A 57,671-nucleotide genomic window follows, 5' to 3' on the forward strand; every position below is an offset into this window, starting at 1 on the left:
TAAAAACGGTGGATGGAACGGTCATCGATTCCTGGATATCAGGGAAAACTCCACATTTTGTGGAGGGAACGCTGACAGCAGGGGAGACGTATATCCTGACGGAAATATCTGCGCCGGATGGGTATGAGATCGCTGAATCCATCAAATTTACAGTGCCAATAGATGGAAGCTTTGTAAAAATCGAGATGACAGACCGCAGAAAAACACCGGACGAACCGGAAAGACCTACTGAACCGGAGCTGCCGACAGAGCCGGCCGAATCTGAGACAACGGCGCCAGCGGAGACTCCGACAGCGCCGAAGGAACCGGAGACGTCTGAGAGACCGGCAGAGCCGGAACAGCCAACAGCGCCCACTCCGCATGACAAACCGAAGAAACCGGTGGAGGCAGAGTGGACAGAACCGGAATCGGAGGAGGAATCGAAACAAGAACGGGACCGAGAAAAGACGTATGGCAGGATTACGGTACGCTATGAGCGGGAATTTTCCGGCAGCACAGAGGGGCGAGTCCGTCAGAAGGACAGGACAAGTCTCAGGACCCCGGAGACTGGCGATACCCGGAGACCGGAAATTGCGGTATTTGGTCTGTTTATCGGATTCCTTGGTCTTTGGTATCTGCATATAAAGAAGGAGGAAAATGAGAGAAAAGAAGAACGTAAGGATAAAAAATGATGGGAGCCGAATATTCCGGCTTCCTGTCAAAAAAATTTCCGGTTTTTTAGGAAGTGTGATGTTTCTGTCATGTCTGGCATTTCCGCTGCCTACGTTTGCAGAGGAAACACTTTTCACGGAAGAGGCAGCATCTGGAAATAAAAAATCAGAAGAAAAAGAGACTTTGATCTATGAAAGCCCCATATTTACGGATGGAGGTGAGGCATTCATACCGGAAGAGACAAGGATCGAGGGGGAAAAGGAATACCGGTTGGTATCAAAACGAATCAGAAATGCGAAAAAAGCCGGAGAAATAACATATGCCCAGGTGACAATTCCCTATGACCTGGAAGGTGATGATACGGTGCCGGAGACGGCAGACGTTCCGCTTATCGATGAGGAGTCCGGCACAGAGTTTGAGCGGGAACTTTCTCTTGTAGATGTGGAAGAGACGTCGAGAAGCTGGTCGGATACCTTTTCCTTTTCTGTGACGGTATCTGGATACGGGGCAGATTCATTCTATTTGGGAGATATGGAGATTCCTGGCGATGCAGATCTTGCTGATTATGGAGAAAAACTTTTAGAACTTGCAGGGTTGTCCCGGGTATATTATCGGGTGGACCGGGTGGAATGGGACGGAGAACCTTATATGGATGGGGAGGTGATGTTCAGAAATGCGACTGCAGGCGGAAGTAAGCTGATTCGAAATGTAAAAGCAAAATATGGAGGTCAGATCCGAACACCGGATCTGAAAGGAAAGCAGTATATTGGAATTTATGAGGAAGTTCTTCCAGAAACGGAAAATAAGACAGAAAACGCACCCGAGGCAGAGATCGTAAGTCGGGCAGAAGAAGAAACGGATCCCCCAGATCTTTTGAGAACCAGTCTGGCGGAGCGGATCATAGAATGGCTGGAGAGCCATGTCACAACGCTAACGGTCAGTATCGGGATCCTGTTCTTTTTAGCAGCGGGAATCTGGTTATTCGTGAAGACAGGAAAAAAGCCAGGGCGTCAGTCACCCTAGCTTTTCCTGCCAGTCTTTTTCCTTAAAACCAGTGAGAACAAAGGAGTCTCCGATAACTAACGGACGCTTTACAAGCATTCCGTCTGTTGCGAGCAAGGCAATCTGCTCTTCTTCGTTCATTGTCGGGAGTTTATCCTTCAATCCCATGGATTTATAGATAAGTCCGCTGGTGTTAAAGAATTTTTTCAACGGAAGTCCGCTCTTTTTATACCATTCTGTCAGTTCCTCCGCAGTGGGATTGTTCTCCTTGATGTGGCGGCTGGTATAGGATACATGATGCTCATCAAGCCAGCGCTTTGCTTTCTGACAGGTAGAACAGGGTGGATACTCTAGAAAAAGAATACTCATAGTGAAAAACACCTCCATGGGCTTAGTATAATGGATTTTTGCGGAGAATACAATGAGAAGGAAAAGAATTGAAGGGAGATTGCTGCGGTTCCCAGGATAGGACTGACGGGAAGAAGACATTCTGTAGAGTATGTGTTAATGTCGGGAAGTTCTAAAGAAACGGCAATCGCAGGGCATAGAAGAAAAACATGGATATATTGATTTTCCTCTCAGAATTCATGGTTCCGCTCACGGTATTTTATATCGTTGGTTCCGGAATCCTCGCAAAACGGCCGGTATTCGACGATTTCCTGGATGGTGCAAAAGAAGGAATGCGGACAGTGGCGGATGTACTTCCAACCTTGATCGGACTGATGACTGCGGTGGGAGTATTGAGAGCTTCCGGGATTCTGGAGGTATTATCAGAGCTTCTGAAATTCCCAGCCGCACTCTGCCATATCCCGGTTCCGGTAATTCCGATCATCCTGGTGAGGATCATATCCAGTTCCGCGGCTGTCGGTCTGATCCTTGATATTTTTAAAGAATACGGTCCAGATTCCTTGGTGGGAAATATGGTCTCGATCATGATGGGGTGTACGGAGACAGTATTTTACACCATGAGTGTATATTTTATGTCTGCCCATATCCGAAAGACCCGTTGGACATTGCCGGGAGCTCTAGTCGCGACAGCGGCCGGGATAGCTGCAAGTATCTTTCTGGCGGATTTATTGTAAGACCGCCAGAATGCCAGGCAAAAAGCCAGGCGTTCTCAGCGGCGGAACAGCAGCAGAACAGCAACGGGGACATAGCAGGAGAAGAGGCTGTAAGTCCTGAAATTTCCCGGAAAAAGGTCGGAAACACTTGGAAATCAGTTGTGCCGTCAGTTGGAATCGGTTATAATAAAACCCATAAAAGACAAAAGATCCGGGCTGCCAGAAGAGATCAGACAGCCCAGGGAGAAAGAGGATTCCGCTGTTGGACGATTATAAGGAACTGAATGAGATCCTGGTGAGATTATTCCGCAGCATCATGGATGTTGAGGAGAAAGCGATCATTACCCGGGAATTCCAGGATATAACAAATAACGATATGCATGTGATTGAGGCCATTGGTATAGGAACGCCGAAAAATATGTCCTCGATCGCGAAAAAGCTCTCCGTCACGGTGGGAACCTTGACGATCGCAATGAACAGCCTGGTTAAAAAGGGCTATGTGAAGAGAGAACGCGGTGAGGAAGACCGCCGGGTCGTATATATTTCGCTTTCAGATAAGGGCAAGAAGGCGTTTGTTCATCATGCAAGATTCCACAAAGAGATGATCACATCCATCATGGATGAATTTGATGATGATGAGAAGAAGATCTTGATCCGGGGTCTCACGAAACTGGATAATTGGTTTAAGAATAAGGAAGAAGAGAATAAAAAGAATCGAGAGTAGAAACGATAGACTACCAGCTCTTGATAAGATGTGTAAAAGGCAGATGTTCTTCAAAAGGATATCTGCCTTTTTGAGTATGCGCGCCATGGGCGCGCTCTAACGGTGAAGGTTCCGAACACGCCCAGATAGTGGGAAGTCTAATAACTATCACCTTTGTAGTGGCAGTGAATGCAAAATAGCAATTAAGAAAATAAAGTAAAAACAAAAACAACTTTAAGAAATTAAGAATAATTCACAAAACACATATTAATTTAAAGAGAGTCAATAGTTTACTCTGAACAAAATTTCCAGGCACATTGTAAAAAACAACTAAATGAACTGGCAAAATAGTCTGAATATATATGCATAATCGTTAATTGACAAATCCAATTATGGACAGTAGAATAAAACGCAATTACAGGAGCAGAAAAAACAAAAAGAAAAAAGATAACTGTTGAGCATACAATGGCGTATCAAAAGACGCATTGTGTGCTTTTTTATTTGTTTTTTCTGGATAGCAAGAAGGGAGAGGACAATATGAGAAAATTCATCGTAGGACGGTTACTTTCCATTATTCCAGTATTGATCATCGTATCCGTCGTTATCTTTTCAGTAGTGCACCTGACACCTGGTGATCCGGCAGCTTCTATTCTTGGCGCTGAGGCCACGGTGGAAGATATCGCGGCGCTCCGGGCGAAGATGGGGCTGGATAAACCTGTGGTAGAACAATATTTCGTCTGGATATATATCTGCACATTTTCACAGGTTCCGATTCCGTCCTTAAAGCTTTACTTTGGACCGAATTACGCGGGCTGGAACGATGATGAAACCCTGCAGAGTCTTTTAAATGACATGAATACCTCCACAAACATGGATGACGCGAAGGCGGCCTGGGAGAAAGTTCAGGAGTATTCCTGGGATTATCTGGCAGTCATCAATTTTGGTCATTATATTGCGAATTATGCATGGAATGATCATGTGAAAGGCTTAAATAATTACAGCGGACTCTACTTCTGGAATGCGGGGTACGTAGAGTAGATCAGCACAAAGATCCGGATAAAAATACCTGGCAGAGATGGATTACTTCACTCTGACCAGGTATTTTTGTGTCTGTAACTGGATGTGTATAAAGACTGGCGCCGCGGTGAACAGCGGCGCCGGAAAGTTTTTGCTTATTCGATATAGGCAACTTTTCCGATCCGCTCTTTCGGTTGGATCTCAGTATCCGGATCCGGATAGCCTAAAGCAGCCATCCCATAGACTACATGATCGGCCGGAATACCAAAATCATTTAAGATGTCACGGATCGCCGGAGTATCACAGATATTCTGGAGCTGGTTGATCCATACAGAACCGACACCGTAGGAGTGGGCAGCCAGAAAGATGTTTTCAAGGGCGCAGGCATCATCCTCTTTTCCCCAGATGCTGTCACGGAGGTTCGAGGGCATGATGATTGCCGTTGGGCAGTACATGTTGTAGCCGGGGCGGTCTAAGGTCGTCTCGATCGCGTCTGCCAGCCGCCTGATCGCTGTTTTATTTGTGATAACTGTAAATTTCCAGGTCTGTTTTCCACATCCGCTCGGCGCATGGAGCGCAGCCTGCACCAGATCATCCAGAATCTCTCTGGACACAGGTGCATCAGTGAATTTCCGGATGCTTCTTCTTGTCAGTATGTTGTTCATGATCTCATTCATTGAAAAGTCCTCCTGTTATGTTTGATTTATGTAATATGTTGTAACTGTTCAGTAGGTCTGCGCACTTGCTGCGCTGACCGTAAGAAAACATAGGCTGGAGGGCAAAAATCCCATCAGCGAAGCTGATATGGAATGGATTTTTGCGTGTAACTATGAAGGTACTGAATAGTTACAATATGTTTTGCAACAGGTTGCCGGGTGCAGCTATTCATGGATGATCCGATATACTTTCTGTGGTCTTCCCTTTGTTCCTTTCTGACGATGGTATAAGAGGGCGGCCATATGATAACGCACCATGTTATCCAACATTCGATTGGCGCTTCGAAGTGTGATATGGAGAATATCAGCCAGATCCTGGGAAGTAAAATCCGTATCGCCTAATATTTCCTTAGCTTTTAAAATTTTCTGAATGGTCAGGGTAGATAACCCTGTTTCTTCGGCCAGATTCAAAATCTGAGGGGAAACGTCACTTGAAAAGGCTACCAGTCTTCCATCTCCAAACAGACCGATCTTGTTTTTCTTCACATTGATCAGATAACTGTTATAATCCACTGTATTCATGGATTCTTTTAATGCATACAGGCTGTTGGAAACGGCATCCTGGAGACTTTCTCCTAATCCGTATCCGATACTGACGCGAAAATCACATTTTTCCTCGAGATACGTTTTCAACGTGCAGGTCTGAAAGTCACAGGTAAGCTTCTCCACGGAGTGGTGATTCGTAAACACCTGAATAAAATCATCCTGGTCTTCCTGCAGGAAGTCACAGAGATATTTTTTACTGTATGACATCAGGCACTTTTGGATTTTCTGCCTGTTTTCTTCTGTATTTGGATAAGGCTTGATATCGATCACCGCAGGGCGGTTTTTCTTCAGATTCTGGATCGTGATGTCATGCATCAGAAGCTCACTGCTCTTTAAAATATCGTCCTGATTACAGTTGACAAAGCGGCAATTTACACCTGCCTTTAAAAGGTCAGGAACGATCAGGCTTCGTCTGGACAGCGTGTATTTAACGGTTCCGCTCTTCCAGAGTTCAATGTGCTTATTTCGTTTTGCCTCCAGAGAATCCCAGATTTCATTGGGCGGCACCTGATTTATAAACTCCTGATTCTTTTCAAACCAGTCCTCAAATTTTCCCTGCCTCATTTTTTCAATCAGACTTTTTGCATTATCCGGACACATAACATCACAGAAATCAAAGTATCCATACTGCAGTGTAAAATCCTGATATTCGAAAATGACTCTGGTAATTTCGCGGTAGAAATTACTGATACCACATTCAATGTTCCGCATTGGTTTGTGCTTCGGGTAGGCTTTCTGAATGATCCGCATCGGGGCGGTTCCTCCGGCCAGAATTCCATCGTACTGTTCGGAGATCTGACGATATAGATCCACAACATGTTCATATGTATAGTACACATAAACATCAATAATATCTGCGAGGTCAAGTTCCTTCAGCTCTTTTTTATAAAAAGATTCCAGATACGACGTTGATAGTAACGCTATTTTCATTTTTTAGTCCTTTCGCTTCCAGCGCTTCTTGTTTTGTCAAGTTATATATTTAAAGCGCTTGTGCCAATAGTTACGGTTCACCCTAACCGTTTGATCCCTATAAAAACCCGAAACATATACTGGTAACAGTTTATCATAGCCATTTTAAAAAGTCCAATCTAAGAATTGCCATCCCCGGGTTTATTTTTACGCTGAAAATTGAAAAACGGCACACCGCATTCTCGTTACTTTAGTGATGAGTTAGGCGTGCCAACCCTTTTTGTAAAATACAGAACTAGTGTTTGCTATATATAGAAACATATGATATAATTAAAACATGGAAAAAGATATATTTACTATTAAGGAAAATGCACTTTCATATGGTAGAGGATATGTGTATTCTTTACAGTACCATCTTGTCTGGTGCACGAAATATCGAAAACAGGTTCTGAAGAATGGGATAGATGCAGAATGTAAAAGGATGCTGTATGAGCTTGCGAAGGAATACAAATTTAAGATTCTGGCAATGGAGGTTATGCCGGATCATATTCATTTACTTCTGGATTGTAAACCGCAATTCTTTATATCAGATATGATAAAGATTATGAAGGGGAATCTGGCACGTCAGTTATTTCTTTCGCATCCGGAACTAAAACAGGAGCTGTGGGGAGGACATTTGTGGAATCCATCCTATTGTGCAGTTACCGTGAGTGACCGAAGCAGGGATCAGGTAATAGCATACATTGAGGGACAAAAAGAGAAGGAAAAAAGAAAGTAGGAAACTTTATGCAGATTGTATCCAGCTATGGAGTAGAAATTAATAAAAAGAATATACCGCTCCGTGCGACACTGGATATTTTCCGGAAAGCAGTTTCCTATTTGATTCCGGTGTATGCAGAGACCTGGGAAGAACTTTCTGAAATCAGGAATCCACAAAAACGCTTTAATGAAGCGGAGCATCTGGTGCATGAAACAAAAAAGAATCATGCCCGATTTGCGTTTGACTGTCACTTTCCTAAGATGCCCTCCTATCTGAGAAGATCGGCGATCCAACACGCACTCGGAGCGGTGTCTTCCTATTACACACGGCTTGATCTGTGGAAAAAAGGAGAACTGAGGGGAAAGCCGAAGCTGGTCTGTGAGAATCATGCGATGCCGGTATTCTATCGGGATGTCATGTATAAGGAAGCAGAACCGGGAAAAGATGTGGCACATTTAAAGCTGTTTGATGGGCGTGAGTGGAAGTGGTTTCAGGTAAAATTACTTCATACCGATATGGAATATCTGCGAAAAAAATGGAATAGGAAAAAGGCATCTGCCCCTACTTTGGAAAAGAAACATCATAAATATTTCCTTCGGTTTTCTTATACGGAGGAAGTAAGCTTATCGAAAACAGCGATAAAAGAACAGGTAATATGCAGCGTTGATATAGGAATCAATACGGATGCGGTCTGCAGCATCATGCGTGCAGATGGCACTATCCTGGGACGGAAATTTATAAATTTCCCCAGTGATAAAGACCATTTGTATCATGTGCTTGGCAGAATCCGCCGTTTTCAGAGAGAACATTCCTCCGAACAGGTCCAAAGCCGATGGGATTATGCAAAAAGGCTGAATATGGAGCTGTCCCGCAAAATAGCTGCGGAGATCACGAAATATGCCGCAGAGTATCAGGCCGATGTAATTGTGCTTGAGTATCTGGAAATGCAGGGAAAAATATCCGGAAAAAAGAAACAAAAGCTTCATTTATGGAGAAAACGGGATATTCAGAAGCTGTGTGAACATCAGGCACATCGGAACGGGACTCGTGTGTCCAGAGTCAGTGCCCGGAACACCAGCAGGCTGGCCTGTGACGGAAGCGGAGCGGTAGTAAGAAATCAGGAGAACCATAGCCTATGCACCTTTCGGACAGGAAAACAGTACAACTGCGACCTGTCAGCAACCTATAATATCGGAGCGAGATATTTTATACGGGAGCTTTTAAAACCCTTTCCGGAAACGGAAAGGTCTTCACTGGAGGCAAAAGTACCTGCAGTGAAGCGTAGAACCTCCTGTGTTTATGCAGATTTAAGAAAGCTTCATGTAGAAGTAAACAACTTAAAAGCGGCATAACCACAGACAGATATCCAGCGGACTACCTGAAATGTGGAAACCAGCCGTATCCGGCATGGAAAAAGTGCGTATCCGCACGAATTCTAAGTTACAGGTGTATCCGCCGATATTTAGTCTTGCCGTTTAAAACGGCTGAGAAGCACGTGACTTTAGCCATGTGAGGTTCACACCATCAAACCGAGAACAGAAATGGTTTACCGTACGCTTGTGAAGCTGGAAGAAAAAGGATATTTCGCTTAAGTTTTAGAACATCCGATTAAAAAGAATGTGTAAATAAAGTGTGTAAGTTGAGGCAAAAACTTACACACTTTATTTTTTGAGTAACAGGGAATTTTTTTACTGGTTATACCTGTCGAAGCCATAATTTGAAGTATTTCCGTGTCACCGAAAACGGCACAGGACCGAGATCGAGAAGAAACTTATGGAATTCCTTCGCGGAAAATCGGTTCCCCAGCTTTTTTTCTGCTTCCTCCCGCATCTCCATGATCTCCACATATCCGCCGGCGTACTCCAGATAATTTGTGGGATTGTCGATCAGGGTCTGCCAGAGTTCTTCCACCAGCGCATCATCCGCGTCAAAGCAGGTGCGGACAAAGGCGGCAGCCCGGTCTTTTGACCAGCCGTCATAATTGATCCCGATATCTAAAAGTGAGTGAAAACAGAGAGAAAAGGACCGCATGGCGGCCTGATAAGCGCTGTTTTCTTCAGAAAGACCATTATCATAGAAGTAGGACAGCTGTTCTACATAAGTTGCCCATCCTTCATTTGCCCCGGAACAGGTGAGCAGGGCCGCCAGAGGATTGTGTGTGTGTTCCCGGAAATAGACGGTCTGGTAGAGATGACCGGGAAAGCCCTCATGGGCGAGTGTTGGGTACAGTTCGTCTTTTGCGCTGGTGCTGCCATTGTTGATATAAATCACATTCCGGGTGGGATCGTCAAGGGGTGCAGTAAGATAAAACGCTGGACTTAACGTAGATTCCAGCTGCGCGGGAACGTACCGGATCTCATATTTTTTTGAGGCTTCGGAAAGAACCGGGAAATCTCCGGACATCTGTGTCTGCAGATCAGCCAGAATCGCAGGTGGATCGGTAAGGCGGAAGGAGAGATCAGGACCTGTCTTTTTCGAAAGAGAAGAAATCGTTTCCAGATCTTTCTGCATCCGGTCAGACAGAGCTGCCTTTAATTCTTCTATATTATAAGAAAGGCCGGGACCGGATCGTAGAAGATATTCATAATACCGTCTGCCATTCCGGAATCCGCAGAGCCCACCTTCATTGATACCGCGTCCCTTTAATCCGGAGAGCCCATCGATCAGATGGCGGTAAGCGGGAAGAAACGAGTTCTTTATGACCTCAAGATGGCGGGAGCGGAAATTATTTTTCTGCTGTTCCGACAGGGAAATATCTGTGGAAAGAGAATTTAACCGTGTCTCAAAGGTTTCCGTGAGAAAATTGTTCACGGGATCTATGAGATAACTCTGACAGGATTCCAGGATCCGTTCAATCGAGGCATCAGATGGTCCGAGTCCGGCAGCCGCCTTCTGCTCTTCAAAGTAGAGGATATCCCCATAATAGGAATCAAGCTGGGAAAGCAGAGTGAGATAATCTTCCACATCCTGAAGCGAGTGAAAAGAATACTCCGCCAGCAGGATCGGAAGCTGTGCCTGGATCCCGATGGTGGGAGCGAGAGGCTGATCATAAAGTTCTAAACCTTCTGCCATCAGACCGGTCTCAATTCTCTCGAAAAGGGAGTCATAGAGGATCTGCTGGTCATCGGGCAGCATATGGGGATCAAACTCGGAGAGCTTTTCCTTCAGGTCATGAATCTCACGGCTGTTTTTTATGAGCTCCGACAGACGGTATGTACCGAGAGCAGCATCTTCAGCATCAATTCCATAATTTTCCGGGTGCAGAAGCGTATAGTGAAGATCCAGAGTGCCGGAAGACTCCATCTCTTTTCGAAACAGTTCCGTGCAGAAGGCGTCGAAATCTGCCTGAAGCTTTCGCTCCTCTTCGGAATGACCGGATCGGGTAGAGGAAAGAGCGTCAGAGGAATAAAATTCCCCGGTCTCCGGGGAAAGGGCCCGGGAGATCCGGTCATTCTGGCAGGCAGTAATGAAAACGGTCAAAACTAAAGCGGCAATAGCAAGGCGGAATGTTTTAAAAGCCATAGATCTTCGGACCTCCGAAAAATATTGGCTGACCAGGCGCGGAAGAAACAGCCATTTGGTTCAATATATGCTTTGCCGGTAAAAACAGAACTATACAGCGATAAAAAATGACCGACCGGTGGAGGTGCCGGGACTTATTGTTGAGAAAGAGAAAAGGGCTTATTGTTATGCTTGTGATTTGTCCAGAAAATCATGGATGATTTTCAAATAAAACGCTTTACACCCAAACATGGACGTATGGGTCGCCCCCTTGATCAAAACTAACTGCGCCCGGGGAATCAGCCGGGCCATAAGGCGGGAGTGGGAGACATTCACCAGATCTCTCGTTCCGGCGATCAGGAGAACCGGCGCCTGGACATTTTCAAGCTGCTCCCGGGACATCATGGGAGAATTGCAGAGCAGGGAAGCGAGCTGTTGATGACGGAAAAGACATGAAAGGATGCAGGAAGCGGCAGGATTTTTTTTGCAGATTTCCCGGAACAGACTTGTCGCCGCTTTCAGACAGAAGTATTTCCCCACACAAAAAGCCCGGACAGGAAGAATCAGCCCATCCGGTGAGACATTTCCACTGATGGCAATCACGGCACGAGTCCGATCCGGAAACAGGGATGCGAATTCCAAGGCGATATTTGCCCCATCGCTGAATCCAAAAAGAATACAGGTCGGGATATGAAGGATATCCAGAAGCGCTGCTGCGTCCCTCGCCATATCTGTGGTAGTGAACTCTGATTCCGCGTATTCCGGCTTGATCCGTGAGCGCCCGTGGGCGCGGCTGTCCATGAGAATGACACGGTATTTCATGGACAGCTTTTTTTCGTAATAATCAAAGATCAGGTGCGTCTCCGCGTTTCCGTGCAGCATTAAGATGGGAGTGCCGCGCCCGCTTTCCTTATAATAGATCCACACCTGAGGCGTATCCGCCATTCCCTGACGGCAGGTCATTTTTTCCATTTGTGCAGTTCTCCCTTAAGAAGAGTCAGAATGTAACCGCGGATCCCGTGTGGATTCTGGATCTCGACAGCGGCGTAGAGCATGCCCGGTGTCGGATATTTCGGAAGATATGCGTAGTAGGACGGAACCCATTCGGTGGGGCTGTACTTTTCTTTCGCGCGGTAAAGATCCCGGAATCCATAGCAGGCATTTAAGTGGTCATAGATAAACTGCAGAAGACGTTCCATCGGATTTTTGCTCTCGGCACTTAATCCTGCCAGAGGGGCAACACCGAGGCTGCCATAGCCGATGCCTTCTTCCTTGAATACCTGAAATGCCTCGTATATGATCGTCTCCATGACTCCGCTGGGCGCGTCTTTCCCGTGCCTTGTCACATCTGCCATGTAGCCGTTTTTTCCAAGAAATGGAACAAAGACGATAAAGGCAACCATTTTTCCATCAGAATTTAATGCGTAGAAATAACGCTTATCCATCGGATCCTCAAGCCCTACGGTACCCATGGTGAACTGGAGCATGCCGCTCTTCTTGCCATCCAGCCATTCATCGGTGATCCGGTCGAATTCCCGGTCAAGAGCCGGATTGCGTTTCTCAAGGACCTTGTATTCATGGACGGTGACACCGGCTTTTGTGGCATGGTTGATGTTCATGCGCATTTTCGCGCCTTTTTTGCCGCTGATCTCGTAATCGGTGAGTTTGAAACGCGCTTCCTCACCGCTCTTTACAAGACCGAACCCCTGCTTTTCGTATTCACTGAGATAATAGTCAGTCAGGCCGAGAAAGAAGATATTGTGGGCGCTGTTCTGACAGAATTCTCTGAATTCCGTCAGGAGAGCCGGAAAGTCCTCATCTCTGCACACAGGATCACCGTTTACGACGATGGTGTCACCGACAGTTCCATAAGGAAGCACGCCATAGACTGAGTGACCAAAATACAGGCATTTGTCATCCTCCAGTGCAAGATAGGAGCAGGGATTTTGGCTGTAAAGATTTAAAAGTGTTCTGGCATGCTGGATTTCCTGGGATCCGTGGGCCTGTTTCTGAATCCACGGGCGCACGGCACAGAGAATAGCGGCGAGAATACAGCCCCAGCTGAACCAGAACAGGACGAACTCCGTTCCATGGCGGTCAGCCATAGACGCGGGAAGACTTCCCATGCCGAAGATCATACTGATTCCCAGAGTGAAGCTGTCGGCAAAGGAGACAGAAGCACCGTCCGCGGTTCCGAGCCGCATATAGTGCCAGGTGATCCCTACATTTATGAGGACACCGATGATGGCAAAAAGTGCCAGAAGCAGTGTTTGTCGGCGGTTTCCGCGTCCGGCCGGGCAGCAGAAATCTTTCCGCGTGATGAAAAACAGGATAAATAAGAAAAGGTCGAGAATCATGATCCCGTTGTGCAGCGGATGTCCCATTCCGATGAGTCCGCGCAGAAAATTGAGGACAAAGATCCCCACGGAGATTGTCCATGCGTTCTGTTTTCTCTTCCATAACTGCAGGGACAATACGAAAAGAACAATGGAAAAGGCACGCTGAACCATGCGCCCCATCTCAAAGGATCCCTGCATGGCCTTCGAGATCCTGGAAAACGGGAAAAAGGTTAAAAGGAACAGGAAAAAGGAAAAGACGGCGAGCAGAAGGATCGTGATATTTTCGCCCCGGATCCGGAGCTGTCTTGCGCGTTCCTGATTGTTAAGTAATGTATGATTCATAAGCTCATTTCTCCAGAGTTAAGAGATGCCGCAGATCCGCAGGATACCGATGCAAAGATCTGTGAAAAAGTTTTTTGGTAACCACAGTGTAGTCTTTTGCGGATAAAAAATCAATAAAAATATTAGAGTTCATTTATGCGATGGTTTAGATGAAGATGCATGGCTGAACTGCAACATAAAACGCCGGAAAAACAAACGATACCTTGACAAATTTATTCGAACAGGATAGACTAAAGGCATCATATGGAAAAAGCTTGGAAGGGAAGAGTATGCCGAAAGGAAGCTTTCAGAGACCCCGGTTGGTGAGAAAGGGGAGCAAAGAGGCGGCAGAAGATGGTCCCGGAGCTGTGCAGGTGAAAGCGGAAACCGTGTTAGCCTGTGCCGGAAGCGCCCGTTAGCGTGTCAGGCTGTTTTTGACAGTCGGTGAGGGCGATGACCGTGAGGCACCGCCGAATTTAAAGTGGTAACACGGGGAGACTCGTCTTTAATAATTAAAGACGGGCTTTTTTTATTTGACAGGAAACTCCGAAGGAACGTCCTGTTAAACAAAAGGCACGAATGTGCCCAAAACGCACACTTGTGCGAGGTGGCAGGTTGGCGTAAACGGCCGCGCAAGGGCTCTGAAAGTGCCAGGATCCATTTGTATAGATGCAGCAGCATAAAACACCGGCAGGAGAAAAGCCGTAAAAAGAGATAAAAAACAGGAGGAATCAATCCATGTGTACAAACTGTAAGAAACCATACTACATTTCCACAGCGATCGCCTATACATCCGGCAAACCGCATATCGGAAACACTTATGAGATCGTATTGGCGGACGCGATCGCACGCTACAAGAGAGAACAGGGCTATGACGTTTACTTCCAGACAGGAACCGACGAGCACGGTCAGAAGATCGAGTTAAAGGCTGCGGACGCAGGCGTGACTCCGAAGGAGTTCGTTGACAACGTAGCAGGACAGATCAAGGAGATCTGGGACCTCATGAACACTTCCTATGATAAATTCATCCGTACCACAGATGATTACCATGAGAAACAGGTCCAGAAGATCTTCAAGAAATTATATGATCAGGGCGATATCTACAAAGGACATTATGAGGGACTTTACTGCACACCGTGTGAGTCCTTCTGGACTCCGTCCCAGGTCGTAGACGGAAAATGCCCGGACTGCGGACGTCCGGTACAGCCGGCAAAGGAAGAGGCATATTTCTTCCGCATGAGTAAATATGCTCCGAAGCTTATCGAGTACATCAACGAGCATCCGGAGTTTATCCAGCCGGTATCCAGAAAGAACGAGATGATGAACAACTTCCTGCTTCCGGGACTTCAGGATCTTTGCGTATCCAGAACCTCCTTCAAGTGGGGAATTCCGGTCACTTTTGATCCGAAGCACGTTACCTATGTATGGCTTGACGCGCTGACCAACTATATCACGGGAATCGGATATGACTGTGACGGAAACAGCGACGAGAAGTTTAAGAAATACTGGCCGGCAGACCTTCACCTGATCGGTAAAGATATTATCCGCTTCCATACCATTTACTGGCCGATCTTCTTAATGGCTCTCGGTCTTCCGCTTCCGAAGCAGGTATTCGGACATCCGTGGCTGTTACAGGGCGATGGCAAGATGAGTAAGTCCAAAGGAAACGTCCTCTATGCAGATACGCTCGTTGACTTCTTCGGTGTAGATGCAGTCCGCTACTTCGTACTTCATGAGATGCCGTTTGAGAACGATGGCGTGATCTCCTGGGATCTTATGGTTGAGCGCATGAACTCTGATCTTGCCAACATCCTTGGAAACCTTGTAAACCGTACCGTTTCCATGACAAATAAATATTTTGGCGGAATTGTCGAGAACAAGGGCGCTGCAGAGCCGGTGGATGAAGAGTTAAAGGCAACCGTTCTTGAGACGGTCAAGAAAGTAGACGAGAAGATGAACAAGCTCCGCGTTGCAGACGCGATCACAGAGATCTTCAATATCTTCCGCCGCAGCAACAAATATATCGATGAGACAACTCCGTGGACACTCGCAAAGGACGAGGCAAAGAAGGACCGTCTTGCAACCGTTCTTTACAATCTTACAGAGGCGATCACCATCGGTGCGTCCCTGTTATTCTCCTTCATGCCGGAAACTTCTGAGAAGATCCTCGCTCAGTTAAACACAGAGAAGAGATCGCTGGAGAACATGAATACCTTCGGTCTGTACCCGAACGGAAACAAGGTTACAGAGAAGCCGGAGATCCTGTTTGCCCGTATGGACATCAAGGACGTTATGGAGAAGGTTGAGGCCATGAAGGCAGCAGCCGCAGCAGAGAAACAGGAAGAAAAGAAGGAAGAAGAGAAGCCGGGCATGGACGTTGAGAAGAAGCCGGAGATCACATATGATGATTTCGCAAAGCTTCAGTTCCAGATCGGTGAGATCGTGAAGTGTGAAGAGGTTCCGAAGTCCAAAAAATTACTTTGCTCCCAGGTTAAGATCGGTTCTGAGACAAGACAGATCTTAAGCGGAATCAAGGCATGGTATAAACCGGAAGATATGGTCGGCAGAAAGGTTATGGTCGTTACGAACTTAAAACCGGCGAAGCTCGCAGGCATGTTATCGGAAGGCATGATCCTCTGCGCGGAGGATGATGAGGGCAACCTTGCATTAATGACACCGGCAAAGGATATCAAGTCCGGTTCTGAGGTCTGCTAAGTGAAAGTGCGCTTTTGCTTTTCGGCGGAACAGATAAAAAACATTGCCCTGGTCAGCATGGTCATCGACCATGCGGCCGTTGGGCTTATTGAACAGTCAGAACTGGCTTCGGGCGTTGCCTGGAGTCTCTGTGGGACAGCCATGCGCCTTGTGGGGCGTGTGGCTTTTCCTCTCTTTGCGTTTATGATCGCGGAGGGTGCGGCGCATACGAGAGACCGGAGATGGTATGCGCTGAGGCTGCTTCTGCTGGCAGTTATTTCGGAGATCCCCTTTGATCTTGTGGCGGGGGGAACATGGCTTTTTCCGGCGGATCAGAATACGGTGTTCACATTACTTCTGGGACTTCTGGCAGTCTGGGCTGGAGATCTGATCTGTGGGACCGGATCTGGAGTGTCATACGGAAACAGGAAAAAAACAGGAGATGGCGGCAGGAAGGCGGTAGGACAGAGGAGATTTCCGTTGGAATATGAGCGGTATATCCGGGTTCTGGCGGCGGTTCCTTTTGGACTGGCGGCTTATTGTCTGAAAACGGATTATGGTTTTATGGGCGTACTGCTGATCGTTATATTGTATACATTGCGCACGGAACCACAGCTTCGCACGGCTGTCTGCATTGTGTTTTTATTTTGTATGTATATGGATTTCTATGGCGCTGCGGCTTGCGTTGCAATTTTCCTGATAAACCGTTACAATGGAGAAAAAGGCGGTGGGAACGGAAGGATTTTCTATCTGTTTTATCCGTTGCATCTGCTGGTGATCCGGGGAATCAAGATGGCTGTGGGACTGTAAAAAATGAGATTGTGTAAAAAGTCATACAGATGCCGGCACCGGATGAAAAAGAAAACGACATATGACTTGAGGACAGAAAGAATGGACTATATTTTTGACACACATGCCCATTACGACGATGAGGCATTTGATGCGGACCGGGAGGAAGTCCTCGCGGGATTAAAAGAACAGGGAGTCGGAACCGTTGTGAATGTCGGCGCGAGCATTGCATCGACAAAAACAACTCTGGCATTAGCTGAGACGCATTCCTTCATGTATGCGGCGGTGGGTGTGCATCCGAACGAGACGGCGGAGCTTACGGACGCGGATATGAAGTGGCTGGAATCCCTGGCAGAGAATCCGAAGGTTGTGGCGATCGGTGAGATCGGTCTTGACTATTACTGGGACGAGCCGGAACGGGAGATCCAGAAACACTGGTTTTCGGCGCAGCTTGAGGTCGCAAAGAAGACGGGACTCCCGGTGATCATCCACAGCCGTGACGCGGCGAAGGACACGTTAGATATTATGAAGGTGGAACACAACGGTGCCACCGGCGGCGTGATCCACTGCTTCTCCTATGGAGTGGAGATGGCGAGAGAATACCTGAATATGGGATATTATATCGGGATCGGCGGAGTGCTGACCTTTAAAAACGCGAAAAAACTGATCGAAGTGGCAGAATATGCGCCGCTCGACCGGATCGTTCTGGAAACGGACTGTCCGTATCTGGCCCCGGTGCCGAACCGGGGAAAACGAAATTTCTCCGGAAATCTTCCGTATGTAGTGGAAAAGCTGGCGGAGATCAAGGGCGTTTCCGCGGAAGAGATCATCCGGGAGACGGCGAAGAACGCTAGAGCGCTGTATCGGATCACAGAGTAGGAGTTTCGGGACGATCAGACCGATCGGACTGCAATATCGGAATAGTATCAAATTTTGTATACAAGATGCACCTCATGCAACAAGTGAAAACACGCTTCGCGAGTTTCCCCTTGTTATCGCGACAGTCGCCAAGGTCTCGCGCAAGCGCGGACTTTGGCTCGTTGTTCGCGTAAATAAAAGCACCTGCGCAAAAGCGCAGTCCAAAATAGAAAGAGAGAAATAAATGGCGAATCTGGGAAACCCAAAGAATACCATAGAAATCATACAGAAGTATGAATTCATGTTTCAGAAAAAGTTCGGTCAGAACTTTTTGATCGATACCCATGTACTGGAGAAGATCATCTCTGCAGCCGGGATCACAAAGGATGACTGCGTTCTTGAGATCGGCCCGGGAATCGGAACCATGACCCAGTACCTTGCGGAGAATGCCGGACATGTTGTAGCTGTTGAGATCGACCGGAACCTGATCCCCATCTTAAAGGAGACACTGGCGGATTACGACAACGTGACCGTCATCAACGAGGATATCTTAAGAGTCGATATCAAGGCACTGGCCGAGGAATACAACGGCGGAAAGCCGATCAAGGTCGTTGCGAACCTGCCGTATTATATCACGACCCCAATCATCATGGGGCTCTTTGAGAGCGGAGTGCCGATCGACAATATTACCGTCATGGTCCAGAAGGAAGTTGCGGACCGCATGAAGGAAGGACCGGGGTCCAAGGATTACGGCGCTCTGTCCCTGGCTGTCCAGTATTACGCGGAGCCGGAGATCGTAGCGAACGTACCGCCGAACTGCTTTATCCCGCGCCCGAATGTGGGATCAGCGGTGATCCGGCTTACAAGACATAAGGAGATGCCGGTGGAGGTGAAGGATCCTGCCCTGATGTTTAAGATCATCCGCGCGTCCTTCAATCAGAGAAGAAAGACGCTGCAGAACGGTCTCGGAAATGCGCCTGAACTTCCGTATACAAAGGAACAGATCGCGGCAGCGATCGCAGAGATGGGACTCACTCCGACGATCCGCGGCGAGGCGTTAAGCCTTGCACAGTTTGCGCAGTTGTCGGATATTCTTGGAGAGATGAAATAAGAAGCATGCGGATATCTGGTCATGCGGGAAAATGAGTCTGTCCGCAGCATGGACTTTGTATACAAGCCAGAGCGCTATGGTGAAGCAGAAGAATAGAATATGGGACGGGAGGAAGCATTATGGGATTTACAGAACTGTCACACGCGTTTATCGCGGCAAAATATTATGTTTACCTGAAGGAAATCTTCGGTGACCGCGGCGAGGCGGCATTTTTGCATGCCACCCGATATTACGGCGAACAGCGTGGACGTCGGATGGCACAGCGGGCGATCCGGGACGGAAAACCTCTGACTTATGAGACATACTGCCAGTACGGTGAGTGGGTCAACACGGAAGAGGTGAAAGCACAAGGACTCGGAAACCAGTCCGAGACGACAAGCTTAAGCCCGGACTTTCAGATCCACATCCATGTCTGTCCGTGGCACACCCAGTTTAAGAATATGGGACTCCCGGAAGCGGGGCTTCTCTATTGTAAGGACCTGGATGCGTCCATTTCCCGAGGTTTCAACCCGGAGATTCGCTATGAGGTCTCCCAGACACTCCATGACCATGATTATTGTATACAGACGATCCGAAACGCCGGTTTGACGCCGGAGTCCAATATGGCAAAAAATCCGGCAGGCCTCAGATCTTTCGAGTACCACTGCGCTCACTCCTACTGGGCATACCGGGAAGTTTGTGAAGCAATCTTCGGGGAAGAGGGGACACGGATCGCTGAAAGAGTCCTTGATGATTTTGCCGCAGAGTATGGAAAAAAGATGGCAGACACGCTGGCAGGATATGCAAGGACGAATTTTAACATCGCAGACTAAGAAATCAGCAGCTTTGCAAAAAGAGCTGCTGAAATATTGCTGTTAGAAAGAAGAACAAGGTATATCGAAATACATTTTGAAGAATATTGAGGAGCAACACTTATGAAACAGATCAACATGCTGGAATCCCCGGTCCGCCAGGTATTTTTCAGTTACCTGGTGCCGTCCATCAGCGCAACACTCGTGACCTCCATTTATATTCTGGCGGACACGATGATGATCGGACGCGGAGTCGGTGGTTCCGGTATTGCGGCGATGAATATTTTACTGCCGCTCTACAACACATATTTCGGGATCGGAATGATGTGCGGAGTCGGCGGCAGCGTTCTCTTTGGGTTTTCCAGAGGACGCGGCGATGAAAAACGCGCCAGAAGTTATTTTACGGCGGCACTCTGTGTGGTGCTTGCTCTGTCAGCAGTCTTTCTGATATTGGGAAGAATCTTTTTCAACCCTCTGATTACTTTTATGGGAAATACCCCACTCTTAAATGAATACACCGTGCCTTACGGAACTGTGCTTACAACAGCGGCTCCCATGTTTGCCCTGTCTTCATTCCTTCAGGCATTCGTCCGAAATGACGGTGCGCCGAAGCTTGCCATGGCGGGCGTGATCAGCGGAGGCGTCACCAATGTGATCCTGGATTATGTATACATTTTTATCATGAAATGGGGAATGGGAGGTGCGGCGCTGGCGACAGCCACCGGAACGACACTCACGGTGCTGATCCTCGCAAGCCATTTTTTCTCGAAAGATAACCACTTGAAGCTGGAATTTAGCGATGTGTGGAGACGGGTGCCGGAGGTGCTCGGAAATGGGCTCGCAAGCTTTATTCTGGAGATCTCCAACGGCTTCGTGATGCTGCTGTTTAACCGCCAGCTCCTCGCTTACGTGGGAGAGATGGGAATCACGGTCTATGGAATCATCACAAACACCGCGCTTGTGGCATCGTCCATTTCCAACGGTATCGCTCAGGCAGTACAGCCGCTGCTCTCCGCGAACTTTGGCGCGGGAAACCTGAAGAGAGTCGGCGAGGCGAGAAAGCTGGGAGTCCGGACCGGATTTGCCGCAGGCTTCATATTCACTGCGATCGGCATGCTGATCCCGGTACAGTTGTCCTATCTGTTTCTGGACCCGACACCGGAGATCCTCACAATGGCGGTCCCGGCGATCCGGCTGTATTTCCTCTGCTTCTTAGTCAGCGAGTGGAACATCATCAGCGGAATGTATTTCCAGTCTACTGTGAGACCGCGGTTTTCTTTAACGATCACACTGCTCCGCGGAGTGATCTTAAACAGCGTGTTCGTGTTCCTTCTCCCGGCACTCTTTGGTGTAGACGGAATCTGGCTTACGGTGACTGTATCAGAGTTCATCACGGCGGGCGTTGCGTTTGTGCTTATGAAAAGGGAAAAACATTAATATATTAAAAAATATGTAAACAACGGACTCAGGGATCTTTGAGAAAAAGGATTTCGGATTCCGTTGTTTCTTTTTTCATTACCGTGTTCCCAGAAGAACCTTCTGGTGGCAGGTTTTGCAGGTGTATCTGGAAGAAACAGGAGACAAATTCGTTAAACTTATTTCAATTGACACTATAACGGCCTATTGGTAAAATGGAGATAGCGACATTAAATAAAGAAAGAAGAGGAGAACAATATGACGATCAGAATCGGAATTATGGGTTATGGAAATCTTGGACGCGGCGTTGAGTGCGCCATCAAACAGAATCCGGATATGGAGCTTGCGGCAGTATTTACAAGAAGAGATCCGAAAAATGTAAGGATCCTGACCGAAGACGCAAAGGTTTACCATGCGGACGAAGCGAAACATATGACAGATAAGATCGATGTCCTGATCCTTTGCGGCGGAAGTGCGACAGATCTTCCGGTGCAGACACCGGAGTATGCGAAATATTTCACCGTAGTGGACAGCTTTGACACACACGCGAGAATTCCGGAGCATTTTGCAGCTGTCGATGCAGCGGCAAAGGAAGCAGGAAATGTAGCAGTGATCTCCGCAGGCTGGGATCCGGGCATGTTCTCCTTAAATCGTGTATACGCAAACGCAATTCTCCCGGATGGAAAAGACTATACATTCTGGGGCAAGGGCGTAAGTCAGGGACATTCTGACGCGATCCGCCGTATCAATGGCGTGAAGGACGCGAGACAGTACACAGTACCGGTTGAGAGCGTGTTAGAGAAGATCAGAAACGGCGAGACCCCGGAACTCACAACGAGAGAGAAACACACGAGAGAGTGCTTCGTCGTAGCGGAAGAGGGCGCTGATCTTGCCCGCATCGAGAAAGAAATCGTGACGATGCCGAACTACTTCTCCGACTATGACACAACGGTTCATTTCATCAGCGAGGAAGAGATGAAGCGTGACCACTCCACACTCCCGCATGGCGGTTTCGTGATCAGAAACGGAAGGACCGGTTGGAACAAGGAGAATGCACATGTGATCGAGTACCGCCTGAAACTGGATTCCAACCCGGAATTTACTTCATCCGTGATCGTTTGCTGTGCCCGCGCCGCATTCCGCATGAAGCAGGAGGGAATGAGCGGATGCAAGACCATTCTTGATATTCCGCCGGCATACCTTTCCGCAAAGAGCGGCGAGGAACTCAGAAAGAATCTCCTGTAATCATAAAAAGAACCTTTAAAGGCGGCGAAAGAGCCTGCCTTTGATCGATCATATTTCCGCCCTGTGTCCGCAGCCGACAGATACAGATACAGGGCGGAAGTATCAATTGCCATGCATTCAGAGAAGACCGTAAACGGGCGCCATGCATGGCGGATTTTGTAGAGGGTGAAGATATGACACTTAAGAAGAATCATCCGGCAGGCTACAACGGGATCACGGACGGTGTGATCTGGCAGCAGCTTCTGCTTTTTTTCTTTCCGATCCTGTTCGGGACATTTTTCCAGCAGCTTTACAACACGGCAGATGCCATGATCGTTGGAAAATTCGTTGGAAAAGAAGCACTTTCCGCGGTAGGGGGTACGACAGGAACGCTGATCAACCTGTTAGTTGGCTTCTTCGTCGGAATGTCCTCCGGCGCGGCCGTTGTCGTATCCCAGTTCTATGGGGCAAAGGAAGACCAGCAGGTGCAGAAATCGGTCCACACATCGTTCTGTCTGGCGCTGGCCGGCGGTGTGACACTCTTAGTGATCGGTGAGATCTTCACTCCGGCTGCGATCCGGGCTATGGGTGCTCCCGAAGAGATCCTTGGATATTCTGTTACATACCTCAGGATCTATTTTCTGGGTATCATTGGAAATCTGGTCTATAACATGGGAGCTGCGATCCTGCGAGCTGTGGGAGATTCTAAGAGACCGCTGTATTTTCTTGTGGCGAGCTGCCTGACCAATATTGCTCTGGATCTCCTGTTTGTAGTCTGTTTTCATATGGAAGTTGCCGGGGCGGCGCTTGCGACGATCATGTCCCAGCTTTTATCGGCAGTACTCGTTATGATAACGCTGATCCGGACAAAAGAATCTTACCGTTTTATCCCGAAGGAACTCCGTGTGGAGCCGGTATTATTAAAGAGGATCATAAAGATCGGTCTTCCGGCGGGACTCCAGTCCATGATGTACTCGATCTCCAATATCCTGATTCAGGCAAACATCAATGGATACGGAACGAATACGATCGCGTCCTGGGCGGTTTACGGAAAGATCGACGGTATTTTCTGGATGACTATGGATGCCATGGGAATCTCCGTGACGACCTTTGCGGGTCAGAACTTCGGTGCGGGCAAGATCAGACGTTTAAAGAAGGGAACCTACGTGGGACTTCTCATGTCGACGATCATCACGGCGGCACTCGGTCTGTTTATGTTTACGGCGGGACCGGTTCTGATCAGTCTCTTTACGAACGATGTGGATGTTATGGCTGAGAGCATGAACATCCTTTGTTTCCTGGTACCGTTCTGGTTCTGCTATATCTGCGTCAACGTATATCCGTGTACTCTGCGCGGTGTGGGCGATGCCCTGATCCCGATGCTGATCATCTGTGTCGGTACATGTATCCTGCGTGTGCTCTGGGTATTCGGCGCGGGCGCGGTCCATCCGGGGCTGTATACAACGCTGACGAGTTATCCGTTAAGCTGGAGTATCACTTCGCTGGCATTCCTGGTATACTATTACCGGTTTAGTGCGATGAGAAAGTTAAATAAACTGATTGAAGAATAAGCATAACTGTTCGGCAGGTCTGTGAACTAATTGCGCTGGTCTGCTGAACAATTATAATAAGTGTAACTGGAATATGGATGTTGAATTTGAATTTAAAGAGAAAAATGGGGGCGCTTGTGTGACAAAGCTTTTGGCACCAGGCGCCGTCTGCGTGGTACCGGAAAGTCTGGGCGGACTCCCGGTGACAGAGCTGGCAGACAAGGTATTTTCGGGGAGCACGGTGGAGAAAGTCTATCTACCGCGGACACTCACCCGGATCGGAAGATATGAATTTTATGGATGTGAGAAGCTTCAAGAGATCCATTTTTACGGGGCACTCCGGGAAGTCGGCGGCGGTGTGTTTACGGGCTGCCGGAATATCAGGAGTCTGACTGTGCATATGGGGGTGGATGAAGAGTCGGCGCTCAGGGATTTTGTGACGGAGATCAATGAGAGAGTCACAGTGCATGTGTTTATACAGGGCGGACAAAATCGAATGCAGGACGAGAGAGACACGGACTTTGAACGAACATCGCTGGCTTCAAGTACTTTTGAGGAAGAGAACGGGGAGACAGAGACTGCGCGTGTGATCTTCCCGGAATACTACGACGAGGCGGTGGAAAATACGCCCGCCAGGATCACGGTATCCAATATCCACGGTGCAGGGCAGAAGTACCGCTACTGTTTTGAGGGACGAAAATTCCGATTTGACAGGTATGATAAAATGTTTGTGTATGAAAAAGCAGAGGAATCGGTTCTCATGGCATCGAAGATCGCGGTGACCCGGCTGCAGTATCCGAAAGGACTGTGGGAGAGCGCGAAAAAGGAATATGAAAAGTTTCTTATGGAGAATCTTTATGAAGTACTTCTCGGCAGCCTTGAGGACCCGGAGATGGTGAAATGGCTGGCAGGGCAGTATCTGACACCGGAAAAGAATCCGCTGACGGCGGATAAGATGTCGGGGCTGATCACGGAGATCTCGAAAAAGCATCTGCCGGAGCTTTCGGGGATGTTTATGGAGATCCAGAGGAAGAAGTTTGGCGTAAAGAAGAAAAAGTTTGATTTTGATTTGTGAGGAGGTCAGAAATCGTCATGAGAGAAGATGCGGCATGGTCGCCGATCCTGAGAGAGCAGGGCGCGCTGGAAGAACTGGCGGCGATCGGCGTTGAGATCATACGGAACGCGAGAAATGAGCTGTATCTTTCCATGCGGTTTCTCGACGTGGCCTTAAACGGCCTGTTCCCGGTGGCGGACAACAGCATCAAGGGAATCGGAACGGACGGAACCTTATTATCCTTTGAGACGGGATACATCTGCGGCTGGTACCGGAGAAATCCTGTTTATGTAAATCGTATGATCCTGCACGAGACCCTCCACTGCCTTTTTGTCCACCCATGGTCTAGAAAAAAGCGGACGGAGGAATACTGGAATCTGGCATGTGATATCGCTGTGGAGTCCCTGATCGACGGGATCCACAAGCCCTGCGTCCACCTGCCAATGTCCCCGGTGCGGGCAGAATTCTACGGACGGCTGCAGAAAAAGATCAAGGTACTGAACGCGGAGAGTATCTACCACACCATGCAGAAGCTGGAGCTTTCGGAGATCGAATATGAGCGGCTCTGCCGGGAATTTTGCCGGGACGATCATTCCAGATGGGAGAAAGAGGACGAGAAAAAGTCCCCGAATCCCAACCGGAACCGAAAAAACGATTGGGATGACAAGCGGGAGAAGATGCAGGCGGAGATGGAGGCGTTTTCCAACGAGGCGGCGGATGACTCCAAGGAGCTGATGGACCAGCTGGCGGTGGAAAACCGGGAGCGGTACGATTACCGGAAATTTTTGCGGAAATTTTCGGTGCTGAAGGAGACGGTTCAGATCGATCCGGATGCGTTCGACTATGTATTCTACAATTATGGCATGCAGTTATACGGAAATATGCCGTTGATCGAGCCCCTTGAGACGAAGGAAGTCCGGCGGATCGAGGATTTTGTGGTCGTTATCGACACTTCGATGTCATGTTCCGGGGAGCTGGTGAAGAAATTCCTGGAAGAGACCTACGGGGTGCTGGCTCAGTCGGAGAGCTTCTTTAAGAAGGTCAATATCCACATTTTGCAGTGCGACGATAAAGTACGGCAGGATGTGAAGATCGAGAGCGAGGAGGACCTTCGGAATTATATGGACCACATGGAGCTCCATGGCATGGGCGGGACTGATTTCCGCCCGGCATTCCTGCATGTGGACCAGATGATCAAGGCGGGAAAGTTCAGCAGGTTGCGGGGACTTCTCTATTTTACGGACGGATATGGGACATTTCCGGTGAAAATGCCGCCCTACGACACGGCCTTCGTGTTTATGCGGGATAATTATACTGACGCGGACGTTCCGCCCTGGGCGATGAAGGTGATTCTGGACCCGGAGTCGATGGAGGACGTGGGGAAAATATTAGATGGAAAATAGTAACTGTTCAGTAGGTCTGCGCATTTACTGCGCTGACCGTAAGAAAACTTAGAATGGAAGGCAAAAATCCTATCGGCATAGCCGATTTGGAATGGATTTTTGCGCGTAACTGTGGGGGTACTGAACAGTTACGGAAAGTAAAAGGTTTGACAGGCTGGTTCACGGACTGTAAAAATTATACCGGAGTAAAAAGATATGAACATCAAGCGTGCAAAACAGGAAATTAAAAATACGATACAGGTGTATCTGACGAAGAACGCACACGGGGAATACGAGATCCCGTCCATGCGGCAGCGCCCGGTGCTGCTCATCGGTCCGCCAGGAATCGGAAAGACCCAGATTATGGAGCAGGTGGCGCGGGAGTGTGGAATCGGTCTCGTCTCCTACACGATCACGCACCATACGAGACAGAGTGCCATCGGTCTCCCGTTTATCTCGGAGAAGACTTACGGCGGGAAGAATGTCCATGTGACGGAATATACCATGAGCGAGATCGTTGCGGCGATCTACAATAAGATCGAGGACACAGGACTCTCCGAGGGACTTCTCTTCATCGATGAGATCAACTGCGTTTCCGAGACGCTGGCTCCGGCCATGCTGCAGTTTTTGCAGTATAAGACTTTCGGAAATCATAAGATCCCGGATGGCTGGATCATCGTGGCGGCAGGAAACCCGCCGGAATACAATAAATCCGTGCGGGAATTCGATATTGCGACCCTGGACCGCATCAAAAAGATTGATGTGGAGGCAGATTTTGAGGTCTGGAAGGAATACGCGAAACAGGCGGATATTCATCCGGCGATCCTGTCGTTCCTCACCGCAAAGCCGCAGTATTTTTACCAGGTGGAGACCACCGTGGACGGAAAAGTGTTCGCGACACCTCGTGGATGGGAAGACCTCTCCGGATTTTTGAAGGTCTGCGAGAAGGTGGGGCTTACCTGCGACCGGGAGGTTGTGGTACAGTATATCGAGCACCCCCGGATCGCGAAAGATTTTGCAAACTATCTGGAATTATATAAGAAGTATCAGGCGAGATACCAGATCGACGAGATCCTGGAAGGAAAGCGGGACGAGCACCTGATGGAACAGGCGGCGAAAGCGCCGTTTGATGAGAAGCTTTCGATCATCAGCCTGATTTTAGCGAAGCTCGATGTGGAGTTCAAGGCTTATGCGCAGAAAGAGGATTATCTGGAAGTGCTGTTTGGAGAGCTGAAAGCATTCAAGAGAAGCTTGGAAGGTAAAGCGGAGGCCGGAGAAACGATAGAGACAGTGCCGCAGACTCCGATCGCCATCTTTTCCCAGCAGATCGAGGCATTCACTGCGGTATCCGAGCAGAAACAGAAAGCCGGACTCCTCACGAGGTCGGAAAAGTATCGCTGTGTCGATATCACAGCGGCCATGAATCGGTATCTACAGACTGTGAAAGCAGAACTGTTATCTGATGGCGGTGAGATATTCGACCGGTTCCGGGAGATGTTTGGTGACGAACGGACAGAACTTGAGGATCTGTGCGCTCATGCCGGACAGACACTGGAGTATGGCTTTGATTTCATGGAAGGAACATTCGGCAGCAGTCAGGAGATGGTGGTGTTTATCACAGAACTGAACTCCAGCGTCCCGGCCGTGCGGTTCTTACAGGAAAATGAGTGTGAACGATATTTTGAATACAATAAGAATCTGCTGTTTGATGAGAGACGGGCAGATATTCTGAGCAGGCTGGACAGACTTGGGGCATTTTAATTGGAAAGGAAAGTGATCGTATGGAATACGAAGGAACCGTATACCGCCCGCCGAGCGAGGCGAGAAGCTTAATTATTCAGGTGACTGTGGGCTGTGCCCATAACCGGTGCACCTTCTGCAACATGTACCGGGTGAAAAAATTCCGAGTGCGGACAAAAGAAGAGATCATGAAGGATCTGGACGAATGCCGCGATTATTACGGACCGTATGTCAGCCGCGTATTCTTTGCAGACGGTGATGCACTGGTGGTAAAGACAGAACTTCTTTTAGAGCTTTTAGCCTACGTCCACAAAAATTTCCCGTATGTGGAACGGATCACCTCCTATGGGACTGCAAAGGATGTTCTGGCAAAGTCCGAGGAAGATTTAAAAGCCTTAGCGGCAGCAGGACTCGAGATGGTCTATATCGGAGCGGAATCCGGCGATGACCGCGTTCTGGAGCATATCCATAAGGATGTGACGGCGGCCCAGATCGCGGCGGCGGGACAGAAATTGAAGCGCTGCGGCATCAAGACCTCTGTGACGCTGATCTCCGGCCTCGGCGGAAGAAAAGGGATCCGGGAACATGCCATCAAGTCGGCGGAGCTGATCAATCAGATGAATCCGGAGTATGCCTCCTTCCTGACATTGCGCCTCTATGAGGGGACCCAGATGAATGAGGAAGTAAAACGCGGGGAGATGGAGCTTATCACCCCGGACGAGATCGTGGAGGAAATGGAGCTGTTTTTAACACACATTGATTCTCCCGGAACGATCTTCCGGACAAACCACGCGTCCAACTATGTAGTGCTTGCGGGAACTTTTAACGAAGATATTCCGAAAATGCTGGCACAACTGGAGGACGCAAAGAAAAGACAGCGTTACCGCCTTGAAGAATGGCGCAGACATATTTAAGTAAGAAGAGCAGAGAAAACAGTCCCGCGGGCTTTCTGGACGCTTAAAACGGCAGAAAAATGGCTCGCGGGATGTGCCTTTTCAGGGGCTTTCCGGGACGATCCCGGAGGGGATTCTTCTTGTAGATTGTATTCAAAAAACAACAAGATATAGTTTTGAATCATGAATTTTTCACCATATATATGGTTTTGGTATATCATATTTATATAGCAGTACTCCTTGCAATCCGGGAACAATACAGTTATAATAGAATCGTTCTCGCGTGAGTGACTAAAAATAACGCGGTGGGAACATGACATGACCGCCTTAAGAGACTCGTGGCGGCAGGTCCGACAGATCAATCATAAAATATCTAAATCAGATAAAATTTCTGTATAATTCTGAAAAAACAAACTGTATATACAACCAAGAAAACTATCAGCAACTGAAATGTACATGCCTGAGGCCGGCCGGTAAATGCGCGGACCTGTAGGTCAGCTGTGTTTTTTGACAGAATAGACAGAAGAGAAAAACAGGCAACGGCAGTTGTGCGTAAAACGGACAATTCTGCCAACACAATGAAATGAAACGGGGAATCAGGGATGAAGATCATCAAAAGAAACGGAGCGGAGGAAAGTTTTGACACGCTCAAGATCGTAAATGCGGTCCAGAAGGCGTGCAACGCCACAGAAAATGCCTATCTGGCACCGGAACAGCTTACGGATATCGCGGATTATGTAGAGTATAAGTGCAATAAGCTGGGACGTGCTGTGTCTGTAGAGGAGATTCAGGATATGGTCGAGAACCAGTTGATGGCCATCGGTGCTTTTGCGATCGCAAAAAACTATGTGCGCTACCGCTATGACCGCTCTCTGGTGCGGAAAGCAAATACGACGGACAACCGGATCCTGTCCCTGATCGAGTGCAACAACGAAGAGGTTATGCAGGAAAATTCCAACAAGAATCCGACGGTCAACAGCGTACAGCGTGACTATATGGCTGGAGAGGTCAGCAAGGATCTTACGAGAAGACTTCTTCTTCCGGAAGATATTGTAGAGGCGGATAAGCAGGGAATCATCCACTTCCATGACTCCGACTATTTTGCACAGCATATGCACAACTGCGATCTTGTAAACCTGGAGGATATGCTGCAGAACGGCACCGTGATCAGCGAGACACTGATCGAGCGCCCGCACAGCTTTTCCACAGCCTGCAACATCGCGACCCAGATCATCGCGCAGGTTGCCAGCAACCAGTATGGCGGACAGAGCATCAGCCTTGCGCATCTCGCTCCGTTCGTTCAGGTATCGAGAGTGAAGATCCGTCAGGAAGTGATCGGCGAGATGAAGGATCTTGGAATTGCTGTGACAGAGGATCAGATCGATAAGCTCACGGAGGAGCGTCTCCGCAGAGAGATCACGAAGGGAATCCAGACGATCCAGTATCAGGTCGTAACACTCCTTACCACAAACGGACAGGCACCATTCGTTACCGTTTACATGTACCTCGACGAGGCAAAGAACCCGCAGGAGAAAAAAGACCTTGCGATGATCATCGAGGAGACCTTAAAACAGAGATATCTTGGCGTTAAAAATGAAGCCGGTGTATGGATCACACCGGCATTCCCGAAGCTGATCTATGTTCTCGATGAGGACAATATCACTCCGGATGCGCCGTATTACTATTTGACAGAGCTTGCAGCAAAATGTACCGCAAAGCGCATGGTTCCGGACTACATCTCTGCGAAGAAGATGCGGGAATTAAAGGGCGATGTGTATACATGCATGGGCTGCCGTTCCTTCCTGACCCCGGACCGTTCCTATGTAAAAGGAAACCTTGCGAATGCAGGAAACTACCGGGAAGGCGAGCGCAAGTATTATGGGCGCTTCAATCAGGGCGTTGTGACGGTAAACCTTGTTGATATCGGACTCAGCGCAAGAAAAGACATGAACAGGTTCTGGGAGATCTTTGATGAGAGAATGGAACTCTGCCACCGCGCAATGCGCTGCCGCCACGAGAGATTAAAAGGAACTTTATCCGACGCGGCTCCGATCCTCTGGCAGTATGGCGCTCTTGCCCGCTTAAAGAAAGGTGAGACCATCGACAAGCTCCTCTATGACGGATATTCCACACTTTCTCTGGGATATGCAGGCCTGTGGGAATGTGTATACAGCTTAATTGAGAAGAAATTAACTGAGCCGGAAGGAAAGAAACTTGGTCTTGAGATCATGCAGAAGTTAAATGACTACTGCACGAAGTGGAAAGAGGCGGAGAATATCGATTACAGCATCTACGGAACCCCGCTGGAGTCCACAACCTACTCTTTTGCGAAGAGTCTCCAGAGACGTTTCGGTATCGTAAAGGGCGTAACCGACAGAAACTACATCACGAACAGCTACCATGTACATGTAACGGAACCGATCGACGCCTTCAGTAAGTTAAAATTAGAGTCTGAATTTCAGGCACTGTCCCCGGGCGGAGCAATCAGCTACGTGGAAGTTCCGAACATGCAGGATAATATCCCGGCTGTTCTTCAGGTCATCCGCTACATCTATGACAATATCATGTACGCGGAGTTAAATACGAAGAGCGATTACTGTCAGGTATGCGGCTACGACGGCGAGATCAAGATCATCGAGGATGACGGAAAGCTCGTATGGGAATGCCCGCATTGCGGAAACCGTGACCAGAGCAAGCTCAACGTTGCAAGACGTACCTGCGGATACATCGGAACACAGTTCTGGAATCAGGGCAGAACACAGGAAATTAAGGAAAGGGTACTGCACCTGTAATGAATTACGGAGAGATCAAAACATGTGATATTGCAAACGGTGAGGGAGTCCGCGTGTCCCTCTTTGTGTCCGGCTGTACACATCACTGTAAAAATTGCTTTAATGATGTGGCGTGGGATTTCGGATACGGAAAGCCGTTTACGGAAGAGACGGAAGAAATGTTATTAAAGGCGCTGGAGCCGGATTATGTGGATGGATTATCGCTTCTTGGCGGAGAACCCTTTGAGCCGGAAAACCAGCGGGCACTTCTCCCGTTCTTAAAGAAAGTGCGCGAGAGATTCCCGAAGAAAAATATCTGGTGCTATACCGGTTATCTTTTCGATAAAGAGCTTCTCGGTGAGAGCCGGGCGAGATGTGAGTGTACGGATGAGATGTTAAGCCTGATCGATGTCCTCGTGGACGGCGAGTTTGTTCAGGAGCTCTACAGCGTGGCACTGGCATTCCGCGGTTCGGAGAACCAGAGGATCATCGACGTGAAAAAGTCTCTGGAAACAGGGGAGATCGTCTGGCATGCTCTGATGAGCCGGGGGATCTCGATGAAGTTTAATTAGAATATAAAGCTATATATAGAAAAGATCCGGCAGTTGGGTTGTTTTACAGGGATTTTTGATTCTGTAAGACAACTTGACTGCCGGATTTTTTTGATGTAATAGGAAATTCCGAGAAATTCCCTGTCACACAAAAGGCACTAACGTGCCAATGATGCGCACTTGCGCGAAGATGTAGATTGTCGCAAGCGCCTGCGCGAATGTGCCAAGGCACATCCTTTTTTATAAAATCTGTAGTGCAGGTAAGGACATCATGTGAAGAACGAGATCTGGATAAGGCACCTGGATAGGCTTAGAATGCTTAGAACTGTCGCTGCTCTTGACTTTTTAAGAATAGTCCTGTATACTAATATAGTTCTAAATAGAACAGTTCACTTTTAAACCAGAGGTGATACACATGAAATTTGTTGATTTTATAGCGGACAGCCGGGATTTCTATACGGGGCTCATTGATCCGGTCTGCAAAAAATACGGGCTGACCCAGATGGAATTCAATATTCTGCTGTTTCTCGCCAACAATCCGGAGTGCGACACCGCCGCCCGGATTATCAAGAAGCGGGCTTTTACAAAGTCCCATGTTTCCATGTCTGTCCGCTCATTAGAAGAGCGCGGACTGCTCACAGGGGAATATTATGGGACGGACCGGAGGACGATCCATCTGAAACTTACGGACGCTGCTGCGCCGATAGTCTCTGATGGAAAAAACGTCCAGAAACGGGCTGCTGAGATCATCTGCCGCGGATTCTCCCCGGAAGAGCACCGGATGCTGTTCGAACTTATGAACCGGATCAATTCAAACATTTCAGATTACAGGAAAGAAGGAAAACTGCATGAACAACAGTAAAGAATTTCTTGGGACAGAGCCGATCGGAAAACTCCTCTTTAAGCTTGCCGTTCCCTCTGTCATCGCACAGATCGTCAACATGCTGTACAACATTGTTGACCGGATCTACATTGGACATATCCCGGGAAGCGGAAGTCTCGCTCTGACCGGTGTCGGTGTCTGCCTGCCGATCATTATGGTAGTCTCTGCCTTCGCAGCTCTGGTCGGATCCGGAGGTGCGCCGAGAGCGTCGATCTTTATGGGAAAAGACGATATGGACTCCGCGGAGAAGATCCTTGGTGGCTGCTTCACGGTCCAGATCATCATCTCCGCGATCTTGACGGCGATCTTGTTGCTGTTTGGCCGTTCTATGCTGCTGGTATTCGGTGCCAGTGAGAACACCATCGACTACGCCGTTGATTACATGAGTATCTACGCTGTCGGAACGATCTTTGTCCAGATGACGCTGGGCATGAATATGTTCATCACGGCCCAGGGATTTTCAAAGATCAGTATGCTGACAGTTACCATCGGCGCTGTCTGCAACATCATTCTGGATCCGATTTTTATCTTCGGGCTTGGCATGGGCGTAAAGGGCGCAGCTCTTGCGACGATCATCTCTCAGGCGGTGTCCTGCAGCTGGGTTCTTACGTTCCTGACAGGAAAGAAGACATTCCTGCGGATCAAAAAGGAGAACTTAAAGCCGGCTCCATCCATCATTCTCCCGTGCCTGGCACTGGGGCTTTCCACATTTGTGATGCAGTCCAGTGAGAGCGTCATCTCCGTATGCTTTAACTCTTCCCTGTTAAAATACGGTGGAGATCTGGCGGTCGGTGCCATGACGATCCTTACAAGTACGATGCAGTTCGCGATGCTGCCGCTTCAGGGAATCGGACAGGGCGCGCAGCCGATCATGAGCTATAACTACGGAGCGAGAAATATCGACCGTATGAAGAAGACATTCAAGCTCCATCTCGTGATCTCCCTGATCTATTCCACGTTGTTCTGGCTCTTTGTCCAGCTTTTCCCGGCAACCTTCGCGGGAATCTTCAGCTCCGATCCAGAACTCGTTTCCTTTACCGCAGGCGCTCTGCGGATCTACTGCGGTGCGATGTTCCTCTTTGGAATCCAGCTCGCCTGCCAGATGACCTTCGTTGCCATCGGATATGCGGTATGCTCGATCATCGTGGCGGTTGTGCGTAAATTTGTGCTTCTGCTTCCGTTAATCTTCATTGTTCCGATGTTCGTCAGCAATAAAACGCTGGGCGTCTACATGGCAGAGCCGATCGCGGATGCGATCGCAGTGACATTCACGGCGATTTTGTTTTCAATTCAATTTAAAAAGGCACTTAAAAAATTAGATAAGGCATAATAATCTTATACGCATATAGAAAAATCCGATGATCAGGATAACTGCACCAGTAAAATCGTACAGTATCCGATTATCGGATTTTTATTTCAATGGAAACAGTTTGATTCAAGACTTTGCTTGTCTAGAAAATATACTGAGTAAAAGGTTTTAAAGAGCTTCCTTTCTTTTTCCATCACATTTTAATAATATATTTTTAACTGCCTGTTGCAATGAATGTACCAGAACCATATAATCTAAACCGCGTAAACGCTCAACAGGTCCGGAGTAGGTTAGTGTATAAATATGATCCGGCATAGGAAGTGGAACTGCTACGGCAGCGACTCCCTCATCTACCTCCCCTTCGGAGATACAATATCCCCGCTGCCGGATTTCTTTTACTTGATTACGCAGCTTTTCTTCCAGACCAGGATAATTTTGAATTAGACGTTCAACCAATTCATCTGATTGTGCAGCCAGCAAAGTCTTACCGGTTGCACCACAATCTAAAGGTACAATATAACCGTTTTCACTTGAAATTCCCAAATTATGATGTCCTTTTACAAGATCCACGCAAATGCCCGTATCTCCGCGCAAAGAGGAAAGCACGACGGTTTCATTGTGTAAATCACACAAGCGGCGCATTTCTTCACTGATTAGCTGGCGTGTGGTATAGTGCACAGACACGGCAGATGCAATCATTAAAATACCGCTGCCCAACCGGTATTGTCCATTGGTGCTGGATTGCTCGATCCAGCCTACAGACTGCAGTGTGCGCAAAATACGGTATACTGTTGTTTTATGCAGACCAATCGCGCGGCTGATCTCAGTTAGGCTTAAATATTCCCGGCGCTGGGAAGCATAGTAATCTAGAATTTTTGTGGCATGAAGTACCGAATTTACCATAGGTGTGGAGGATTCAATAAAATTCGTATCGCCCATAAAGATTACTCCTTTTCTGTGTCCATTTTCTGAGTGGGGTGGCACTTTGCGGTCAGCGCAGTAAAGGCGCGGACTTATTAGACAACTACTAATGTAGTTTCATTATAGTAAACTGCCTGAAAAAAGTCAATCTGATATGTACTAGAATAGAAACAAACTGTTTCACGTGAGTGTCTGTATTTCAAAATAGACAACAAAACCTTGACTTATTTCTTAGATAGCATATAATGATATCAGAAAGACACAAAAACAAAACGCGTTTCAAAATTGTGACTAATAGGAGGTTTATTATGAATGCTTTTACTGTACAAGATGCACCGTTAAATATGGCACCTACTGGTATTGCGACTTTTGCTAAAGTACCGATCTGCTATGATATTCATCACGCTAATGCAGATATCGCTATTTTGGGCGCGCCATTTGATCTGGCGATTCAGGGAAAAACAGGATGTCGCCTTGGACCGCGTGGAATCCGCAATGCATCTACCCGCTTCCGCATGAAAAAGGGCGGCAACTATGATCCTGAGCGTAATAAGAGTTATCTGGATACCGATCTGTGGCGCGTGGTAGATTGTGGTGACTGTGATTATGTTCCGGGTGATTTAACTGCTACGAATAAAAATTTGGAAGAAGCAGTTCGCATTCTGGCAAAGCAGGGGGTTATGCCTATCGTTTTAGGTGGTGACTGTTCAGTCGGTCATCAAGCTGTAAAAGGATTAGATTGTTATTCCCAACTGGACATCATCCATTTTGATTCCCATCTGGATTGGACAAAACCGCTGAATGGTCAGCCATATTTCAATGGTTCACCTATGCGAAATAATTCCACACTGCCATATGTGGAAAAAATGATTCATCTGGGCATTCGCGGTATAGGAAGCAGTGGACCTGCTGATTTTGAGGAAGCACGTGCAAATGGCGATAAAATATATTCTGTTAAGGATTATCGTCGTGTTGGAATTGAAGAAATTTTAAAGAATTTGGAAGCTGGCCGTAATACGTTTATCCATTTTGATATTGATGCTATGGACTATCCGTTATCGAAAGGTACAGGATCTCCTATGCTGGGTGGATTTACATACGATGAAGCAACTGAGATGTTGGAAGCGATTGCGAACCACTGCAATGTAGTTGGTATGGCTATGACAGAAGTTGCTCCACAGTATGATGATGAAGGTGACACTACCTGTTACACAGCGGCTCGCCTGACTTGTGATCTGATGGGGTTTGCAACGAAAGCACGTGAAAAATAAAAAACTTGTCTGCTTTACAAAAAAAGGAGGATGCGCACATGTCGTTTGAGGTCATTGATTCCCTTTTTACCATCAAGGCTGATGGTATTATGACAGTTGCCATGGCTGCTGTGATATTGCTTATCGGTTTCTTTATCAAGAGCAAGGTTAAATTTTTGGAAAAATATTGTATTCCAGCACCTGTTGTTGGCGGATTCCTGTTTATGTTTGTCACTTTTATTGGTCATGTGACGGGAACATTTGCATTTTCGTTTGACAGTATGTATCAGTCGCCATTTATGCTTGCTTTCTTTACAACAGTTGGATTGGGCGCAAGTATCAGTTTACTGAAAAAAGGTGGCATGTTACTTATTGTTTACTGGCTGATTGCGGGTATTATCTCTGCTTTTCAGAATGTGATCGGCATCGGTGTAGGCAAGCTGGTTGGATTGGAGGCTCCTTATGCATTGCTCTCCAGCGCTATTTCCATGGTAGGTGGTCATGGTGCAGCGGCTGCTTATGGCAGTACATTCGCGGATATGGGATATACAGCAGCACCTCTGGTAGGAGCGGCAGCAGCAACGTTTGGATTAATCAGTGCTGTTATGGTAGGTGGCCCAGTTGGACGGCGGTTAATTGTAAAATACAATTTAAAACCGGATGCATCTGAAAATTTCGAGAGTGATATTAATACAGTAAACGCAGCCGGAGCAGCAAAGCTGAGCAGCCTGGATGTAATAAAGAATGTGACAGCTTTACTTGTTTGCATGGCGCTGGGAACTATGGTTTCCGGTTGGATTGGAAAGCGAATCGGAATGAGCTTTCCTACTTATGTGGGCGCAATGTTTGTAGCGGTAATAGTTCGCAACCTTAATGAAAAATTTAATTTTTATAATTTCGATTTTGCGATAGTTGATGGAATCGGAGATGTTATGTTATCACTGTATCTGTCTATTGCACTGATGACGCTGAAATTGTGGGAATTAGCTGGTCTGATCGGCGGTGTTCTGGTGGTGCTGATCTGTCAGGTAGTATTCATGGTTCTTGTCAGCTACTTTGTAGTATTCCGCCTGTTAGGAAAGAACTACGATGCAGCTGTAATGTGTGCTGGTCTGTGCGGCCATGGTCTAGGTGCTACTCCATCAGCAATTGTGAACATGACTGCTGTGAATGAGCGTTATGGCATGTCCCGCCGCGCAATGATGATTGTTCCTATCGTTGGCGCATTCTTGGTTGATATTATTTATCAACCGCAGACAATTTGGTTTATTAAGACCTTCGTACAGGGGTTTGTCGGTTAAAACCTTATGAAAATGCATTTAAAAACTCTATTAGGTTTTGCACATAAGTGTTCAAATTGATTATATAACACTTACATAAAAAATCCGGTAATCGGAGATAACCGCAAAGTATCATTGCGAGATATCCTGATTACCGGATTTTTATGATTCGATATGACGAGTCTGTTTTTACTTTGTAGTTATCGTTTGTGCTGACTGGCTTATTCCGGACAAACGATCTTACCAGCCACTGCACATGCCGCAGCCGTTCTCGGGGAGGCGAGATAGATCTGGACCTTGGATGTTCCCATACGTCCAAGGAAGTTACGGTTGTTGGTAGCGACAACACGTTCACCGTCTGTCAGGATGCCGCCTGCGCGTCCGCAGCAGAGACCGCAGCCCGGATGGGTGATCATAGCACCCGCCTCGGCCAGTGTCTCAAGGATTCCAAGGTCAGCGGCCTGTCTGTAGATCTTTCGGCTGGCCGGAGTTACGATCAGCTTTACGAATTTTGCAACCTGTTTGCCCTTTAAAACTTCGGCGGCAGCAGCCAGATCTTCCAGGCGTCCGTTTGTGCAGGAACCGATGAATACCTGGTCGATCTCTGTGCCTTCAAGTTCGCTGACATTGCGGATCTTGTCCACCTGGGACGGACACGCCATGACCGGAACGAAATCTTCCGCGTTGTATTCCATCACGCGGCAGTAAGCTGCGTCCGGATCGCCGAAAAGACTCTTCTGGTAGTCGTTTAAGGTAATATCACAGTATTCCGCCGTCTTTTCATCCGGTGTGAACAGAGCGCACTTTGCGCCTGCCTCGATGGCCATGTTAGAGATTGTCATACGGCTTGCGACAGTCATGCTTTCGACAGCGCTTCCGGAGAACTCCAGCGCCTTGTAAGTAGCGCCGTCCGCGCCGAGATCGCCGATGAGGCGGAGAATTACGTCCTTAGACATCACATTCTCCGGCAGTTTTCCGTTGATGACGACTTTGATAGTCTCAGGCACACGGATCCACATGGTTCCGGTGCCTAAGATACTTGCCATCTCCGTGTAGCCGATCCCGGAAGAGAATGCGCCGACGCAGCCGTAAGTCGTTGTGTGGCTGTCGGTACCGAATGCAATATCGCCCGGCTTTACATATCCGGCTTCGGTCATTAACTGGTGGCAGATTCCGTCGCTTCTGTGTACGTGGGTCATGCCGTACTTTTCAGCGAATGCATTTCCGATGCGGAAGTGTCTCGTGTCGTCCTGCTGGCTTGCCGGAACGAGGTGATCGTAGATCAGAACGACCTTGTCCGGATCCCACAGCTTTTTAAAGCCCATTTCTTCAAATTTTTCAGCCACGAACGGAATAAAAATGTCGTGGATCATGACGCGGTCCACATTTACGATCGCGATATCGCCCGGCTTTACGGACTTTCCGGTATTATGTTCAACGATTTTCTCAATTACTGTCTTTCTCATTGTATTCTCCCCCTTTAATCGAGACCATTCAGCTTGCGCATGGCTTTTACAAGGCCGCCTGCGCGGATAATGTCCATCAGGTTCTCAGGAAGAGACGCGATCGGGTACTCTTTTCCGTTGTAGTCGATGTGTTCGTTCATCACAACAGATACGGTGTCGCCCTCTTTGATGTCATCGTGGAGCGTCGGCTGTTCGATTAAGAGCAGACCATTGTTGATGGAGTTGCGGAAGAAGATCCTCGCGAAGGATTTCGCGATCACGCACTGGATTCCCAGCGCTTTGATGATCTCCGGGGCCTGTTCTCTGGAAGAGCCGCAGCCGAAGTTCTTTCCGGCAACGATGATGTCTCCGGGCTTGATCTGCGCAGCCAGTTCCGGGCGGAGCGGGGAAAATCCGTACTGTTTCATATCGTCAATGGTCTTTAATGCAAGGTACTCGGTCGGGATAATGATATCGGTGTCGATGTCATCGCCCAGGACCCAGACCTTTCCAGTCATTTTTTCCATGTAAATATCCTCGATTTCTATATTTTACAGATCGTTCGCTAACGCGATCTCACCTTTAATAGCAGAAGCCGTAACAGTCGCAGCGGATCCAAGATATACCTTGGAGCTCGGATGTCCTGCGCGGCCCTTGAAGTTTCTTGTACCGGTGCTGATCAGGACTTCATTCTCGCCGATAACGCCCTGGCAGCTTCCCCAGCATACACTGCAGTTCGGATTCATAACAATTGCTCCGGCTTCCATAAAGGCGTCGATCAGACCTTCCTTCAGTGCCTGGAGATAAACGGTCTGGCTTGCCGGAACCACAAGGAAACGGACTTTTTCAGCGACCTTCTTTCCTTTAATGATGGAAGCGCCGACTCTCAGGTCCTCGATACGTCCGTTGTTGCAGGAACCTAAGAATGCCTCGTCGATCTTCACGCCGCGGACTTCCTCAGCCGGAACCAGGTTGTCAACGAAGTCCGGTTTCGCCACTACCGGCCGGATCTTGGAGAGGTCAAAGGTATATTCTCTTGCGTAGACTGCGTCCGGGTCGCTTGTGAAGAGTGCCTTCGGCTTTCTTCCGTGAGCTTCCAGGTATTCGATGGCTTTCTCGTCCGGCTCGAAGATACCGGTCTTTGCACCTGCCTCGACAGCCATGTTGCAGAGGACCATACGCTCGCTGATGCTTAATGTCTTAGCGCCTTCGCCGGTGAACTCCATAACCTGGTAGTTGCAGCCGTTTGCGCCGATGGTGCCGATGATGGTCAAGATCAGGTCTCTCGCGTAAACGCCTTCCGGCAGCTTTCCGACGAGGTTGAATTTTACAGTCTCCGGAACAAGAACCCAGGATTTTCCTGTCACCATGCCGTAGAGGAGGTCTGTACATCCAACTCCGGTACCGAAGGCGCCGAGAGCGCCGTAGGAACATGTGTGGCTGTCAGCGCCGAAGATCAGTTCACCCGGGCAGACATAATGTTCCATCATGATCTGGTGGCAGACGCCCTTTCCTTCCCAGAAATCGATGTTGTTTTCCTTCGCGAAGTCGCGCATCTTCTTCTGGGACGCCGCTGTCTTCGGACAGTCAGACGGGACATTGTGGTCTACAATGAATACCATCTTTTTTGTGTCCGCGATGTGCGGATGTTTTAATTTATTGCGGTACATGTCAACGGTCAGATGTGTGGTTCCGTCGTTGCTCATCATACGGTCTAATGTTACGGTATGGATATCTCCCGGTTTTACGTAGTCAACACCGGCTGCCGCTGCGATGATCTTTTCTGCGATTGTCATTCCCATTGTCCTACTCCTCCTCACGGTTTAAAGAAGCGATCAGTCCGCCCTGATTTAAGATGTTCTGCATGTATTCCGGCAGCTTTGTGCAGGAATATGTCTTTCCATTTGCATGAGCAGTTCCGTCGGACATGGAAAGTTCCATGGTATCGCCGGTCTTTACATCATCCGGCAGGTCTTTACAGACGATAACCGGAAGTCCGATGTTGATCGCATTTCTATAGAAAATCCTTGCGAAGGATTTTGCAACGACGGCCTGTACGCCGAGGGCTTTTAAAACGCCCGGTGCCTGTTCTCTGGAAGAACCGCAGCCGAAGTTCTCGCCGCCGACAACAAAATCGCCCGGTTTTACTTTTTTGGGGAAATCCGGGTCGAGAGACTCGAATGTGTGCTCTTTCATCTCTTCCAGATTCGGTAAGAGCAGATATTGGGATGCAATGATCTGATCGGTATCAAGGTCATTATGAAATTTAAAGATCGTTCCTTTTGCCATGACTTTATATGTTCCTTTCTTATCTAAGAAATATTAAAAGACAGCTGCGAAGATATAGACCGTCAGCCGCCGTAACAGTTCATGAATTCTTTCATTCCCTCATTATAGCATAGGATCAGGCATAAATAAAATGGCACGTATTGATATGGCACATAACTTAAAGTTATAAAATTATAGTACTTTCCAGCGCCGGGAAAAGGACATAAAAATTGCTGCAGTTAAACTCTGTATTTGACCGGACATGACAGCTGTATTTTTACACCTCCGGTCGGATCATCACGGAAAACTGCAGCAAAAATGGAACTTATCTGGTTATTTCAGCTTCAAAACCGCCGTCTGCGGTCTCGTCTCAGCCGTCAGCACCAGTGTGTTGGAGTCGTACTCCACCACATTCCGGCAGAGTCCTGTAAATTCCTCAAGACGTCCGATCACTGGATAGCCGAAATGGTCAGAACGGTAGTGCATCGGGATCACAACGCGGGGCGCGAGGTCATCCACCACAGCCTTCGCCTGGACCGCATCGATCGTATAATAACCGCCCACAGGGATCAGGATCGCGTCGAGATGCTTTAACAGATCCTTTTGTTCTCTGGTAAGAGGACATCCGATGTCACCCATATGGGCAATTTTAAGTCCATCTGATTCTAAAATGTGGATCCGGTTCGGTCCACGGAGGGCTCCCTGTTCCGGGTCATGCCAGGTGTCGATCTTCGTGATGGAAAACGGGTTCTTTGTCCCGCTGTGCTTTAAGGTCACTGCGTCCGTGTAACCGTGGTCACCATGTTCGTGGCTGCAGAGTATCATGTCTGCGGTGAGGGAAAGCGGAGCGAGTCCCGGTACCGTATTTGGGCCATATGGATCAAAAACAATGGAAAATCCATCTTTTTCAACGGTGAAACAGGAATGACCATTCCAGGTGATAGAAATAGAATTCATAGTTGTGTCCTCCTCTCGAGCAGTTAGAAATGATTGGTCAGATAATTATATTTTATCATGAAACGCAGGGGGATTCAATGGACGAAAAGGAAGGTTCCCATCTGTGCCAGAGTGGGAAATTTATGTGATCAGTGCTTGAGAAAGCAGGAGCAACCGCGGTATAATAATGGATATAATGTCGGGAATAACAGGAGGAAATGACAATGGAGCTTACACAGGTAAAGCACGAGATTGAAACATTGGCGGAGAAATACCGGGATGAGTTTGAGGCGGTCAGTGCATACATATTTGCTCATCCGGAGCTGGCATACCATGAAATGCTGGCGCAGGATCAGCTGTGCGGGCTGCTGGAAAAGCATGGCTTTAAAGTACAGAGGGGAGCCGGCTCTCTGGAGACCGCATTTGTGGCAGAATACCGGAGCGGAAAGCCAGGAATGACCTTTGCCTTTATGTGCGAGTACGACGCTCTTCCTGAAATTGGACATGCATGCGGTCACAATCTGATCGGCACCAGCGGAGCCGGAGCCGGTGTGATATTAAAAGAGATCATGGAAAAATATGGGATCGGAGGAACCCTGAAGGTTCTTGGAACACCGGCAGAGGAAAACGGAAGCGGAAAGATCACGATGCTGGACGAAGGAATTTTCGATGGTGTGGATATGGCGCTGATCATGCATCCGAGTGATATGTCCATGGCAGATGATATCTCATTTGCAGCCGTAAATAAGACCTATACCTTCACAGGAAAACCAGCACATACCGCAGCGTGTCCGTGGATGGGGGCAAGTGCGTTAAACGGAGTTCTCCAGATGTTCCATGCGGTAGATTCCCAGAGACTTCATTTTAAGGATTACACGAGGGTTCACGGAATTATCGTGGAAGGCGGAACCGTTGTGAATATTGTTCCGGAGAGAGCGGTCTGCAGATTCAATATCAGGGCGCTGGATGCGGAGTACCTGAAAGATGTGATCTCCGTGATAGACCGGTGTGCGAAAGGCGCAGCTATCTGCGCCGGTGTAGATGTGGAAATTCAGCAGAATGGCTATCTGATAAAAGATGTCCGCAACAACAGGGAACTTGTGACAGCAGTGGAAAAGAACATGGATTTCATTGGAGAACATCATATCCCCCGTGATCTGACTCAGGGGATCGGTTCCACGGATGTGGGAAATGTGACTCAGGCACTTCCGGCTGCCCAGTTTTATATCGGTGTGGGCGAAGGCTTGGGAACCCATACAGCAGCATTTGCGGACGCTGCAGGAGGAGAAGCAGGAAGACGTGCTCTCACTGCCGCGGTAAAGGTGCTGGCAATGACAGGACTTGATATGATGTCCGGCCGATCATAAAAATAACAAAGCATGAAGGTGGTTGTTCATGCGATCGGGACGAAGATGAAAGAAATCTAAGAAAACGGAAGAATCGACAGAAATAAAAATCTCTGCCCGGACACGCCGAGGTGCGTCCAGACAGAGATTTTTTGTGCACTGTGCGAAATTATAGATTGTCGCAAACGACCGCGCGAGGGGCGAGCAACAAAAAACGGACACAGAATAGAGACTTCTGTGTCCGGATATTTGGCTGTATTACAGTGCTGTCGCCTTCGGCAGCGTAAAGATAAATTCCGATCCGACCCCCTGGGTGCTGATCACATCAATATTTTCTCCGTGTGCCTGTATGATCTCTTTTACGATCGCCAGCCCGAGTCCTGTTCCCTTCTTATCTTTTCCTCTGGAGAGATCCGACTTATAGAAGCGGTCCCAGATCTTCTTGATACTTTCCTTCGGAATACCGATTCCCGTATCCTTCACGGAAACAAAGACTTTCTCGTACTTCAGCGAAGTCTGGATATAGATCACGGAATTCTCACGGCTGAATTTGATGGCGTTGTCGATCAGATTGTAGAGTACCTGCTGGATCTTACCGAGATCCGCATACACCATCTGGATATCCGCAGCGAAGGTGAGATCCAGAACGATATCCTTGGCATTGCAGGTTCCTTCAAAGGTTGCCGCGGTATCTTTAATAACGCGATTGATATCAAAGTTGCTCCGTGTCAGGAATCCCTTGCTGTCGAGAGAGTTCAGCGTCAGCATGCCCTGAGTGAGTTTGTTTAAACGCTCTGTCTCAGAGATCAGGATACCGAGATACTTATCGTATAATTCCGGTGGGATCGTTCCGTCTTTGATCGCTTCCAGATACCCCTTGATGGATGTCAGCGGGGAGCGGAAGTCGTGGGAGACGTTGGCGATAAAGGAATGCTGATATTCCTCCATCTTATTTAATTCACTGGACATATAATTTAAGGTGTTGGCAAGGTATCCCATCTCATCGGCAGAAGTTACCTTGATCGTATGGCTTAAGTTTCCCGCCGCGTATTCCTTTGCACCCGCGGTGATCTTCTTTAACGGGACATATACGGTCTTTGTGAACACGAGAAGAATGATCAGGGACAGGATGAAAACCACCAGCGCTGTAATGTATACAATGTTCAGGATACGGTCTTTCCCGTGTACGATCTGTTCGATGGGCATATGGATCACCACGTATCCATACGTATTGAAATTTCCCGTGATCGGCGCAATGACGGACAGCATGTCTTTATCAAACATGCCGAAAAATCTGCCGGTCATATACGAGCGGTTTCCCGCCACGGTGGGATCAAAACCATCGATGGCGGTGCCGATATGGGAGGCTGGGGCAGTCTCCGCAACAACGCTGCCTTTCTGGTTGATGACCCAGGCCTGTGCCTTTAAGTAGGTGGCAACGGCCTGCAGCTGCGGGTTTGCCGTGGACAGACTGATATTTTTGCCCTGATAGATATCGCTGTAGGTGGAGGCGAGAAGATTCGCCTCATCGTAGAGCGATTCAGACTTTTCTTCTAAGAGATACTGGTAGGTGATCTCCGAGGACATGGTCGCGATGAAAATGAAACCGAGAAGACCAAACACCAGATAGCCGAGAAGAAACTTGGTATAAAGAGAACGGGTCATCGTCTTACCTCAAATTTATAACCGATTCCCCAGACAGTGGACAGCGCCCAGTTCTCGTCGTCGCGGATCTTCTCGCGAAGACGTTTGATGTGGACATCAACAGTCCGGGTGTCACCGATATACTCATAGCCCCAGATATGATCCAACAGCTGTTCTCGGGTAAAGACCTGATTCGGAGAGGAGGCAAGGAAGTATAAAAGTTCCAGCTCCTTCGGCGGCATATCCACAGAGTGACCTTTGTAGAGGACGGAATAGTTCGTCAGGTTGACGATGAGATTCGGATACTCCACATATTCTCCCTGCTGTTTTGTCGCAGCGGACATACTGACCGGGGCCGCCTGATAGCGGCGGAGAACAGCCTTGACTCTGGCGACAAGTTCTTTTGAATCGAACGGCTTGATCATATAGTCATCGGCACCGAGCTCCAGACCTAAAACTTTGTCGAAGACCTCGCCCTTTGCGGACAGCATGATGATCGGTACCTGAGAGGTCGTGCGGATCTCCCGGCAGACCTGATAGCCATCCATGCCCGGCAGCATCAGGTCGAGAAGGATCAGGTTCGGCTTAAAGACCGGAACCTCCTTCAATGCGGATTCTCCGTCCCCGACGATCTTTGTATCATAACATTCTTTCATCAGGTACAGGGAAATTAACTCTGCAATATTCTCGTCATCGTCGACGATGAGAATTCTCTGTTTATCGACCATGGAGGTCTCCTCCTTCTAAAATTTATCGTAAAAATTTCGTTTTTTGCCTGTAAATCAGGGCAGGTTTCTATTTCCTATAGGATGATGGGTAAAATTGAAACCTTTGCGGTTAACATAACTTTAAAATAGTACTGTTCAGACAAAATCCGACGCAGTTCCTACTTGAAAATATAAATGAGCAAATACCGAAAAGTGCACAAAAATTATAACTTATTGTGCACGTAACATGGACATTGGTCCGCTTAATATTCTTTATGTCTGCATGTGATAGACTTAATAGTGCAGTTTTTCAAATTTGCTCATTTATAGCTTGAAAGTTACTTGAAAGTTACGATCGTAACTCCCGTATCGCCTTCCCCAAATTCTCCAAGTCTGAATTCTTTTACATACTTAAGCTTCTTCAAATGCTTGTGGACCGCAGCCCGCAGCGCTCCTGTTCCGCGTCCATGTACGACACGGACCTGCGGAAGATGGGCGAGATAAGCATCATCCAGATACTTGTCAAGGACAGGCATCGCCTCGTCCGTTGTCATTCCGATGAGATTGACCTCAGGGGAGACGGAGAAGGACTTCGCCATCTTGATCTTTCCGCTTCCGGTGTTGTTCCGCTTCAGGGCAGCCGGATCGAGGCCCGGTCCGGATACGGACGCCTCGTCTAAAAGTTCCAGATCTTTGATATTTACAAGGGAGCGCAGGATTCCCATCTGCACATAGAGATCGCCTTTTGCGTTCGGCAGTGTGCTGACTGTTCCCTTTAAGTTCATCGTGAGGACCTTAACACCGTCACCGATCTTTAATTTCTTCGGTGAGATCGTCTTTTTCGGCCCCTTATTGTTCTTCAGACTTAAGCTTTTATCAACTTTATCCAGCTTTTCGCGGAGCTTTGTTCTCTCAGCCTCCAGCTCTTTTCCGACACCGGAGCTTGCGGCAAGCTTGTTGATATTCCGGATCGTCTGATCCGCGGTCTCTTTCGCCTCGCGTAAGATCCGCTGGGCTTCCTCGTTGGCGTTCTTTAAGAGCTTTTCTTTCCGCTCGTCAAGCCGCTCTTCCTTCTGCTCAATATTCTTCTTTAAACGGGAGATCTCTTCCTTGTAGCTTGCGATCTCCTCACGCTCTTTTTCGATGGTCACGCGGCTCTGCTCTAAGTTCGCCAGCAGGTCCTCAAATGCCTCATCATTGGATTCCAGATGGGTCTTCGCATCATCGATGATGTAATCCGGCAGACCTAACTGTCTGGAGATCGCGAATGCGTTACTCTTTCCGGGAATACCGATCAAAAGCTTATAAGTCGGACGCAGTGTTTCAACATTAAACTCACAGCAGGCGTTCTCAACACCCGGCGTTGACAGGGCGAATACTTTCAATTCGCTGTAGTGGGTGGTCGCCATGGTCCGGCACTTCATATTGTGAAGGAAGGACAGGATAGAGATCGCTAAAGCAGCGCCCTCGGTGGGGTCCGTTCCGGCACAAAGCTCATCGAAAAGGCAGAGAGACCGGCTGTCTGCCTGATTTAGGATCTTAACGATATTTGTCATGTGGGCGGAGAAGGTACTTAAGCTCTGCTCGATGCTCTGCTCATCACCGATATCCGCGAATACCTCGTCAAAAACGGAAAGCTCGGATCCGTCAAACGCCGGGATCTGCAGACCGGATTGTCCCATCAGGGTAAACAGACCGACTGTCTTTAAGGATACGGTCTTACCGCCGGTATTCGGTCCTGTTACGATCAGCAGATCGAAATCTTTTCCCATCCAGATATTGATCGGAACGACCTTTTTTGGGTCAAGGAGTGGATGGCGGCCATCCTTGATATGGATATAACCTTTTCGGTTAAACTTCGGCATGGAACAGTTATAGATTCTTGAGAGAGCAGCCTTCGCGAAGATGAAATCCAGCTTTGTGAGGATCTCAAAATCCGTTGTGATCGGCTCGATATACGGGACGAGCTCGGTGCTTAAGGCAGCTAAGATCATCTCGATCTCTTTCTGCTCCTTTAATTCCAGTTCACGGAGTTCGTTGTTTAGCTTGATGATCGCCATCGGCTCGATAAAGAGTGTGGATCCGGTGGTCGACTGGTCATGGACCATTCCGGCAAACTGGCTCTTATACTCGGCGCGGACCGGGAGACAGTAGCGTCCGTCACGCATGGTGATAACGGCATCCTGCAGCATGGTACGGCTGGAGTTTAGGATGGAGTTCAACTGGGTGTGGACTTTATCTGCCGTGATCTTCATCTGGCGGCGGACGTGGTGGAGTCCCGGGCTTGCATCATCGGCGATCTCATCTTCACCGAGAATACAGCGGGTGATCTCACTGTTCACATTCGTCAGTGGTTCCAGAGTGCGGAACATCTCATCGAGAGAGTCATCAGGAAGTTCCATATTTTCCGGATGGCGTCCATAATTCTTTGCGCGGGCCGCACAGGTCAAAAGTCCGCTGACGGAGAGAAGCTCCGTGATGCTTAAGGAGCTGCCGATCTCCAGACGTTTTAAGGAATCCCGTACATCCCGGACTCCGGCTAAGGAGAGACTTCCTTTCTGGCGGACACGGGTCACCGCATCGGCGGTCTCGGTCTGGGTCTGGACAATCTCGTTGAAATTCGAGGACGGTGTCAGCTCCCGGCACATCTTCTTTCCCGGTTCGGACGCCGCACAGTCGGTCAGGCGGTCAATAATTTTATAATATTCAAGTGTTTTTAATACTTTCTGATTCATAGGTCGATCCTTTTTTCCTTTCAATACGCAGACATTCCGCAGTATGAAACATGCGGAGATTTTCAGTAAAGATGCCTGCCTGCACAGAAAAAGTATAACACAAACGTGTTAAATATCATAGAGATTTTTTCTTACGGTGGAGGTGTCCGATTTGGGAGGGAGAGCCTGTGGAAAAGGTTATCGAATGGTACGGAGAAACTTGTATACACCATTTTTTTGTTGCATAATAAGAGGAAAAAAATTATAATGAAAAGAAAATAGGCTAAACGCAAAGAATCCGCAAATGGAATCATATTTTGATGGATATTTGCCTGTAGCAGCAGGAGTAAGGGCTGCTGTAAGATATGAAAAGGAGACTTTTTTCATGTCAGATACACCTAACGAGAAAAAATTTATGAGGGAAAAGGTCGTAAAACCTCCGATCGATAAGCGTAGGGCCGCGGGCCGGATCCTGTGCTATGTTCTTTTTGCGGCCGTTTTCGGTGGAGTTGCTGCGGTGAGCTTTGTGGCATCACTGCCGACAGCGAAAAAGCTTTTGGGTAAAGAGCAGCCAGTGACCTCCGCACCGATCACGATCGAACGGGACCAGGATCCATCCGGCGAGCCGACACCGGTGGAGACCATGGCGGAGACCACAGGAGAGGGGATCCGCGCGGAAGATCTGAAGGATGAGGTGGATAAGATCGTTGGGGACGCCATGGAAAAGTTCCCATGGACGACGAAAAACCTCACCGAGTTAAACGACGCGTTCCGGAACATCTACCTGGAATCCGAGAAGAGTATCGTGACAGTTTCCGCAGTGAAAAACGACGTGGACTGGTTTGATAACCCTATTGAGACGACAGGACAGTATGCGGGAATCATCATCGCGGTGAATTCCAGCGAGGCGCTGATTCTGACAGGACAAAGCGCGGTGGCTGGAGCCGACTCCCTGCGGGTGACCTTTGGGGACGGATCCACGGCGGCAGTAGAACTGAAATCCCAGGACATCACCTCCAAGATGGCAGTTGTCAGTGCGAAGATCTCTGATATTGAAGAGCAGACCGTAAACTGGATGAAGGCGGTGGAACTCGGAAACTCCTATTCCGTCCGTACCGGGGACATGGTCCTCGCGGTGGGAAGTCCCTCCGGACATGTCCATTCCGTCAAGCAGGGGCTGATTGCCTATGTGGCAAAGGGAGTCCAGGCAGTGGATGGTCAGACGCGTATCCTGTATACCGAGTTTGAGAGCCATGCAGACGAGGGAACATTCCTCTTAAATCTTTCCGGCCAGCTGGTGGGCTGGGCAACCGACACTTATCAGTCCGGTGATAATGGACAGACGGAAGATAAGACGATGGCGATACCGATCTCGGAGTACAAGGGCGTGCTCCAGAAGCTCACAAACGGACAGTCCGCCCCGTATTTCGGAATCCGGGGACAGGATGTGACCTCCGTGATGATGGAGAGCGGAATCCCCAGCGGAGTATATATAACAGATTCCATTGCAGATGGACCTGCCTACAACGTGGGGATCCAGAACGGTGATATCCTGACAAAGATCAGGGACACGGAGATCCAGACGATCCGGGACTTCCAGAACCGGCTGGAGGACACGAAGACCGGAGATTCTGTAAAAGTTACGGTAAAACGGAAGTCTATTGATGAATATAAAGAGATAGAGTATCAAGTGACGATTGGAGCCAGGTAGTTATTACTGCCTGGCTTGTAACTGCTCAGACTTACTGAACAGTTATCTAGTCCAATAATAACGTTTCAGCCTTAAAACTGAAACGCTAGATGTAAAGACAGAAAACGTCTGTCGACGCAATGAATAGAAGGAGAGATTATGAGATTTATTGAAACATTCCGGGAAGGAAACCACATTTCGGATGTATACCTGTGCAAGACAAAACAGATCGCGCTCACAAAGAATGGAAAAGAGTATGGTTCTCTTGTACTGCAGGATAAAACAGGAACTGTTGACGCGAAGATCTGGGAGTTAAACTCTCCGGGAATCAACGAGTTTTGCGCACTGGATTACGTGTATGTTGACGCGGACGTGACTCTGTTCCAGGGACAGAACCAGTTAAATGTAAAACGGATCCGCAAGGCGGATGAGGGCGAGTACCATCCGGCAGATTATCTCCCGGTGACCACAAAGGACATCCCGACGATGCAGCATGAGCTCACCCAGTACATCACAACCATCAAGAACGAGTACTTAAGAAAGCTGGCATCCGGCTATTTCAACGACCCGGAGTTCATGAAGGCGTTCTCCTTCCATTCCGCGGCAAAGAGCGTTCATCACGGCTTCGTCGGCGGACTTTTAGAACATACCTTAAGTGTTGTAAAAATGTGCGATTACTTCTGTAAACAGTACCCGGTGCTGAATCGCGACCTGCTCTTGACGGCAGCGATGTTCCATGATATCGGAAAGACAAAAGAACTTTCCGCGTTCCCGGAGAATGACTACACAGATGACGGACAGCTTCTCGGCCACATCATCATCGGCTCCCAGATGGTAAAAGAGCGGATCGACACGATGCCGGGATTCCCGAAAAAGCTGGAGAGTGAGCTGATCCACTGCATTCTTGCACATCACGGTGAGCTTGAGTACGGTTCCCCGAAGAAACCAGCCCTGATCGAGGCGATGGCATTAAATCTTGCGGACAACGCGGACGCGAAAATGGAGACCATGACAGAGATCTTAAGAGGTGCCGGGGACAACATGGGCTGGCTCGGCTACAACCGCTTCATGGAGACGAATGTCCGCCGGACGAGTGAAAACTAGTATGTAGAAAAATTGACCCGCAGCGGATCATAAATCGTGCATAATTTTGATAATAATTTGTCATAGAAAGACAGATGACACGAAATGTCCGCGTGAAAAAGATATATGTGCGCTTTGCACTGATAAGAAACCGCAAAGATCAAAAAATAACGGTTGACAAAATCACTTTTGTGACTAAAATGAGTGTTGTTCATATTCAAATGCGATGAACGGGACAGGACTTTCTAACAGGATCTTATTCAGAGAGCTGCCGGTCGGTGCGAGGCAGATAAGAAATTAGAAGGTTATCACCTGGAAGCAGCCGGGATGAACAGCTCATTTTAGTAATTCCGGACGGAAACCTCACCGTTAAAAGGGGACCGATTCATCTGAGAGTACAGCAGATACTTGAGGAGGATGGGACTGAGAGGCCGGTTTTCCGGCAACAGAAGTGGTAACGCGGAGAATGTTAGATCCTTCGTCTTCTAAGGGAGCGATCCCTATGGAGACGGGGGTTTTTGTTTTTTCACCCCCTTTTGAATATGGATGGACTACAGGGACCGGAATTCGCGACATTCCGGTATGACGAAATGAATTTACAAAGGAGCGAAATGACATGAACACATTAGTAATCGTTCTCATCTCAGCTGTGTGTCTGTTATGCGGATATATGGTATACGGACGCTGGCTGGCAAAGACCTGGGGCATCGACCCGAAGGCAAAGACACCTGCCTATACACATGAAGATGGACAGGATTATGTACCAACAAACGGCTGGATCGTTTTTTCACACCAGTTTTCCTCTATCGCAGGTGCCGGCCCTGTAACGGGCGCTATCCAGGCGGCTGCATTCGGCTGGGTTCCAGTTCTTCTCTGGATCCTTGTCGGTGGTGTCTTCTTCGGAGCGGTCACAGACTTCGGCGCTCTTTACGCAAGCGTAAAGAACGAAGGTAAGTCCATGGGACTCCTGATCGAGAAGTACATCGGCAAGACAGGTAAGCGGTTATTCCTGATCTTCTGTTGGTTATTTACCTTGATTGTTATCGCAGCCTTTGCTGACATGGTTGCAGGCACATTCAATGCTTATACGGTTAAGGATGGCGTTACAGAGCTGGCAGCAGCGGCTCAGACAAACGGCGCCGCAGGCTCCATTTCCATTGCATTTATCGTATTTGCGATGGTTTTCGGTGTCCTTCAGAAGAAGCTCAACCTTGAAGGCAAGAGCGAGTTCTTCGTAGGACTTGCATGCACGGTTGCATCTCTTGCAATCGGTATGGCATTTCCGTTAATCGGCGGTAAGGACGCATGGACAGGATTCACATTTGCGTATATCTTCTTTGCATCTGTTCTTCCGATGTGGCTCTTAAAGCAGCCGCGTGACTACATGACAACATTCATGTTTGCAGGAATGATCCTCGGCGCTGTTGTCGGTATTGTTGTTGCGCATCCGAACATGAACCTTCCGATGTACACAGGCTTCACAAATGAGAAGCTCGGAAACATGTTCCCGATCCTTTTCGTAACCGTAGCCTGCGGAGCTGTTTCCGGTTTCCACAGCCTCGTTTCCTCCGGTACTTCCTCCAAGACCGTTGAGAACGAGAAAGATATGTTAAAAGTTGGTTACGGCGCAATGGTTCTCGAGAGCCTCTTAGCCGTACTTGCACTCTGTGTAGCAGGCGCCGCCGCAGCCGCTGACGGTACCGCAGCAGTAGGAACTCCGTTCCAGATCTTCTCCTCCGGCGTTGCTGGACTTCTTGAGATGTTCGGTCTTCCGATCTATGTTGCACAGTGCTTCATGACCATGTGTGTATCCGCTCTTGCTCTTACAAGCCTTGATGCAGTAGCACGTATCGGACGTATGTCCTTCCAGGAGCTTTTCTCCGTAGACGATATGGAGAATGCGGAGAGTTGGAGAAAATTCCTCTGCAACAAATATGTATCCACGATCATTACACTTGCATTCGGCTATATCCTTACAAGAGTCGGTTACTCCAACATCTGGCCGTTATTCGGAAGCGCAAACCAGCTGTTAAGTGCACTTGTTCTGATCACACTCTGCGTATTCTTAAAGGTAACAGGCAGACAGAACAAGACCCTGATCGTACCGTGCGTGATCATGCTCTGCGTAACCTTCACAGCACTGGTTCAGAGAACGCTTGCTCTTGTAAACGCATTCAGCGCAGGTACTGCAGTATTTATGGTTGAAGGACTTCAGCTGATCGTTGCGATCCTTCTTATGGTTCTCGGTGTGATCATCGTTGTTACATCCGGTAAGGAGTTGTTAAGCAAGAAGGCAGGTTCTGAGGCGAGAGCATAAATTGCGGTTTACATAATGTGTAAATTATATATTTGATGAATAGAGACCGGCTTTCCGGTTCCACAGATTCTCTGCGGGGCATGGAAAGTCGGTTTTTTCGTTCTGTTTATGTGTTGAGGGGTTGCAAATGCGAGAGGAATTCCTGTATACTTAAGAAAACTTAGAAAATCACAATATTTATATAGAAGGAACGAATTATGGAAATCAAGAAGAACGATAAATTTACAGTGACTATCGAGGATATGGGAGAGGACGGTGCAGGTATCGGCCGCGTGGACGGATATATCTGGTTCGTGAAGGATGCCCTGATCGGGGATACGATCGAGGCGTCAGCCATGAAAATGAAAAAAAATTACGGCTTTGCCCGTCTTGTGCGCGTCATCACCCCGGCAAAAGGCCGCGTGGAGGCGAAATGTCCGGTGGCGAGAGCCTGCGGCGGATGCCAGCTTCAGGAACTGGACTATAAAGAGCAGTTAAAATTCAAGGAAAAGAAAGTATACAATCACTTAAAACGCATCGGCGGCATGGAAAACCTGTTCCTGCCGGAAGAGGCGGAACAGGCAGCGGGAGTGCCGGACGCGGTCGTCATGGAACCGATCATTGGAATGGAAGACCCGTGGAGATACCGCAACAAAGCGCAGTACCCGATCGGCCGCGAAAAAGACGGAAAACCGACGGCGGGATTCTTTGCCGGACGGACCCACTCCCTGATCCCGGTACCGGAGCTGGACTGCCTGCTTGGATGTGCGGAAAATAAAGACTATCTGGCGGCAGTGTTAAAATTCATGGAAGATTTTGGTGTGGAACCTTATGATGAGGCAAACCACAAGGGACTTGTGCGCCATGTTCTCTTAAGAAAAGGTTTCGCCAGCGGTGAACATATGGTATGTCTCGTGATCAACGGAAAGAAACTGCCCCATGAGAAAGAGTTCATCGGGCGGATGCGTGAAGCCGGCGCGGACAGTATCTCCCTGTCCTTCAATATGGAAAAGACAAACGTGATCCTGGGAACCGAGATCAAAAATCTCTACGGGCCGGGTTATATCACGGATAAGATCGGAAACATCGAATATCGGATTTCTCCGCTATCGTTCTATCAGGTAAACCCGGTCCAGACAGAACGTCTCTACGGAACAGCTCTGGAATTCGCTGATTTAAACGGCGGTGAGACCGTCTGGGATCTCTACTGTGGAATCGGAACCATCTCTTCTTTCCTCGCCCAGAAAGCCGGAAAAGTCTGCGGTGTCGAGATCATTCCGGCAGCGATCGAGGATGCGAGGGAAAATGCGAAGCGCAACGGCCTTGACAATGTAGAATTCTTCGTCGGCAAAGCCGAAGAGGTTCTTCCGGAACAGTATGAAAAAAATCATATCAAAGCCGATGTGATCGTTGTCGACCCGCCAAGAAAAGGCTGTGATGAGCTCTGCCTTGAGACGATCGTAAAGATGGCACCGGAGAAAGTCGTTTATGTGAGCTGTGATTCCTCGACGTTGGCGAGAGATGTGAAGTATCTCGGGGAGAACGGATATGAGGTAAAACGCGTTAGAACTGTCGACATGTTTGGAATGTCAGGGCATGTGGAGACGGTAGTATTGATGTCAAGAGTAAGCAAATAAAGAGCAAAAGCACCAAAATATAAATGGATTTCTACTATCCAGGCACTCAAATGCCGGATAGTGGAAATCCATTTTTTGTTGGCTTGGGAACAAATTAACTGCTCTGTTTGGCGAGGGTTGAGAATACAGATTAGAGTTTGGTGTTTCAAATACTCTTGTAAAAGGACATTTGTAGGCCAAATTCTATTTAAGAAAGAACGATGAAGTTAGCAGTATCTGGAACGGTAACGGAATGTGTTGAGTAAATGTGACTGGTTCAGCATGCATTTCATCGCATTGTTGCTTGCGTGAAAAATGGAGTAAATAAGAAATACTGCTTTCAACTACTTTTGCTTTTTGAAACTATTGATAAATTAATTTGTTTGTGTTATCATATGTCTGTTATTTAATATCAAACATTATATAATAAATAACGAATAGAGTTATTTAATGGAGGCAAAGATGATACGAATTAAGTTGTCAGAGGTTTTGGGAAGAAAAAAAATGACACGAAAGAAACTTGCCGAACTGGCAAATGTTCGTCCTAACACTATTGGCGATATGTATAATGAAAAAGTCCGTAAAATTGATTTGGATACGTTAGATAGGATATGTGCTGTCTTAAAATGCAATATATCAGATTTACTTCAATATCAGGACGAGAATGGAGAAAAATGATATGAATGGACTATCAATGTTTGCGAATGTTGGAATAGCAGAAACCTATCTTTCTGAGGTGGGTATTGATATTGTTGTTGCCAATGAGGTACTTGAAGAAAGAGCACGCTTTTATCAGGATGTTTATCCAAAGTGCAATATGATTTGTGGAGATATTCTGAATTCAGCTGTTTTTGAAAGAGTTTATGAAGAATCCGTAAGACGAAATGTTAATTTTATCATTGCGACACCGCCTTGTCAGGGTATGAGTCCAGCGGGTAAAAAAGATCCGAAAGATATTCGTAATGGTCTTATTACCAGTGCTGTAGACATGATTCTTCGAATTCAGCCAGATTTTGTTTTCATTGAGAATGTAATGCAGCAGTTGAAAACAAAGATTGAATATGAAGGAAAAATGATTCTTATTCCAGAGTATTTGAAAAAAAGACTTGGTGGCATTTATTACTTTAATGAAAATCCTGTAATTGATTCGAAGTTTTACGGTGTTCCACAGCAAAGAAAGAGAGCAATTTTCTTATTGGCGAAAAAGACAACAGGTATTAAGTGGGATTTTCCAGAAAAAAACGAAAAATTTGTCACTTTACGTGATGTCATCGGAGATCTACCTTCTTTAGATCCATTAGTTAAGGAACCAGAGCATAGAGATGTATTTCCAGATTATGAGAAGAAAAAAGCTACGGGGTTAGCAGTGTCGAAATGGCATTGTCCGAGAGAACATGTTTGGCGAAATATTGAAGTGATGATGCATACTCCAGAAGGTCAAAGTGCACGAAAAAATAGCGTATATTTTCCTAAGAAGAAAGATGGCACTATGGTTGGTGGCGCATTGAGAACATATATGCGTATGGAATGGGATCGCCCAGCGCCGACAATTACTGCTTATAACCATACTATTTCATCCTTTCAGAATGTTCATCCAGGCCGACCGACTGATCAAAAAGGAATATACTCTGATCCAAGAGTTTTAACAATTTTTGAATTGATGCGTGTAATGACCTTACCAGATGATTGGGCAATTCCAGATTGGGCAACTCCGAAACTAATCAGGCAGGTAATAGGCGAAGGTATCCCACCATTATTGGTAAAGGTGCTCGTAGCTCAATTACATCTGAAAGAGAGGGACGAACTATGTTAAGAGCAGTATCTTTATTCTCAAATGTTGGTATTGCTGAGACATATTTCGCTGATTTAGACATTCATGTTGCTGTTGCAAACGAATTAGTTCCGCAACGTGCCGAGTTCTATCGACACTTGT

48 protein-coding genes and 2 other annotated features (2 of these 50 cut by a window edge) are annotated in these 57,671 nt (G+C 47.9%); of the genes, 33 read left to right on the forward strand and 15 right to left on the reverse strand.

The genetic code is table 11. The annotated features are described in order from the left end of the window. Nucleotides 1–671, forward strand: the 3' portion of a protein-coding gene (locus tag DXA87_RS07885; RefSeq protein WP_117503764.1) for a SpaA isopeptide-forming pilin-related protein. Its footprint begins 9,502 nt before the window's first position; 671 of the gene's 10,173 nt are visible here — the last part of the coding sequence; the start codon falls outside the window, past its left edge; the stop codon is at nt 669–671. A 58-nt stretch (nt 672–729) separates the two neighbouring features. Next, on the forward strand, nt 730–1,674 hold the full coding sequence (locus tag DXA87_RS07890) for a hypothetical protein (protein ID WP_147326520.1): 945 nt from the start codon (nt 730–732) through the stop codon (nt 1,672–1,674). On the opposite strand, the gene DXA87_RS07895 is transcribed toward DXA87_RS07890, so the two are convergent. Continuing rightward, entirely contained in the window at nt 1,666–2,022 is a 357-nt protein-coding gene (locus DXA87_RS07895) for an arsenate reductase family protein (protein WP_015553955.1), read from the reverse strand. The genes DXA87_RS07890 and DXA87_RS07895 overlap by 9 nt on opposite strands. 188 nt (nt 2,023–2,210) lie before the next feature. Between DXA87_RS07895 and DXA87_RS07900 the strand changes: the two genes are divergently transcribed. From DXA87_RS07900 to DXA87_RS18130, 3 genes are all read left to right on the forward strand, one after another. Then, nucleotides 2,211–2,735 carry a membrane protein gene (locus DXA87_RS07900; protein WP_015553956.1) on the forward strand — a complete coding sequence of 175 codons (525 nt, stop codon included), beginning with the start codon at nt 2,211–2,213 and terminating at the stop codon, nt 2,733–2,735. Between the two features lie 241 nt (nt 2,736–2,976). After that, complete coding sequence (locus DXA87_RS07905) at nt 2,977–3,438, forward strand: MarR family transcriptional regulator (protein WP_021905808.1); 462 nt, start codon at nt 2,977–2,979, stop codon at nt 3,436–3,438. A gap of 516 nt (nt 3,439–3,954) precedes the next feature. Continuing rightward, the gene (locus DXA87_RS18130; protein WP_181968310.1) at nt 3,955–4,455 is read left to right on the forward strand and encodes a hypothetical protein; all 501 of its coding nucleotides are present in this window, start codon (nt 3,955–3,957) and stop codon (nt 4,453–4,455) included. A 134-nt stretch (nt 4,456–4,589) separates the two neighbouring features. Here DXA87_RS18130 and DXA87_RS07915 read toward each other — a convergent pair whose 3' ends face one another. Continuing rightward, the gene (locus DXA87_RS07915) at nt 4,590–5,111 is read right to left on the reverse strand and encodes a nitroreductase (RefSeq protein WP_117503766.1); all 522 of its coding nucleotides are present in this window, start codon (nt 5,109–5,111) and stop codon (nt 4,590–4,592) included. A gap of 204 nt (nt 5,112–5,315) precedes the next feature. Continuing rightward, nucleotides 5,316–6,626 (reverse strand): hypothetical protein, encoded by a 1,311-nt coding sequence (locus DXA87_RS07920; protein ID WP_117469960.1) that lies wholly within the window; start codon nt 6,624–6,626, stop codon nt 5,316–5,318. Nucleotides 6,627–6,942: 316 nt separating this feature from the next. Here DXA87_RS07920 and tnpA point away from each other — a divergent pair, with 316 nt between their 5' ends. Continuing rightward, a complete protein-coding gene (tnpA, locus tag DXA87_RS07925; RefSeq protein WP_117503768.1) occupies nt 6,943–7,383 on the forward strand; it encodes an IS200/IS605 family transposase in 441 nt (146 codons plus the stop codon). Between the two features lie 8 nt (nt 7,384–7,391). Then, nucleotides 7,392–8,717 (forward strand): IS200/IS605 family accessory protein TnpB-related protein, encoded by a 1,326-nt coding sequence (locus DXA87_RS07930; RefSeq protein ID WP_117503770.1) that lies wholly within the window; start codon nt 7,392–7,394, stop codon nt 8,715–8,717. 343 nt (nt 8,718–9,060) lie between these two features. Here the strand turns inward: DXA87_RS07930 and DXA87_RS07935 are convergent, their stop codons facing one another. From DXA87_RS07935 to DXA87_RS07945, 3 genes are all read right to left on the reverse strand, one after another. After that, nucleotides 9,061–10,887 carry a DUF885 domain-containing protein gene (locus DXA87_RS07935; RefSeq protein WP_117503772.1) on the reverse strand — a complete coding sequence of 609 codons (1,827 nt, stop codon included), beginning with the start codon at nt 10,885–10,887 and terminating at the stop codon, nt 9,061–9,063. A 165-nt stretch (nt 10,888–11,052) separates the two neighbouring features. Then, nucleotides 11,053–11,838, reverse strand: coding sequence for an alpha/beta hydrolase (locus tag DXA87_RS07940; RefSeq protein ID WP_117503774.1), 786 nt, complete (start codon nt 11,836–11,838; stop codon nt 11,053–11,055). Continuing rightward, nucleotides 11,826–13,547 (reverse strand): DUF2156 domain-containing protein, encoded by a 1,722-nt coding sequence (locus DXA87_RS07945; protein ID WP_117503777.1) that lies wholly within the window; start codon nt 13,545–13,547, stop codon nt 11,826–11,828. The genes DXA87_RS07940 and DXA87_RS07945 overlap by 13 nt, the downstream gene beginning before the upstream one ends. Before the next feature lie 246 nt (nt 13,548–13,793). Next, nucleotides 13,794–14,036 (forward strand) — a binding site (T-box leader). A 228-nt stretch (nt 14,037–14,264) separates the two neighbouring features. Between DXA87_RS07945 and metG the strand changes: the two genes are divergently transcribed. The 16 genes from metG (at nt 14,265) to DXA87_RS08030 (ending at nt 34,563) form a co-directional block, all read left to right on the forward strand. Then, nucleotides 14,265–16,241, forward strand: coding sequence for a methionine--tRNA ligase (gene metG, locus DXA87_RS07950; protein ID WP_021905796.1), 1,977 nt, complete (start codon nt 14,265–14,267; stop codon nt 16,239–16,241). Next, entirely contained in the window at nt 16,242–17,030 is a 789-nt protein-coding gene (locus DXA87_RS07955; protein ID WP_117503779.1) for a TraX family protein, read from the forward strand. A gap of 81 nt (nt 17,031–17,111) precedes the next feature. After that, complete coding sequence (locus DXA87_RS07960) at nt 17,112–17,888, forward strand: TatD family hydrolase (RefSeq protein WP_242998023.1); 777 nt, start codon at nt 17,112–17,114, stop codon at nt 17,886–17,888. 223 nt (nt 17,889–18,111) lie between these two features. Next, nucleotides 18,112–18,978: a 16S rRNA (adenine(1518)-N(6)/adenine(1519)-N(6))-dimethyltransferase RsmA gene (gene rsmA / locus DXA87_RS07965; protein WP_117503783.1), complete on the forward strand. Its 867-nt coding sequence runs from the start codon at nt 18,112–18,114 to the stop codon at nt 18,976–18,978. Nucleotides 18,979–19,097: 119 nt separating this feature from the next. Beyond that, on the forward strand, nt 19,098–19,790 hold the full coding sequence (locus DXA87_RS07970; protein WP_015553983.1) for an L-2-amino-thiazoline-4-carboxylic acid hydrolase: 693 nt from the start codon (nt 19,098–19,100) through the stop codon (nt 19,788–19,790). Between the two features lie 102 nt (nt 19,791–19,892). Beyond that, complete coding sequence (locus tag DXA87_RS07975; RefSeq protein WP_117503785.1) at nt 19,893–21,206, forward strand: MATE family efflux transporter; 1,314 nt, start codon at nt 19,893–19,895, stop codon at nt 21,204–21,206. A gap of 237 nt (nt 21,207–21,443) precedes the next feature. After that, a complete protein-coding gene (locus DXA87_RS07980) occupies nt 21,444–22,430 on the forward strand; it encodes a diaminopimelate dehydrogenase (RefSeq protein ID WP_117503788.1) in 987 nt (328 codons plus the stop codon). Nucleotides 22,431–22,603: 173 nt separating this feature from the next. Beyond that, a complete protein-coding gene (locus tag DXA87_RS07985) occupies nt 22,604–23,980 on the forward strand; it encodes an MATE family efflux transporter (protein ID WP_117503824.1) in 1,377 nt (458 codons plus the stop codon). Nucleotides 23,981–24,098: 118 nt separating this feature from the next. After that, the gene (locus DXA87_RS07990) at nt 24,099–25,034 is read left to right on the forward strand and encodes a leucine-rich repeat domain-containing protein (RefSeq protein ID WP_158553051.1); all 936 of its coding nucleotides are present in this window, start codon (nt 24,099–24,101) and stop codon (nt 25,032–25,034) included. A 17-nt stretch (nt 25,035–25,051) separates the two neighbouring features. Beyond that, the gene (locus DXA87_RS07995; protein WP_117503791.1) at nt 25,052–26,416 is read left to right on the forward strand and encodes a VWA-like domain-containing protein; all 1,365 of its coding nucleotides are present in this window, start codon (nt 25,052–25,054) and stop codon (nt 26,414–26,416) included. Between the two features lie 195 nt (nt 26,417–26,611). Then, a complete protein-coding gene (locus tag DXA87_RS08000) occupies nt 26,612–28,156 on the forward strand; it encodes a MoxR family ATPase (protein WP_117503793.1) in 1,545 nt (514 codons plus the stop codon). A 20-nt stretch (nt 28,157–28,176) separates the two neighbouring features. Beyond that, the gene (locus tag DXA87_RS08005; RefSeq protein ID WP_117469974.1) at nt 28,177–29,049 is read left to right on the forward strand and encodes a radical SAM protein; all 873 of its coding nucleotides are present in this window, start codon (nt 28,177–28,179) and stop codon (nt 29,047–29,049) included. Nucleotides 29,050–29,630: 581 nt separating this feature from the next. Then, nucleotides 29,631–31,820, forward strand: coding sequence for an anaerobic ribonucleoside-triphosphate reductase (gene nrdD, locus DXA87_RS08015; RefSeq protein ID WP_117503797.1), 2,190 nt, complete (start codon nt 29,631–29,633; stop codon nt 31,818–31,820). Then, nucleotides 31,820–32,371: an anaerobic ribonucleoside-triphosphate reductase activating protein gene (gene nrdG, locus DXA87_RS08020; RefSeq protein ID WP_015553993.1), complete on the forward strand. Its 552-nt coding sequence runs from the start codon at nt 31,820–31,822 to the stop codon at nt 32,369–32,371. The genes nrdD and nrdG overlap by 1 nt, the downstream gene beginning before the upstream one ends. A 394-nt stretch (nt 32,372–32,765) precedes the next feature. Next, nucleotides 32,766–33,212, forward strand: a complete 447-nt coding sequence (locus tag DXA87_RS08025) for a MarR family winged helix-turn-helix transcriptional regulator (protein ID WP_117503799.1) — start codon at nt 32,766–32,768, stop codon at nt 33,210–33,212. Further along, the gene (locus tag DXA87_RS08030; RefSeq protein ID WP_117503801.1) at nt 33,199–34,563 is read left to right on the forward strand and encodes an MATE family efflux transporter; all 1,365 of its coding nucleotides are present in this window, start codon (nt 33,199–33,201) and stop codon (nt 34,561–34,563) included. The genes DXA87_RS08025 and DXA87_RS08030 overlap by 14 nt, the downstream gene beginning before the upstream one ends. Before the next feature lie 147 nt (nt 34,564–34,710). Here DXA87_RS08030 and DXA87_RS08035 read toward each other — a convergent pair whose 3' ends face one another. After that, on the reverse strand, nt 34,711–35,481 hold the full coding sequence (locus tag DXA87_RS08035) for an IclR family transcriptional regulator (protein ID WP_199537912.1): 771 nt from the start codon (nt 35,479–35,481) through the stop codon (nt 34,711–34,713). 290 nt (nt 35,482–35,771) lie between these two features. On the opposite strand from DXA87_RS08035, the gene DXA87_RS08040 reads away from it, so the two are divergent. Beyond that, nucleotides 35,772–36,734, forward strand: a complete 963-nt coding sequence (locus tag DXA87_RS08040; protein WP_117469979.1) for an arginase family protein — start codon at nt 35,772–35,774, stop codon at nt 36,732–36,734. A 38-nt stretch (nt 36,735–36,772) separates the two neighbouring features. Next, complete coding sequence (gene gltS / locus DXA87_RS08045; protein ID WP_117469980.1) at nt 36,773–38,014, forward strand: sodium/glutamate symporter; 1,242 nt, start codon at nt 36,773–36,775, stop codon at nt 38,012–38,014. 200 nt (nt 38,015–38,214) lie between these two features. On the opposite strand, the gene DXA87_RS08050 is transcribed toward gltS, so the two are convergent. From DXA87_RS08050 to DXA87_RS08070, 5 genes are all read right to left on the reverse strand, one after another. Beyond that, a complete protein-coding gene (locus DXA87_RS08050) occupies nt 38,215–39,459 on the reverse strand; it encodes a 3-isopropylmalate dehydratase large subunit (protein WP_117503803.1) in 1,245 nt (414 codons plus the stop codon). A gap of 14 nt (nt 39,460–39,473) precedes the next feature. Continuing rightward, a complete protein-coding gene (locus tag DXA87_RS08055) occupies nt 39,474–39,965 on the reverse strand; it encodes a 3-isopropylmalate dehydratase (RefSeq protein ID WP_117503805.1) in 492 nt (163 codons plus the stop codon). Nucleotides 39,966–39,989: 24 nt separating this feature from the next. Continuing rightward, nucleotides 39,990–41,240 (reverse strand): 3-isopropylmalate dehydratase large subunit, encoded by a 1,251-nt coding sequence (locus tag DXA87_RS08060; protein WP_117503807.1) that lies wholly within the window; start codon nt 41,238–41,240, stop codon nt 39,990–39,992. Nucleotides 41,241–41,244: 4 nt separating this feature from the next. Further along, on the reverse strand, nt 41,245–41,727 hold the full coding sequence (gene leuD, locus DXA87_RS08065; RefSeq protein ID WP_117503808.1) for a 3-isopropylmalate dehydratase small subunit: 483 nt from the start codon (nt 41,725–41,727) through the stop codon (nt 41,245–41,247). A gap of 312 nt (nt 41,728–42,039) precedes the next feature. After that, nucleotides 42,040–42,663, reverse strand: coding sequence for an MBL fold metallo-hydrolase (locus DXA87_RS08070; protein ID WP_117469985.1), 624 nt, complete (start codon nt 42,661–42,663; stop codon nt 42,040–42,042). A gap of 203 nt (nt 42,664–42,866) precedes the next feature. Here DXA87_RS08070 and DXA87_RS08075 point away from each other — a divergent pair, with 203 nt between their 5' ends. Then, nucleotides 42,867–44,009: a M20 family metallopeptidase gene (locus tag DXA87_RS08075; RefSeq protein WP_117503810.1), complete on the forward strand. Its 1,143-nt coding sequence runs from the start codon at nt 42,867–42,869 to the stop codon at nt 44,007–44,009. A gap of 237 nt (nt 44,010–44,246) precedes the next feature. Here DXA87_RS08075 and DXA87_RS08080 read toward each other — a convergent pair whose 3' ends face one another. The 3 genes from DXA87_RS08080 to DXA87_RS08090 all read right to left on the reverse strand — a co-directional run bounded on the left by DXA87_RS08080 (nt 44,247) and on the right by DXA87_RS08090 (nt 49,074). Continuing rightward, on the reverse strand, nt 44,247–45,653 hold the full coding sequence (locus tag DXA87_RS08080) for a HAMP domain-containing sensor histidine kinase (RefSeq protein WP_117483917.1): 1,407 nt from the start codon (nt 45,651–45,653) through the stop codon (nt 44,247–44,249). Next, nucleotides 45,650–46,360, reverse strand: a complete 711-nt coding sequence (locus DXA87_RS08085; RefSeq protein WP_015554002.1) for a response regulator transcription factor — start codon at nt 46,358–46,360, stop codon at nt 45,650–45,652. Before DXA87_RS08085 ends, DXA87_RS08080 begins: the two co-directional genes overlap by 4 nt. A gap of 317 nt (nt 46,361–46,677) precedes the next feature. Beyond that, on the reverse strand, nt 46,678–49,074 hold the full coding sequence (locus DXA87_RS08090; RefSeq protein WP_117503813.1) for an endonuclease MutS2: 2,397 nt from the start codon (nt 49,072–49,074) through the stop codon (nt 46,678–46,680). A gap of 364 nt (nt 49,075–49,438) precedes the next feature. On the opposite strand from DXA87_RS08090, the gene DXA87_RS08095 reads away from it, so the two are divergent. The 7 genes from DXA87_RS08095 to DXA87_RS08125 form a co-directional block, all read left to right on the forward strand. Further along, nucleotides 49,439–50,764 carry a S1C family serine protease gene (locus tag DXA87_RS08095; protein WP_158553052.1) on the forward strand — a complete coding sequence of 442 codons (1,326 nt, stop codon included), beginning with the start codon at nt 49,439–49,441 and terminating at the stop codon, nt 50,762–50,764. A 138-nt stretch (nt 50,765–50,902) separates the two neighbouring features. Then, entirely contained in the window at nt 50,903–51,847 is a 945-nt protein-coding gene (locus DXA87_RS08100; RefSeq protein WP_117503814.1) for an HD domain-containing protein, read from the forward strand. A gap of 196 nt (nt 51,848–52,043) precedes the next feature. Further along, nucleotides 52,044–52,315 (forward strand) — a binding site (T-box leader). A 127-nt stretch (nt 52,316–52,442) separates the two neighbouring features. Continuing rightward, complete coding sequence (locus DXA87_RS08105; RefSeq protein ID WP_117503816.1) at nt 52,443–54,143, forward strand: carbon starvation CstA family protein; 1,701 nt, start codon at nt 52,443–52,445, stop codon at nt 54,141–54,143. A 197-nt stretch (nt 54,144–54,340) separates the two neighbouring features. Continuing rightward, nucleotides 54,341–55,759 (forward strand): 23S rRNA (uracil(1939)-C(5))-methyltransferase RlmD, encoded by a 1,419-nt coding sequence (gene rlmD / locus DXA87_RS08110; RefSeq protein ID WP_199537913.1) that lies wholly within the window; start codon nt 54,341–54,343, stop codon nt 55,757–55,759. Between the two features lie 441 nt (nt 55,760–56,200). Next, nucleotides 56,201–56,416, forward strand: coding sequence for a helix-turn-helix transcriptional regulator (locus DXA87_RS08115; protein ID WP_117503818.1), 216 nt, complete (start codon nt 56,201–56,203; stop codon nt 56,414–56,416). 1 nt (nt 56,417) lies between these two features. Next, nucleotides 56,418–57,551, forward strand: coding sequence for a DNA cytosine methyltransferase (locus DXA87_RS08120; RefSeq protein ID WP_199537914.1), 1,134 nt, complete (start codon nt 56,418–56,420; stop codon nt 57,549–57,551). After that, nucleotides 57,545–57,671, forward strand: the 5' end (the start) of a protein-coding gene (locus tag DXA87_RS08125) for a DNA cytosine methyltransferase (protein WP_117503821.1). The gene runs 989 nt beyond the window's last position; 127 of the gene's 1,116 nt are visible here — the first part of the coding sequence; it begins with the start codon at nt 57,545–57,547; its stop codon lies off the right edge, out of view. Before DXA87_RS08120 ends, DXA87_RS08125 begins: the two co-directional genes overlap by 7 nt.

The organism is Desulfotomaculum sp. OF05-3 (assembly GCF_003435535.1).
GTDB lineage: Bacteria > Bacillota > Clostridia > Lachnospirales > Lachnospiraceae > Pilosibacter > Pilosibacter fragilis.

What these genes read in the sequence shown, in the direction of transcription:
- DXA87_RS07960 (WP_242998023.1), top strand. Translation starts at nt 17,112, where the DNA reads ATGGACTATATTTTTGACACACATGCCCATTACGACGATGAGGCATTT.
- DXA87_RS07985 (WP_117503824.1), top strand. Translation starts at nt 22,604, where the DNA reads ATGACACTTAAGAAGAATCATCCGGCAGGCTACAACGGGATCACGGAC.
- DXA87_RS08120 (WP_199537914.1), top strand. Translation starts at nt 56,418, where the DNA reads ATGAATGGACTATCAATGTTTGCGAATGTTGGAATAGCAGAAACCTAT.
- DXA87_RS07945 (WP_117503777.1), bottom strand. Translation starts at nt 13,547, where the DNA reads ATGAATCATACATTACTTAACAATCAGGAACGCGCAAGACAGCTCCGG.
- DXA87_RS08025 (WP_117503799.1), top strand. Translation starts at nt 32,766, where the DNA reads ATGAAATTTGTTGATTTTATAGCGGACAGCCGGGATTTCTATACGGGG.
- DXA87_RS08085 (WP_015554002.1), bottom strand. Translation starts at nt 46,360, where the DNA reads ATGGTCGATAAACAGAGAATTCTCATCGTCGACGATGACGAGAATATT.
- DXA87_RS08070 (WP_117469985.1), bottom strand. Translation starts at nt 42,663, where the DNA reads ATGAATTCTATTTCTATCACCTGGAATGGTCATTCCTGTTTCACCGTT.
- nrdD (WP_117503797.1), top strand. Translation starts at nt 29,631, where the DNA reads ATGAAGATCATCAAAAGAAACGGAGCGGAGGAAAGTTTTGACACGCTC.
- DXA87_RS08095 (WP_158553052.1), top strand. Translation starts at nt 49,439, where the DNA reads ATGTCAGATACACCTAACGAGAAAAAATTTATGAGGGAAAAGGTCGTA.
- DXA87_RS07915 (WP_117503766.1), bottom strand. Translation starts at nt 5,111, where the DNA reads ATGAATGAGATCATGAACAACATACTGACAAGAAGAAGCATCCGGAAA.
- DXA87_RS08100 (WP_117503814.1), top strand. Translation starts at nt 50,903, where the DNA reads ATGAGATTTATTGAAACATTCCGGGAAGGAAACCACATTTCGGATGTA.
- tnpA (WP_117503768.1), top strand. Translation starts at nt 6,943, where the DNA reads ATGGAAAAAGATATATTTACTATTAAGGAAAATGCACTTTCATATGGT.
- DXA87_RS08055 (WP_117503805.1), bottom strand. Translation starts at nt 39,965, where the DNA reads ATGGAAAAAATGACTGGAAAGGTCTGGGTCCTGGGCGATGACATCGAC.
- DXA87_RS08080 (WP_117483917.1), bottom strand. Translation starts at nt 45,653, where the DNA reads ATGACCCGTTCTCTTTATACCAAGTTTCTTCTCGGCTATCTGGTGTTT.
- DXA87_RS18130 (WP_181968310.1), top strand. Translation starts at nt 3,955, where the DNA reads ATGAGAAAATTCATCGTAGGACGGTTACTTTCCATTATTCCAGTATTG.
- DXA87_RS08035 (WP_199537912.1), bottom strand. Translation starts at nt 35,481, where the DNA reads ATGGGCGATACGAATTTTATTGAATCCTCCACACCTATGGTAAATTCG.
- DXA87_RS08105 (WP_117503816.1), top strand. Translation starts at nt 52,443, where the DNA reads ATGAACACATTAGTAATCGTTCTCATCTCAGCTGTGTGTCTGTTATGC.
- rsmA (WP_117503783.1), top strand. Translation starts at nt 18,112, where the DNA reads ATGGCGAATCTGGGAAACCCAAAGAATACCATAGAAATCATACAGAAG.
- DXA87_RS07995 (WP_117503791.1), top strand. Translation starts at nt 25,052, where the DNA reads ATGAGAGAAGATGCGGCATGGTCGCCGATCCTGAGAGAGCAGGGCGCG.
- DXA87_RS07935 (WP_117503772.1), bottom strand. Translation starts at nt 10,887, where the DNA reads ATGGCTTTTAAAACATTCCGCCTTGCTATTGCCGCTTTAGTTTTGACC.
- DXA87_RS08040 (WP_117469979.1), top strand. Translation starts at nt 35,772, where the DNA reads ATGAATGCTTTTACTGTACAAGATGCACCGTTAAATATGGCACCTACT.
- DXA87_RS08090 (WP_117503813.1), bottom strand. Translation starts at nt 49,074, where the DNA reads ATGAATCAGAAAGTATTAAAAACACTTGAATATTATAAAATTATTGAC.
- DXA87_RS07920 (WP_117469960.1), bottom strand. Translation starts at nt 6,626, where the DNA reads ATGAAAATAGCGTTACTATCAACGTCGTATCTGGAATCTTTTTATAAA.
- DXA87_RS08050 (WP_117503803.1), bottom strand. Translation starts at nt 39,459, where the DNA reads ATGAGAAAGACAGTAATTGAGAAAATCGTTGAACATAATACCGGAAAG.
- nrdG (WP_015553993.1), top strand. Translation starts at nt 31,820, where the DNA reads ATGAATTACGGAGAGATCAAAACATGTGATATTGCAAACGGTGAGGGA.
- DXA87_RS08000 (WP_117503793.1), top strand. Translation starts at nt 26,612, where the DNA reads ATGAACATCAAGCGTGCAAAACAGGAAATTAAAAATACGATACAGGTG.
- DXA87_RS07975 (WP_117503785.1), top strand. Translation starts at nt 19,893, where the DNA reads ATGAAACAGATCAACATGCTGGAATCCCCGGTCCGCCAGGTATTTTTC.
- DXA87_RS07970 (WP_015553983.1), top strand. Translation starts at nt 19,098, where the DNA reads ATGGGATTTACAGAACTGTCACACGCGTTTATCGCGGCAAAATATTAT.
- DXA87_RS08075 (WP_117503810.1), top strand. Translation starts at nt 42,867, where the DNA reads ATGGAGCTTACACAGGTAAAGCACGAGATTGAAACATTGGCGGAGAAA.
- gltS (WP_117469980.1), top strand. Translation starts at nt 36,773, where the DNA reads ATGTCGTTTGAGGTCATTGATTCCCTTTTTACCATCAAGGCTGATGGT.
- DXA87_RS08030 (WP_117503801.1), top strand. Translation starts at nt 33,199, where the DNA reads ATGAACAACAGTAAAGAATTTCTTGGGACAGAGCCGATCGGAAAACTC.
- DXA87_RS07980 (WP_117503788.1), top strand. Translation starts at nt 21,444, where the DNA reads ATGACGATCAGAATCGGAATTATGGGTTATGGAAATCTTGGACGCGGC.
- DXA87_RS07930 (WP_117503770.1), top strand. Translation starts at nt 7,392, where the DNA reads ATGCAGATTGTATCCAGCTATGGAGTAGAAATTAATAAAAAGAATATA.
- leuD (WP_117503808.1), bottom strand. Translation starts at nt 41,727, where the DNA reads ATGGCAAAAGGAACGATCTTTAAATTTCATAATGACCTTGATACCGAT.
- DXA87_RS07900 (WP_015553956.1), top strand. Translation starts at nt 2,211, where the DNA reads ATGGATATATTGATTTTCCTCTCAGAATTCATGGTTCCGCTCACGGTA.
- rlmD (WP_199537913.1), top strand. Translation starts at nt 54,341, where the DNA reads ATGGAAATCAAGAAGAACGATAAATTTACAGTGACTATCGAGGATATG.
- DXA87_RS08005 (WP_117469974.1), top strand. Translation starts at nt 28,177, where the DNA reads ATGGAATACGAAGGAACCGTATACCGCCCGCCGAGCGAGGCGAGAAGC.
- DXA87_RS07890 (WP_147326520.1), top strand. Translation starts at nt 730, where the DNA reads ATGTTTCTGTCATGTCTGGCATTTCCGCTGCCTACGTTTGCAGAGGAA.
- DXA87_RS07895 (WP_015553955.1), bottom strand. Translation starts at nt 2,022, where the DNA reads ATGAGTATTCTTTTTCTAGAGTATCCACCCTGTTCTACCTGTCAGAAA.
- DXA87_RS08060 (WP_117503807.1), bottom strand. Translation starts at nt 41,240, where the DNA reads ATGGGAATGACAATCGCAGAAAAGATCATCGCAGCGGCAGCCGGTGTT.
- DXA87_RS07940 (WP_117503774.1), bottom strand. Translation starts at nt 11,838, where the DNA reads ATGGAAAAAATGACCTGCCGTCAGGGAATGGCGGATACGCCTCAGGTG.
- DXA87_RS08115 (WP_117503818.1), top strand. Translation starts at nt 56,201, where the DNA reads ATGATACGAATTAAGTTGTCAGAGGTTTTGGGAAGAAAAAAAATGACA.
- metG (WP_021905796.1), top strand. Translation starts at nt 14,265, where the DNA reads ATGTGTACAAACTGTAAGAAACCATACTACATTTCCACAGCGATCGCC.